The 57671-nt window shown below is 46.8% G+C and carries 48 protein-coding genes (2 of these 48 cut by a window edge); 21 read left to right on the forward strand and 27 right to left on the reverse strand.

The window, feature by feature from the left end:
- The 5 genes from CLV98_RS19760 to CLV98_RS19780 form a co-directional block, all read left to right on the forward strand.
- On the forward strand, positions 1–594 hold the 3' portion of the coding sequence (locus CLV98_RS19760; RefSeq protein ID WP_109677220.1) for a class I SAM-dependent methyltransferase. The gene continues 288 nt to the left of window position 1, outside the view; 594 of the gene's 882 nt are visible here — the last part of the coding sequence; its start codon lies beyond the left edge, outside the window; its stop codon occupies positions 592–594.
- Positions 595–675: 81 nt separating this feature from the next.
- Complete coding sequence (locus tag CLV98_RS19765) at positions 676–1611, forward strand: hypothetical protein (protein ID WP_109677221.1); 936 nt, start codon at positions 676–678, stop codon at positions 1609–1611.
- A 121-nt stretch (positions 1612–1732) separates the two neighbouring features.
- Positions 1733–2551 (forward strand): phytanoyl-CoA dioxygenase family protein, encoded by an 819-nt coding sequence (locus CLV98_RS19770; RefSeq protein WP_109677223.1) that lies wholly within the window; start codon positions 1733–1735, stop codon positions 2549–2551.
- An 87-nt stretch (positions 2552–2638) separates the two neighbouring features.
- Positions 2639–3448, forward strand: coding sequence for a glycosyltransferase family 2 protein (locus CLV98_RS19775; RefSeq protein WP_229203478.1), 810 nt, complete (start codon positions 2639–2641; stop codon positions 3446–3448).
- Positions 3449–3506: 58 nt separating this feature from the next.
- Complete coding sequence (locus tag CLV98_RS19780; RefSeq protein WP_109677225.1) at positions 3507–4271, forward strand: glycosyltransferase family 2 protein; 765 nt, start codon at positions 3507–3509, stop codon at positions 4269–4271.
- A 91-nt stretch (positions 4272–4362) separates the two neighbouring features.
- Here CLV98_RS19780 and trpA read toward each other — a convergent pair whose 3' ends face one another.
- From trpA to pdhA, 12 genes are all read right to left on the reverse strand, one after another.
- Positions 4363–5166 (reverse strand): tryptophan synthase subunit alpha, encoded by an 804-nt coding sequence (gene trpA / locus CLV98_RS19785; RefSeq protein WP_109677227.1) that lies wholly within the window; start codon positions 5164–5166, stop codon positions 4363–4365.
- A complete protein-coding gene (locus tag CLV98_RS19790) occupies positions 5163–5552 on the reverse strand; it encodes a Dabb family protein (RefSeq protein WP_109677229.1) in 390 nt (129 codons plus the stop codon). Before CLV98_RS19790 ends, trpA begins: the two co-directional genes overlap by 4 nt.
- 26 nt (positions 5553–5578) lie before the next feature.
- Positions 5579–5779 carry a hypothetical protein gene (locus CLV98_RS19795; protein ID WP_109677231.1) on the reverse strand — a complete coding sequence of 67 codons (201 nt, stop codon included), beginning with the start codon at positions 5777–5779 and terminating at the stop codon, positions 5579–5581.
- A 34-nt stretch (positions 5780–5813) separates the two neighbouring features.
- On the reverse strand, positions 5814–7013 hold the full coding sequence (trpB, locus tag CLV98_RS19800) for a tryptophan synthase subunit beta (protein WP_109677233.1): 1200 nt from the start codon (positions 7011–7013) through the stop codon (positions 5814–5816).
- A gap of 7 nt (positions 7014–7020) precedes the next feature.
- Complete coding sequence (locus CLV98_RS19805) at positions 7021–7671, reverse strand: phosphoribosylanthranilate isomerase (RefSeq protein ID WP_109677235.1); 651 nt, start codon at positions 7669–7671, stop codon at positions 7021–7023.
- On the reverse strand, positions 7668–8480 hold the full coding sequence (trpC, locus tag CLV98_RS19810) for an indole-3-glycerol phosphate synthase TrpC (RefSeq protein ID WP_109677237.1): 813 nt from the start codon (positions 8478–8480) through the stop codon (positions 7668–7670). Before trpC ends, CLV98_RS19805 begins: the two co-directional genes overlap by 4 nt.
- A gap of 75 nt (positions 8481–8555) precedes the next feature.
- Positions 8556–9545: an anthranilate phosphoribosyltransferase gene (gene trpD, locus CLV98_RS19815; RefSeq protein ID WP_109677239.1), complete on the reverse strand. Its 990-nt coding sequence runs from the start codon at positions 9543–9545 to the stop codon at positions 8556–8558.
- A gap of 44 nt (positions 9546–9589) precedes the next feature.
- Complete coding sequence (locus CLV98_RS19820; RefSeq protein WP_109677241.1) at positions 9590–10156, reverse strand: anthranilate synthase component II; 567 nt, start codon at positions 10154–10156, stop codon at positions 9590–9592.
- A 40-nt stretch (positions 10157–10196) separates the two neighbouring features.
- Positions 10197–10586 (reverse strand): tautomerase family protein, encoded by a 390-nt coding sequence (locus CLV98_RS19825; RefSeq protein WP_109677244.1) that lies wholly within the window; start codon positions 10584–10586, stop codon positions 10197–10199.
- Between the two features lie 8 nt (positions 10587–10594).
- Positions 10595–12016, reverse strand: coding sequence for an anthranilate synthase component I family protein (locus CLV98_RS19830; RefSeq protein WP_109677246.1), 1422 nt, complete (start codon positions 12014–12016; stop codon positions 10595–10597).
- 277 nt (positions 12017–12293) lie between these two features.
- Positions 12294–13166 carry a twin-arginine translocase subunit TatC gene (gene tatC, locus CLV98_RS19835; protein ID WP_109677248.1) on the reverse strand — a complete coding sequence of 291 codons (873 nt, stop codon included), beginning with the start codon at positions 13164–13166 and terminating at the stop codon, positions 12294–12296.
- Positions 13167–13373: 207 nt separating this feature from the next.
- Complete coding sequence (gene pdhA, locus CLV98_RS19840) at positions 13374–14405, reverse strand: pyruvate dehydrogenase (acetyl-transferring) E1 component subunit alpha (protein WP_109677250.1); 1032 nt, start codon at positions 14403–14405, stop codon at positions 13374–13376.
- Between the two features lie 127 nt (positions 14406–14532).
- Between pdhA and recF the strand changes: the two genes are divergently transcribed.
- Positions 14533–15627: a DNA replication/repair protein RecF gene (gene recF, locus CLV98_RS19845; protein ID WP_109677330.1), complete on the forward strand. Its 1095-nt coding sequence runs from the start codon at positions 14533–14535 to the stop codon at positions 15625–15627.
- Positions 15628–15661: 34 nt separating this feature from the next.
- On the opposite strand, the gene CLV98_RS19850 is transcribed toward recF, so the two are convergent.
- Positions 15662–16729 carry a mannose-1-phosphate guanylyltransferase gene (locus CLV98_RS19850; RefSeq protein WP_109677252.1) on the reverse strand — a complete coding sequence of 356 codons (1068 nt, stop codon included), beginning with the start codon at positions 16727–16729 and terminating at the stop codon, positions 15662–15664.
- A gap of 297 nt (positions 16730–17026) precedes the next feature.
- Here CLV98_RS19850 and CLV98_RS19855 point away from each other — a divergent pair, with 297 nt between their 5' ends.
- On the forward strand, positions 17027–20083 hold the full coding sequence (locus tag CLV98_RS19855) for a TonB-dependent receptor (protein WP_109677254.1): 3057 nt from the start codon (positions 17027–17029) through the stop codon (positions 20081–20083).
- A gap of 49 nt (positions 20084–20132) precedes the next feature.
- On the opposite strand, the gene upp is transcribed toward CLV98_RS19855, so the two are convergent.
- Positions 20133–20774 (reverse strand): uracil phosphoribosyltransferase, encoded by a 642-nt coding sequence (upp, locus tag CLV98_RS19860; protein ID WP_109677256.1) that lies wholly within the window; start codon positions 20772–20774, stop codon positions 20133–20135.
- A 124-nt stretch (positions 20775–20898) separates the two neighbouring features.
- Here upp and CLV98_RS19865 point away from each other — a divergent pair, with 124 nt between their 5' ends.
- From CLV98_RS19865 to CLV98_RS19890, 6 genes are all read left to right on the forward strand, one after another.
- Complete coding sequence (locus CLV98_RS19865; protein WP_109677258.1) at positions 20899–22638, forward strand: capsule assembly Wzi family protein; 1740 nt, start codon at positions 20899–20901, stop codon at positions 22636–22638.
- 23 nt (positions 22639–22661) lie between these two features.
- On the forward strand, positions 22662–23537 hold the full coding sequence (gene nadC, locus CLV98_RS19870; RefSeq protein WP_170120690.1) for a carboxylating nicotinate-nucleotide diphosphorylase: 876 nt from the start codon (positions 22662–22664) through the stop codon (positions 23535–23537).
- A 24-nt stretch (positions 23538–23561) separates the two neighbouring features.
- Positions 23562–25682, forward strand: a complete 2121-nt coding sequence (locus CLV98_RS19875; protein WP_109677260.1) for a ComEA family DNA-binding protein — start codon at positions 23562–23564, stop codon at positions 25680–25682.
- 141 nt (positions 25683–25823) lie between these two features.
- On the forward strand, positions 25824–27974 hold the full coding sequence (gene recQ, locus CLV98_RS19880; RefSeq protein WP_109677263.1) for a DNA helicase RecQ: 2151 nt from the start codon (positions 25824–25826) through the stop codon (positions 27972–27974).
- A 64-nt stretch (positions 27975–28038) separates the two neighbouring features.
- On the forward strand, positions 28039–28428 hold the full coding sequence (locus CLV98_RS19885; protein ID WP_109677265.1) for a RidA family protein: 390 nt from the start codon (positions 28039–28041) through the stop codon (positions 28426–28428).
- Between the two features lie 156 nt (positions 28429–28584).
- Positions 28585–29586, forward strand: coding sequence for an aspartate-semialdehyde dehydrogenase (locus CLV98_RS19890; RefSeq protein WP_109677267.1), 1002 nt, complete (start codon positions 28585–28587; stop codon positions 29584–29586).
- 219 nt (positions 29587–29805) lie between these two features.
- Here CLV98_RS19890 and CLV98_RS19895 read toward each other — a convergent pair whose 3' ends face one another.
- Positions 29806–34185, reverse strand: coding sequence for a PAS domain S-box protein (locus tag CLV98_RS19895; protein ID WP_109677269.1), 4380 nt, complete (start codon positions 34183–34185; stop codon positions 29806–29808).
- Between the two features lie 196 nt (positions 34186–34381).
- Positions 34382–34927: a CopD family protein gene (locus CLV98_RS19900; RefSeq protein WP_109677272.1), complete on the reverse strand. Its 546-nt coding sequence runs from the start codon at positions 34925–34927 to the stop codon at positions 34382–34384.
- A 138-nt stretch (positions 34928–35065) separates the two neighbouring features.
- Here CLV98_RS19900 and msrA point away from each other — a divergent pair, with 138 nt between their 5' ends.
- Both msrA and CLV98_RS19910 read left to right on the forward strand, forming a co-directional pair.
- Positions 35066–35743 (forward strand): peptide-methionine (S)-S-oxide reductase MsrA, encoded by a 678-nt coding sequence (gene msrA, locus CLV98_RS19905; protein ID WP_229203479.1) that lies wholly within the window; start codon positions 35066–35068, stop codon positions 35741–35743.
- A 139-nt stretch (positions 35744–35882) separates the two neighbouring features.
- Positions 35883–36395 carry a hypothetical protein gene (locus CLV98_RS19910; RefSeq protein WP_109677273.1) on the forward strand — a complete coding sequence of 171 codons (513 nt, stop codon included), beginning with the start codon at positions 35883–35885 and terminating at the stop codon, positions 36393–36395.
- A 99-nt stretch (positions 36396–36494) separates the two neighbouring features.
- Here the strand turns inward: CLV98_RS19910 and CLV98_RS19915 are convergent, their stop codons facing one another.
- From CLV98_RS19915 to CLV98_RS19935, 5 genes are all read right to left on the reverse strand, one after another.
- Positions 36495–37283, reverse strand: coding sequence for a hypothetical protein (locus CLV98_RS19915; protein WP_109677275.1), 789 nt, complete (start codon positions 37281–37283; stop codon positions 36495–36497).
- A 25-nt stretch (positions 37284–37308) separates the two neighbouring features.
- Positions 37309–38031: an RluA family pseudouridine synthase gene (locus CLV98_RS19920; protein ID WP_109677277.1), complete on the reverse strand. Its 723-nt coding sequence runs from the start codon at positions 38029–38031 to the stop codon at positions 37309–37311.
- Between the two features lie 187 nt (positions 38032–38218).
- The gene (locus CLV98_RS19925; protein ID WP_109677279.1) at positions 38219–38929 is read right to left on the reverse strand and encodes an ABC transporter ATP-binding protein; all 711 of its coding nucleotides are present in this window, start codon (positions 38927–38929) and stop codon (positions 38219–38221) included.
- Between the two features lie 55 nt (positions 38930–38984).
- Positions 38985–39431 (reverse strand): hypothetical protein, encoded by a 447-nt coding sequence (locus CLV98_RS19930; RefSeq protein WP_109677281.1) that lies wholly within the window; start codon positions 39429–39431, stop codon positions 38985–38987.
- A gap of 36 nt (positions 39432–39467) precedes the next feature.
- Positions 39468–42134, reverse strand: coding sequence for a tetratricopeptide repeat protein (locus CLV98_RS19935; RefSeq protein WP_229203481.1), 2667 nt, complete (start codon positions 42132–42134; stop codon positions 39468–39470).
- Positions 42135–42501: 367 nt separating this feature from the next.
- Between CLV98_RS19935 and atpD the strand changes: the two genes are divergently transcribed.
- The 4 genes from atpD (at position 42502) to CLV98_RS19955 (ending at position 46233) form a co-directional block, all read left to right on the forward strand.
- Positions 42502–44019 carry a F0F1 ATP synthase subunit beta gene (gene atpD, locus CLV98_RS19940; RefSeq protein WP_109677284.1) on the forward strand — a complete coding sequence of 506 codons (1518 nt, stop codon included), beginning with the start codon at positions 42502–42504 and terminating at the stop codon, positions 44017–44019.
- Between the two features lie 88 nt (positions 44020–44107).
- Positions 44108–44350, forward strand: a complete 243-nt coding sequence (atpC, locus tag CLV98_RS19945) for an ATP synthase F1 subunit epsilon (RefSeq protein WP_109677286.1) — start codon at positions 44108–44110, stop codon at positions 44348–44350.
- Positions 44351–44679: 329 nt separating this feature from the next.
- Complete coding sequence (locus tag CLV98_RS19950) at positions 44680–45261, forward strand: phage tail protein (RefSeq protein ID WP_109677333.1); 582 nt, start codon at positions 44680–44682, stop codon at positions 45259–45261.
- Between the two features lie 48 nt (positions 45262–45309).
- A complete protein-coding gene (locus tag CLV98_RS19955) occupies positions 45310–46233 on the forward strand; it encodes a T9SS type A sorting domain-containing protein (RefSeq protein ID WP_109677288.1) in 924 nt (307 codons plus the stop codon).
- A gap of 14 nt (positions 46234–46247) precedes the next feature.
- Here CLV98_RS19955 and CLV98_RS19960 read toward each other — a convergent pair whose 3' ends face one another.
- Complete coding sequence (locus CLV98_RS19960) at positions 46248–47144, reverse strand: oxidoreductase (protein ID WP_229203482.1); 897 nt, start codon at positions 47142–47144, stop codon at positions 46248–46250.
- Between the two features lie 11 nt (positions 47145–47155).
- The gene (locus CLV98_RS19965; RefSeq protein ID WP_109677290.1) at positions 47156–47554 is read right to left on the reverse strand and encodes a nuclear transport factor 2 family protein; all 399 of its coding nucleotides are present in this window, start codon (positions 47552–47554) and stop codon (positions 47156–47158) included.
- A 183-nt stretch (positions 47555–47737) separates the two neighbouring features.
- Between CLV98_RS19965 and CLV98_RS19970 the strand changes: the two genes are divergently transcribed.
- Positions 47738–48106, forward strand: a complete 369-nt coding sequence (locus CLV98_RS19970) for a winged helix-turn-helix transcriptional regulator (protein ID WP_109677292.1) — start codon at positions 47738–47740, stop codon at positions 48104–48106.
- Between the two features lie 44 nt (positions 48107–48150).
- On the opposite strand, the gene CLV98_RS19975 is transcribed toward CLV98_RS19970, so the two are convergent.
- The 4 genes from CLV98_RS19975 to CLV98_RS19990 all read right to left on the reverse strand — a co-directional run bounded on the left by CLV98_RS19975 (position 48151) and on the right by CLV98_RS19990 (position 56898).
- The gene (locus tag CLV98_RS19975; protein ID WP_229203483.1) at positions 48151–50487 is read right to left on the reverse strand and encodes an alkaline phosphatase family protein; all 2337 of its coding nucleotides are present in this window, start codon (positions 50485–50487) and stop codon (positions 48151–48153) included.
- 37 nt (positions 50488–50524) lie between these two features.
- Positions 50525–52003, reverse strand: coding sequence for a SusD/RagB family nutrient-binding outer membrane lipoprotein (locus tag CLV98_RS19980; protein WP_109677294.1), 1479 nt, complete (start codon positions 52001–52003; stop codon positions 50525–50527).
- Positions 52004–52015: 12 nt separating this feature from the next.
- The gene (locus CLV98_RS19985; protein WP_109677296.1) at positions 52016–55171 is read right to left on the reverse strand and encodes a SusC/RagA family TonB-linked outer membrane protein; all 3156 of its coding nucleotides are present in this window, start codon (positions 55169–55171) and stop codon (positions 52016–52018) included.
- 233 nt (positions 55172–55404) lie between these two features.
- On the reverse strand, positions 55405–56898 hold the full coding sequence (locus tag CLV98_RS19990; protein WP_146202313.1) for a hypothetical protein: 1494 nt from the start codon (positions 56896–56898) through the stop codon (positions 55405–55407).
- Between the two features lie 170 nt (positions 56899–57068).
- Between CLV98_RS19990 and CLV98_RS19995 the strand changes: the two genes are divergently transcribed.
- Positions 57069–57671: the 5' end (the start) of an APC family permease gene (locus CLV98_RS19995; RefSeq protein ID WP_109677300.1), read on the forward strand. 732 nt of this gene lie beyond the right edge of the window; the window shows 603 of its 1335 coding nt (coding positions 1–603); the start codon lies at positions 57069–57071; the stop codon falls past the right edge of the window.

Below are 57671 nucleotides of genomic sequence, written 5' to 3' on the forward strand. Positions count from 1 at the left end.
ATGGAGCTGGAGCCTGGAATGAAAGCCCTAGAAGTAGGTGCAGGTACTGGAAAAGATTCTGCCTTGATATTGGATAAAATAAGACCAGGTGGCACGGCCGTCTTGTCGGACTTATCCCCCAATATGCTCAAATTGGCTCAGGAAAAGTTGAGTACCGACGATTTGAACGTTCATTATTTCCTTGGTAATGGTTCTTATTTGCCTTTCGAAGACAATACTTTCGATGCCGTATTCCATTTTGGCGGTATCAATACCTTCTCCGAGCGTAAGCGGGCATTCGATGAGCTTACCCGCGTGGTGCGCCCTGGTGGCAAGGTAGTGGTAGGTGACGAAAGCGTTGCTCCATGGTTGCGTTCACAACCGTCGTATGCTACCCTGCTAAAGGCCAACCCCTTGTTCAGGGCAGAAGTGCCTATGGAAGACGTTCCGACCAATATTGAGAATTTTAAGCTTCATTATATATTTGGAAATGCCTTTTATGTGATGGAGTACCGGGTTACTGATAAAGCCCCTGAGATCGATATCGATCTGCCAATTCCGGGAAAAGATTTTGTCGATAATTGGAGGCTAAGAGCCGAGAAAGCCGAAGACTAACTCTCTGAACGATTTTCAAAATTATTAATTCTATAAGGGCGGAAATACCCTGAGGGGCTTCCATAGACCTGTATTTACCATATGTGGATTAAAAAAGGAGTAATATATAAGCCTGATGGTTCCTTGGCGCACAGCCGGTCGCATGCTCAGGTACCATTTGCATACAAGCACGACGATTTTCTAAGGATCTATTTCTCGTCGCGCGACGATCAAGGCCAGTCTAGGCCTACCTTTATTGATGTAGACTACGAGGATCCTTCCAAAATACTCAATATTCATGATAAGGCCATTCTAGAGCTTGGAGGCCCTGGCGAATATGACGAAACGGGCGCTATGCCTTCCTGGTTTGTAGATATGCCCAATGGAGATATTTGGCTTTACTATACAGGTTGGAATCGTACCTGGAATTCCTACCGCCTCTCTATGGGGCTGTCGGTAAGTCATGATGGAGGCCTAAGCTTTACCAAAATGTTCAGAGGGCCCATTATGGACCGCAGTATCCAAAACCCGCTTTGGGCAGCTCAGCCTTCGGTGATGCGTGAGGAGGACGGCACTTGGCGTATGTGGTATATTTCGGGACATAAGTGTGAGTACATTCATGACTACCCCGAGCCCTACTATAGGGCACAGTCGGCAACGTCCAAAGATGGAATTCATTGGGACATTAGCGATGTGCCGACCTTGGACTTCGACGATTTCTTACATGCCGTTGGCCGGCCGAGCGTCTTTAAGGAAGATGGTATCTATAAGATGTTCTATTCGTTCCGTCATACCCGCGACTACCGTACCGATCGTAACCAGAGCTACAGACTGGGCTATGCCGAGTCGGAAGATGGGGTACACTGGGTGCGCAAGGACGACCAGGTAGGCATTGCTAAGTCGGAAAACCCCGATGACTTCGATTATCAGATGATCGACTACGCCTATTGCTATACACACAAAGGAAAGCGTTATCTGCTTTATAATGGGAATGGTTTTGGTGCCGCTGGCTTTGGCTACGCGGTATGGGAAGACTGATACCCAGGGAGCAGCCCAGTAACCAGACTGACTGCGGTCATCATTTGGATGCTAGCCGGGTTATACCTTTGTGGTTATTAATTAGGTTGACCAATCAGGATAAATTCTTTAATTAAGCACTATGAATTCTATAAGAAAGCAGTTTAATGAAGAGGGCTACGTCCTTCTAAGAAATTTTTTGGATAAAGAGATTATATCTGAAATTTATACCGATGCCCGCAAAATATTTGCGCAGCAGATCAAAAAAGTTACTGGACGTACCGTCGATATCGACGACCGGGATGCATTTGAGGCGGCTATGTTTGAGTTTTTTGAGAAAGACTTCGTTTCCTTTGTAAATACGGGTAAAACGGTCCAACATACCTTTTCTTTGCACCGCTTGGGCGTCGATCCACTCATCGCCAACTTGCTGAAAGAAGTAGGCCTATCCAACCCGATCATCGGTGCTCGCCCTGCCATGCAGTTCAATAGCAGGTATCTTTCCAAAGATGGGAGCAAGCACTGGAAGCTCGATCCACATCAGGACTGGCGTACGGGGCAGGGGTCGTTGGACTCGGCGGTGATCTGGTTCCCGATGGTGGATGCCGGAGCCGATATCGGTGCCTTGCAGATTATCCCAGGAAGCCATAAAGCGGGCCTAAAAGAGTCGAGCACCTCTGGCTATCAAGGAGGAATTACCGCCGACCTAAAAGAGGATGCCTTCGTTCAGACGACTTTTGAAACGGGGGATCTTTTGATATTTTCGGCTTTTCTGATCCATCAGTCAGGCAATAATATTACTAAAAATATACGTTGGTCGGTTCAGTTGCGCTATAATAACCTCGATGAGCCCACCTTTATAGACCGTGGGTATCCCATGGCCTACATCTATAAGCCTGAAACCGAGTTGGTAACTCCCAATTTCCCTACGGCAGAGCAATTGGAAACCGTTTTCAAATAATATTTAGGGCACCGAATATGCATTCGGTGCTTTTTTGTTACCTATTATACGCCCTCTTGGATAAGGGTGCTGTTCATTCCTATTGATATGATAAAGGTCTCAGTATGTGTTCCTACCTATAACCATGAAGCCTATATAGCTCAGATGCTCGAAGGAGCCCTGATGCAGCAGACCAGTTTCCCTTTTGAGATTGTGATCGGCGACGATGCCTCTACCGATGGTACGGCGGATATTATTCGTACCTACTCCGAGCGCTTTCCAGGAAGGATCAGGGCCTTTTTGCATGACGAAAACCAAGGGCCTAGTGAACCCCGAGAGTTTGCCGGCCGCAACAACGTGTTGCAGCTGCTGAAGGCCTGCCGAGGGGAATATGTAGCCATGTGCGAAGGAGACGACTATTGGACCGACCCCCTGAAGCTTCAGAAGCAGGCCGACTTTATGGAGGCGCATCCCGATTTTTCTATTTGTCATCATAACGTGCTGGTGACCTACGAAGATGGTAGCCCCTCGCACACTTTCAACGGTCCCGAACAGGCTGCTGTTTCCACCATCTCCGACCTTCTGGAGGACCGGTGGTTTATGGCTACTGCCAGCTGGTTTTACCGTAATTATTTTAAAGAGCATGATTTTGCTGAATGGCATAGCCGTGCCGCTGCCGGTGACTGGGCCGTCATGATTCAGCTGGCCGCGCAGGGAAACATAGGTTATCTACCCGAAATAATGGGGGTATACCGTAAGCATCAGGGTGGGTTGAGCCTGGTTCATGCTCCCACCAATCGACATTTTCTGAAGAATAGAAAAGAAATGTTTGAATCGGTAAATGCCTGGCTTAATTTTGAATATGAAACCGTCATTGCTAAGACCTTACAACGGTACGACGCTTTGCTGTCGGTATAATTATTATTGGAGGTTTTGATTAATAGCCTTTAATTTGTGCAGTTTTAAAAATTAAAAAATGAAATTAAGCGTCGTATTACCCGCATATAATGAGGAAGAATCCATTTCTCATACTCTTTTATCGCTACACAGCACCTTAAAAAAATACAATATTCCTCATGAAATTGTAGTTACAAACGACAATTCTAAAGACAATACCTTAGGGGTCTTGGAGGAGCTTTCTAAACAAATCCCCACCTTGGTTTATTATACCAATCCCGGTCCCAATGGCTTTGGCTATGCCGTTCGCTATGGATTGGAACGCTTCACTGGCGACTGTGTGGCGGTATTTATGGCCGATATGTCCGACGACCCCGAAGACCTGGTAAAGTTTTATAATAAGATGCTAGAAGGCGACTATGACTGTGTGTTTGGGTCGCGATGGGAAAAGGGTGGAAAGGTGATCGACTACCCTACCGTTAAGAAGGTGATCAACCGGGTGGCCAATTTTATTGTCAGTGTGGTCATGGGGATGCGTTATAACGATACCACCAATGCTTTCAAACTATATAAAAGGGAAACTATGGAGGGGATTAAGCCCTTCTTGTCTCCCCATTTTAACCTTACCGTCGAGCTGCCCCTAAAGGCCATCGTAAGGGGGTATAACTATGCCGTGGTACCCAATAGCTGGACTAACCGGAAATTTGGGGAGTCGAAATTGAAAATTAAAGAAATGGGTAGCCGGTATTTCTTTATCCTGATGTATTGTCTGATCGAAAAATATTTCTCTCAAGGCGATTTTAAGAAGAAGTCTCAGGCTCCTAAGAAACTCGTGAGCCGGTAGCTGAAGCATAGGCGCTTTGAGCGAGGATTAAAATGCGATTATCTCTTAATAAATACGGAAAAGGCATTTACTAGAGATAATCGAAATTAAACTATGCGGTAGCTACCGATGGCGCTTTTACCGATTTTATAAAAGTAGCAATGTCCTTTTCCAGGTCATTGGCCTCGGCCAACACCCTAATAAACGCACTGCCTATAATAGCCCCTGCCGAATATTCACAGGCTTTGGAATAGGTGGCATGGTCCTTGATACCGAAGCCGATAAGCCGAGGATTTTTGAGTTCCATCGCATTTAGCTTTTCGAAGTAGGCTTCCATGTTTTCACTTACTCCCGTTTGGCTACCAGTAACACTGGCCGACGATACGGTATAGATAAACCCTTCGCTAATCGCATCGATCTGCCGTATCCTGGCTTCTGTAGTCTGTGGGGTAACCAAAAAGATGTTGAGGATGCCGTATTGGTCAAAAATAGGCTTGTACTCGTCCAGAAACACATCCATAGGCATATCTGGTAGGATAAGCCCATCGACTCCCGTCTCGGCGCATTTTTTACAAAAATCTTCGATCCCAAACTGTAGCACGGGATTGATATACCCCATTAGCAGCACCGGAACGGTAATGGCAGGCCTCATATTCTCCAGTTGCTCGAAGAGCAGCTTAACGGTCATCCCATTTTCCAAGGCCTTGTCGTTGCTCATCTGTATGGTCTCACCATCGGCTACAGGGTCGGAGTACGGCATACCAATCTCTACCAAGTCGGCCCCACTGTTTTGTAGAGCGGTAAGCACGCGCAGGGTATCGTTGGCCTCGGGGAAGCCAGCGGTAAAATACACATTTAGGAGCCCAGACTGTCCTTCTTGTTGTTGTTTCTTAAATAACGTTGTGATCCGATTCATTCTTTTGTCCAGTAGTCTAATACCATTACTTTGTCCAGATAGGGACTTAATACTTCGCCAAAGGCTTTATGAGCAGGATGCGGCAGGTAAGTGGCTCTCCCTTCCTCGCTATCGAAAGTTAGGAAGAAACAATGCGTAAAGCCTTGTTCGAGGCCCTCGGGGCTGTTGTTGGTTCCCCATTCGAAGCCTTTAATGGTTTTGATCTGGGAAGGGAGCTTGCGAAATGCATCTTCCACTTCTTTTACTTGGGCGGGGGTAGCGCTATCCTTAAACTTGAACATGACCACATGCCTAAGTACTTTCTTTTTTGCTGGGGTGTTAGCGGTAGCTGAGGCCATAGATCCAAAGATAAGTAGTCCGACGAAAAATAATAGTTTAAAATTCATAATGGGTGGTTTTAGAGATGAAATGATTATGCGGAGCAGTGGAGACATTCTCCGTCGTCGCTGAACTTCAACCGGTCAAATTCACCGAGTTTTTCTTTCAGCTCGAGGATCTCATCCTCCAGGTCGCATCTTTCAAAAAGGGAAAGTTCTTCGGAATTTACTTTAGCTTCGAGTGATTGTAATTTTTGCCGGAGGTCAAATACCTCCGGAAGTGTGATGGCTGCCATATAGTAACGATAATAGTTATAAATGAGTATCCGGTTAGTCGAGGTGTTTCATATAGGTGGCCATGTCCTTATCCCCTCTTCCCGAAAGGTTGACGACCACGGTGTCGTTGGGCCCTGCTCCCAAGCGCCCTAAAGCGGCCAAAGCATGTGCCGATTCGAGGGCAGGAATTATTCCTTCGAGTTTGGTGAGCTCAAAGGCGGCTTGTACGGCTTCCTCGTCGGTGGCCGAGAGGAAAGTTCCGCGCCCTGAAGCGAACAAATGGGCGTGCTGAGGCCCAATACCTGGGTAGTCGAGTCCTGCAGAAATAGAGAAAGGCTCCACTACCTGGCCATCGTCGGTTTGCATCAGGATGGTTCGGCTACCATGTAGCACTCCTGGTTTTCCGAGGGCGGTAGTAGCGGCCGAATGTCCCGAGTTTACACCCATTCCTGCGGCTTCTACGGCTACAAGCTTCACCGAGGGCCGGTCGAGATAGTGGTAAAAGGCGCCGGCGGCGTTACTTCCCCCACCCACACAGGCTACTACGTAGTCGGGATTTTCCTTGCCGGTATGTTCTTGTAGTTGCCATTTTATTTCTTCAGAAATTATAGCTTGGAATCTGGCCACCATGTCGGGATAAGGGTGTGGACCCACTACCGACCCTATGATATAATGGGTATCCTCGGGGTTGTTAATCCAGTGCCGCATGGCTTCGTTGGTCGCGTCCTTTAAGGTTTTGGACCCACAGGTTGCCGCTCGTACTTCTGCTCCCAGCATTTTCATACGGGCCACGTTAGGGGCTTGTCTTTCGATGTCGAGGGCACCCATGTATACGATGCATTCTAGGTCCATCAGGGCACATACTGTGGCAGTAGCCACCCCATGTTGTCCCGCTCCAGTTTCGGCCACGATGCGCTTCTTACCCAGGCGCTGGGCGAGCAGAATCTGCCCGATCGTATTGTTGATCTTATGGGCACCCGTATGGCACAGGTCTTCCCTTTTGAGGAAAATATTGGTACCGTATTTTTCCGAAAGGCGCTTGGCTCTATAAAGGGGGGTGGGCCGGCCTACATAGTCGCGGAGTAAGTCGTTATACTCCTTTTGAAATTCGGGCGATTGGATGATCGTCAGATAATTATCCCTGAGGTTCTCGACATTGGGATAGAGCATTTCGGGGATGAAAGCACCACCAAAGTGGCCATAATACCCCTTTTCGTTCACTTGGTAAGGCTGATTTGCAACGGTAGTTTCCATATATCTGTTAGGCTTGTGCCTCTTGTGTTTGTTTTATTCGAACAATATCAAAAAGTTGTTCCAGTTTCTTAAGGTCCTTGTTCCCAGGCTCTACCTCGAATTGACTGTTGACGTCGATCCCATAAATCGGCAAGGATACCGACAAGCTTACTACTTCATGTATATTGTCTAGGCTTATCCCTCCTCCTATCAGGAAGGGCTTTTGGTGATCGTATTTTTTGAGCAAACTCCAGTCGAAGGGTACCCCGTTGCCTCCTGGTTGATCCCCTTTGGTGTCGAACAAAAACAAATCGCAATGAGGCGCATAATTGTTGAGCATCGCAAAGTTGAAGCTATTGTCGATAGAGAAAGCTTTAATAATGTTAATGCCTTTTTGGCGAAGAATTCGGCACATATCGGGCATCTCTTGGCCATGCAACTGGGCATATTGGAGATCGTATTTTTTGACGGTTTCCAAGATAAATCCGGGGTTTGCATTGACAAACACCCCCACCTTACTAATGTCCTGAGGGATATTTCGTATAAATTCAGGGTCGAGCTCCTCTCCTACAAAACGAGGAGATTTTTCATAAAATATAAATCCAATATAGTTTGGAAGCAATTTGATAAGCTCTGCTATGTTTTCTTCAACACGCATGCCACATACTTTGATTTTCATATCGGGTTCAGTTTGGAGTTTATGGTGAGTTCGTTTTGTAAGTCATTGAAAGCAGCGCCAGGGTCGCTTCTCTTCATAAAGGTCTCACCTATCAAAAATCCTTTATATCCATGGGCATATAGGTTAAGGATCGTATCGGGATGTTCTAAGCCACTTTCTGAAATTTTTACAAAAGAATCTGGAATATGTTTACTTAATAGGACGGAAGTTTCTGTAGAAGTTTCAAAATTTTTCAAATTTCTATTGTTCACCCCCACCATATCCACTTCTTCGCAGAGGCTGCTTTGAAGTTCTTCGAGGTTATGAACCTCTAGCAGGACCTCCAATCCCAAGGCATGCGCCTGTGCAGCCATGGACTTGACGTGGGCGGGGCTCAGGCAGGCGGCGATCAGCAGGATCAGGTCGGCTCCTATGGCCTTGGCTTCATATATTTGGTAGGGGTCTACCATAAAGTCTTTCCGGAGCATGGGGATGCCGGGGTTGGTAGTTCTCGCCGATAGAAAATCTTGGAAGCTTCCTCCAAAAAAGTCGCTGTCGGTGAGTACCGAGAGGGCTGCTGCCCCCCCATGGATATAGGCAGCAGTAACGATTTCGGGCGTTACGGCCCCATTAATAAGTCCTTTGGAGGGCGACTTACGCTTAAATTCCGATATGATTTGGGGGGCTGTGGCTTCCCGGAGGCGGGAGGACAGGGAGATGGTCTGTCGACCAAATAATGGCTCCTGTTCCAAATCATCAATGGACTTTATCTTTTTCGCTGCTTGTATTTCTTCTTGTTTCCGAGCTACAATTTTCTCTAAAATGTTCATTCTATTTGAAATAAAAAGACCATGATTAGGAAGCCTAAGTTTGGTCCATAATGTGTTTATTACCTGGTATTAAGTTTAGATACTCGTCAATTTATTAAAACAGTCGAGCGCTCTCTTACTTTCTAATGATTCCCTCGCCTTGGCAACGGCTTCTACTAAGGATAACATCGGATTGGCACAATAAAGTGCCATTCCGGCATTGGCGAGTACCGCTTGTTTCTGCGCCGAGGTAGCCCTATCGTTAAGAACATTCATGAATATAGCAGCAGAGTCCGCTACCGTGGCTCCGCCGTGGAGCTGGCTGGCGGCAAGGGTTTCCAGGCCTAGGTTTGCGGGTGTTAATAGCTGCTCGGAATGGGGGCCTATGGCCTTAAAAGCCCCCGTCAAAGACACTTCATCATAACCATCCAAAGAGTGAACCACCAGAAATGATTTGTTGGTTTGTTGGTAAAGATAGGCAAAAAGACGTGCTAACTCAAGGCTAAATACGCCCACGAGCTGTTTTTGGGGGGATGCCGGATTGACCATGGGTCCCAGCATATTGAAGAAGGTTTTGACACCCAATTCGCGTCGTACCGGTCCTACGTTTTTCATGGCCGGGTGAAAGAGCGGAGCATGTAGGAAACAGACTCCCGCTTCGGCAATTTGCCTTTCTAGGCGGTCGGATTCGTTAGTGAACTTAACGCCCAAATACTCCAGAATGGTGGAGGAGCCACAAAGAGAAGAGACACCATGGTTGCCATGCTTAGCTACGCGCTGGCCGGCACCCGCTACTACGAAGCAGGATAACGTAGAGATATTAAAGGTGTCTTTTCCATCGCCTCCCGTGCCACATACGTCTATGGGGTCGTAAGCGGAGAGGTCCACACGTAGGCAAAGGTCCAGCAGGCCGTCGCGGAAACCTTCTAGCTCCTGAACGGTGATGCTACGCATGGCATATATAGTCAGGAAGGAGGCAATTTCTGAATTTGAATATTTTCCGGTTCCAATGCCAATCAGAATCTCTTTGGCCTGCTCCTTGGTAAGTACTTTGTATTCAAAAAGGTCACTAAGAATTTTTTTCATAGGATTAGGGTATTGTGGTGGCTGCTAATTTTATATAAATGTACTCAACTAGCCAGCCAATTTTGCAACATTTTTTTTCCGTGATCGGTCAACACCGATTCCGGGTGAAACTGCACGCCACGCACGTCGTATTGGGCGTGTGCTAGGGCCATTACTCTGCCTTGCTCGTCGACGGCCGTTATCTTCAGTTGGTCGGTAAAGGACTCCGGCAGCACGGTCCAGGAATGGTAACGCCCTACCTTAATCGTGTCGGGTAGTCCCTGAAATAGCCTTTCCGCAGGGTCGGTAATGATGGCTAAGTCGCTCACTCCGTGCAGTACTTCGGACATATTCTGTAAAGTGGCTCCATAAACTTCACCGATACCTTGGTGTCCCAGACATACTCCTAGTATACTCTTGGTGGGGCCGTAGTGCCGAATCACGTCTTGCATAATGCCCGCTTCGGAAGGGATACCTGGCCCGGGAGAAAGCAGTATTTTGTCATACTGCCCTACCTCCTCAAGGGTTATTTTGTCATTTCGGACGATATCCACTTGGTCGTGAAGCTCACGTAGGATGTAGACCAAGTTGTAGGTAAAAGAATCGTAATTATCGAGAACTAATATTTTCATCTGAAATGAATATATAAATAATGGTTAATTGCTTAAAAACTTACACATCTATCTTATAATTGAGGCGAAGTTCGTCGCCAGGAAGGCCTCTTATTCCCCAGTTGTGAGCTGGGGACTCTATCAGAACTATTTCAACGTCCTGGGGCCGAAGTCCCAATACTCGCTCAAAACGATCGAAAATCAGACTATAGAGCCTTTTTTTACTGGCGGTGGATCGGCCCTCAAATAGATTGAATTCTAAGATGATATAGCTTTCTGAACGTCCCTCTGGTGAATAGAAATCCTCATGGTCTAAATAGAAGAACCGATGGGCTCGCTTATCTTTAGGATAGGCCAAAGCCTCCACCACACAGCCATGGAGAACCTCCGATAGCTGGCTCCTCATAGGCTTGAGTACCGATGCAATTCCGTAAATTTTGATTTGAGACATAAGGCTAATTATATTTCGTTGGCAAACTCTATGGCCTTACGAAGGGCCGCTAGCTTACTGTTAATCTCCTGCAGCTCACTTTCTACCACCGACTTGGCTACTACGCCCATCCCAGCCCTATAGAAAAGGGTATTGTCCTTGCTTAGGAAAGTACGAATGGCAATGGCATGGTTGAAGTCTCCATTGAAATCCATAAAACCGATGGCACCTCCATAAATGCTCCTGTTGCTGGTTTCCATTTGGTCGATGAGCTTCATGGCGTTGTGCTTAGGGGCACCCGACAAGGTACCGGCGGGAAACGTATCGGCCACCAGTTGTAAGGGGTTGACGCCCTCTTTCATGCTCCCTACCACTTTCGATACCAGGTGTATTACGTGTGAGTAGTACTGCACCTCCTTGTAATTGGTCACTACCACGGCCTCGCAGCTGCGGCTTAGGTCGTTGCGGGCCAGGTCGACCAACATCACGTGTTCGGCAGATTCCTTGGGGTCGTTAAGTAGATCTTGGGCGGCTACGGCATCGGCTTGGTCGTCGCCTGTACGCTTAAAGGTCCCGGCTATGGGGTGTATTTCGGCCTGACCGTTCTTGATGAAAATCTGTTTTTCGGGAGAGGAACCAAAGATTTTATAATTGCCATAGTCGAAGTAAAACAGGTATGGAGAGGGGTTGATAGACCGTAAGGCGCGGTATACGTTGAAGTCGTCGCCTTGGAAACTACGGCTGAAGCGCCTAGAAGGGACAATCTGGAAAACATCCCCTCTTAAGCAGTGGTCTATGCCTTGTTGGATAACGGCCCGCATCTCGTCGTCGGTAACGTTGGATTGCTCTTCCGCTAGGACTTTGAACCCATACTGGGGGTAGTTACGGTTTTTGATCAGGGTTTCTATCTGCTCTAAGCCGCTTTCTCGTACCTGGTCCCCATAGGTATGTTCGAAAATGTAAAGCTCATTTTTGAAGTGGTTAATGGCTATTACATAACGGTAAACTTGATAGAATATCTGGTCTATTTCCGTTTCTGGTGTCGTTCCCTGGATCTCTATATCTTCGAAATACTGTACGGCGTCGTAGGTCATATGCCCGATGAGGCCGTTGGTATTGAAGGGGAAATTGTTCTTTTCCGACTTAAAGCTTTGAGCAAAACCATATAATGCCTGCACTGCATCCTTTCTTTTCTCCAGGGAGTAGGTGTCGATCTCGCCATTGGGGTAGGTGGCGGTCACTTGGCTGTCGTTGAGCTTAAAAGAGGCCACAGGGTCACAACAGATATAAGAAAATGAATTCTCATTGCCGTGGTAGTCTGAGCTTTCCAGAAGTATCGTATTGATAAACCGATCCCGGAGCTTCAAATAAATCGAAACTGGGGTCAATGTATCGGCCAAAAGTTTTTTGAATTTTGACTGAATAGGGAAGTTTTTTGATTCGGTTTGCATGTTTAGAAATAAAAGTAGGAAACAAAAAAAACGGCTCGCTGTTGAATGAACAGCGAGCCGTGATACGAGTATTTTTTAATTGTATACCATATAGCAACTTACGCGTCCAATTCCTTTAGACGAGATTGCCACCACCATACGATATTCAATTCGATATTCATGATAATTTCTTTTGATCTACTTCCTAGTATTGAGAAGGATCCGTGGCGCAAATATATAAAAAGACCAGGGAGATTATCAATGACCCTGGTCTTTTTATTTTTACAATCTATTTATTTTAGTCTTCCGAAGGCTGCGAACCTTGTAAGGATTGTTCTTCACGTAAGCGTTCTCTTTCTACCTTGGCCGACACCAGAATACTGATTTCGAATAGCAAGAATAAAGGAATGGCTACCAATATTTGGCTATAAATATCTGGAGAGGGGGTGATGATGGCCGCCACAATCAAGATTACGATCATCGAGTGCCTTCTGTATTCCCTCATAAAGGATGGAGTAAGGACCCCTACTTTGGAGAGTACGAATACCACTACGGGAAGCTGAAAGGCAATGCCACAAGCCAGCGTAAGCGTAGCCACCAAAGAAATATACGAGGAAAGGCTGAATTCGTTGATAATGGCCGGGTCGAGGGTGAAATTGGCTAAGAAATTAATAGCTAATGGAGTTACGATATAATACCCGAAAAACACCCCTGAAAAGAAAAGGAAGGTAACATAAAACACCGCACCTCTGGCCGATCTCCTTTCGGAAGGCTTGAGCCCCGGCTTTATAAAGCGCCAGATTTCCCAAAAAGCATAGGGGAAGGCGAAGACCAGACCCGCTATTACCGACGAGGTCATGCTCATGGTAAACTGATCGCCAACGCCAATCGCTTGAAGCTTAAAGTTGAGCGCCTTGATACATAGTTCCTCGTAGCCTACCTTGTCGGCCAATTGGCAGAGCATGCGGTAGGTCCAGAAGCCTGGTTGTGAGGGGGCTATGATGACGTAATGATATAATTCTTCTATAAAAATAAAGGCAATGATGGCGAATACAAGAATGGATCCTGCCGCTCTGATCACGTGCCATCTTAGTTCTTCTAGATGTCCCAGAAAGGACATCTCTTCACCTGAGTCTTCTTCCGTATTGTCAACTTCCTGATCTAAAGGCATACGCTAAAAATAATACTTGGGATTCAGTCATGAGGAGCTCGTATTGCCGGGTAGGCCCTGGCTAACGACCCCTTATTCCTGAGGGTTAATGATAAAAACTATGTACGAATATATGGGCTCACCAGATCGACGCATCCTGAAAATCGTATTTACTTAAAAAACCCGCCGCATGAGGGCGGCGGGTTGATATTGTACCTTGGTATGGCCTTAGTCCATAATGAAAGGATAGTCATTTTCGGCGTACACATCTGTGTAGGCTTCCGATGGGTCTGGGAAGTCGGATTCTTCGGCAAATTTGACCGATTCGGCGACAACCCCCTTTACCTTTTTATCGATGGCATCCAGTTCTTCGGCTGTGGCCATTTTGTTTTCGAGAATGATAGCCCTGATCTGCTCGATAGGGTCGCGGTGTTTGTATTCCTCTACCTCTTCTTTGGACCGGTATTTCTGAGGATCCGACATGGAGTGTCCTCTGTAGCGGTAGGTCCTAAATTCTAAGAAGGTAGGTCCATCACCTTTTCTAGCGCGCTCTGCAGCACGAGAAACGGCATCATGGATAGCCTCCACGCTCATACCATCTACAGGCTCCGAAGGAATATCATATCCTTCGCCTAGGGTATATAACTCGGTAACGTTAGAAGAGCGGGCTACGGAAGTACCCATCGCATATCCGTTGTTTTCAACCACAAAAATCACTGGGAGTTTCCAAGTGGTAGCCATATTGAGTGCTTCGTGAAAAGCTCCTTGACGGATGGCACCATCACCGAAATAACAAATACACAGGTTTCCCGTCTTTTTGTATTTCTCAGCGAAGGCGATACCTGCTCCCAAGGGAATTTGTGCCCCTACGATACCATGTCCTCCAAGGAAGCCATTTTCCTTGTCAAAGATGTGCATAGAGCCTCCTTTACCTTTGGTGGTACCGGTCTTTTTACCAAAGAGCTCGGCCATAATGGCGTTAGGATCGGTGCCTAAAGCCAAGGGTATTCCGTGATCCCGATAGGCGGTGATGTACTTATCCCCCTTCTGAAGGGCGGTTACCGCACCAGAGGAACAAGCCTCTTGACCGATATACAAATGACAAAAGCCACGAATTTTCTGCTGACCATAAAGCTGGCCCGATTTTTCTTCGAAGCGTCTTTGCAATAGCATATTCTCGAACCAGAACATATAACGTTCCTTCGAATGCTGTAATTTTGTTGGTGCTGCTGCTTTCTTTTTTTCAGTAACGGTAGCCATGTATTTGGTTCTCGTTTATAAAGACAGAACTTTGTCTTCAAGTTAATGGTTGAACAGAGTCTGTTTGTTGCCGTACTCACGCAAATGATTTGCGAAAATAAGCATAAACTAAATAACAATGAAGCTCATGTGGCTAGAAAAACTCCATCTTACATACTTTAAGAGTTATGAAGAGCGTGTTTTTGCCTTTGGAGCCCGGGTAAATTGCATCATTGGGGAAAATGGCAGCGGTAAAACTAACCTGCTCGATGCTATTTATTTTCTTAGCCTTACCAAAAGTGCTTTCCAAAGTCAAGATGCCTTGGCGGTTCAACATCAGGCCGATTTTTTTCTGATCGATGGGGTTTTTCGTCAGCAGGATCGAAGCGTACAGATCACCTGTAGCTACCAAAAGGGCCAAAGGAAGGTCATAATGGCCGATAAAAAGAATTATGACCGACTTAGTGATCATATCGGCCAGTTCCCCTTGGTGTTGATCGCCCCGAACGATACCGACCTTATTAGGGATGGTAGCGAGGACCGGCGCAAGTTTTTCGATGGGGTGCTTTCTCAGGCTACCGGCGACTATCTCCACGATTTTTTGCAGTACAATAAGATTCTTCAGCAAAGAAACGCCTTGCTAAAGTTATTTGGAGAAAGAAATTACCTGGATGAGGACCTGCTAGAAACCTATAATGAGCCTATTATTCATTATGCTCAACAGATTTATAAGCATAGAAGCCATTTTATGAGCCGCTTTATGCCGTTGTTCAGGAAATACTACCAGTATTTGAGCAGGGGAAAAGAAAGCGTAGATATCACCTACGAAAGCGAGGTGGCCAGTCCCAGTTTTGAATTAGAATTTCGAAAAAACCGCTCCCGTGACCTGCACGCCCACAGAACCTTAAAAGGGACACACAAGGACGAATATGTATTTGAAATTGATGGAGTTAGCCTCAAGAAATTTGGGTCGCAAGGGCAACAGAAATCCTTCCTGATCGCCCTGAAATTGGCACAGTTCGAGCTATTAAAAATAGAGAAAGAGCTCACTCCTATCCTACTTTTGGACGATATATTCGATAAGCTGGACGATCTGCGCATCCACCAACTTATAGAGCTGATAGATGATGGCTTTTTGGGCCAGGTGTTTATTACCGATGCCCGACCCGAACGATCCGAAAAAATCCTTGAAAAGGTAAAGGCGGAAGTGCGGTTTTTTGAAATCAACCGCCCCGCCGTTTAGATGGCCTTACTGCAGCCTTTGACCTTGCTTCTTTCTATACGAATTTGGGATTCAACCGCTTGGCTTCCGAAACAAACTCCTTTACTTTTTGTTCATCGTCCTTCTTGCACACTAGCAGTACTCCGTCGTACTCTGCCACTATAAACCCATCTAGTCCATTGACGACCACTAGCTTGTCCTTTGGGGTTTTAATGATAGAATTGGTAGTATTAAAGAGCAGGGCTTGCCCATCCACCACATTGTTCAGACTGTCTTTTTCGGATAATTCATATAGTGATTTCCATGTTCCCAGATCCGACCAGCCAAAGCTGCTCAAAACCACGTGAACGTTTTCGGCCTTTTCCATGATCCCATTATCAATAGAAATACTGCCGCAATGCTGATAAGCCCTTTGGATAAACTGTTGTTCAGCGGTTTTATAGTAATAAGGAATTCCCTCTTCAAAAATTTCGGCAATCTCAGGTTGAAATTCCTGAAGGGCTTTTTTGAAACTGTTGACATTCCAAATAAAGATGCCAGCATTCCAAACAAAATCCCCACTTTCAATGAACTGAACGGCCAGTTCATGTTGGGGTTTTTCGGTAAATGTCTTCACTTTCTTTACCGTAAGCTTGTCGGGGATGTATTGTATGTACCCATAGCCGGTGTCGGGGCGGGTAGGCTGTATGCCCAAGGTGATGAGAATGTCCTGCTGGTGTGTGGCTGCTAGGGCAACTTTGATGGTATTCCTAAAAACGCCCTCCTTGAGTATGATATGATCGGCTGGAGCTACCACAATATTAGCATCCGGGTTCATCGCGGCTATTTTATAGCAGGCATAGGCAATGCAAGGAGCCGTGTTTCTTCTGTGTGGCTCTAGCAATATCTGCTCCTCCTTTAAAAATGGAAGCTGCTCCGAAATTAAAGTTTTGTACTCTTCGCTACTGACAATATAGATATTTTCGGGTGGGCAAACTCCCTCAAACCGATCGGCGGTTTGTTGTAATAAGCTTCTGCCGGTACCCAGTACATCGTGAAATTGTTTTGGGTAGGAGGTCCTGCTGAATGGCCAAAATCTAGACCCAACTCCCCCTGCCATGATTATTACGAAGGTATTATTCATTTTTATAATGTTATAGCGCGATTGAAACCATAAAGCTATACATAAAGATTATTTCTGTCCCCTTCTTAAAGAGAAAATTACAAAGCTACTATTTTTCGATATAAGATAAACGACTGATGCATAGTGATCTTTCTATACTAGGCTCCTGTATATAGAATTAATGTAGGGTAATGTCAGGGAGGAATTGAATAATTTTCATTCTATGAATATGGAGAGAAAATTTTGAATTATTAGAACAATATTAATGGTAATAATCTGTATATTAGTAAAAATTCATCTCAAGCTATCCATTTAATCATGAAAAAATACATTATACCAAAGTCCCTATTTTTGGTGTCGATTTTGTGGCTTCAAAGTATGGTTGCCTCAGCACAGTTTACCCTTTCGGGGTCGGTCAGGGATGCCGCTACCCAGGAGCCACTCATAGGGGTGAGTCTCCAGATAAAAGGGAAGGTTATTGGAACAATAACCGATCAGGAGGGCCTTTTCAGTTTGACTACCACTACCGATCCGCCGTTTGTATTGGTGGTATCTTCAATAGGCTATGCCACTATAGAGGAAGCTATTTCTCCGGGGCAAACCCAGCTGCAGCTAGCGCTAACCGAACAAGTGGTGATGGGGCGGGAGCTGGTGGTATCGGCGTCGAGGGTAGAGGAAAGTGTGATGCAGTCGCCGGTTTCTATCGAAAAAATAGATATCCGGACCATCCGGGAGACCCCCCAGTCCTCTTTTTATGATGCCTTACAAAACCTAAAAGGCATAGAAATGAGTACCCAGTCTCTTACCTTTAGATCGGTGAGTACCCGGGGGTTTGGGGCCAATGGCAACACCCGCGTGGTACAGCTGATAGACGGCATGGACAATCAAGCCCCTGGCCTGAACTTTCCGGTAGGAAATGTGGCCGGTATTCCTGAGCTCGACGTAGAGAGTGTGGAAGTACTTCCCGGAGCGGCTAGTGCCCTATACGGACCCAATGCCATCAATGGAATCATCCTGATGAACAGCAAGTCGCCCTTTACCTATCAGGGGTTAAGTGCTTATGCAAAAACGGGGGTCATGCATGCCAGCAATAGAACGACTGTAAACACGCCTTTTTATGATGTGGGGGTTCGGTATGCCAAGGCTTTTAACAATAAATTGGCCTTTAAGGTCAATGCGTCGTATCTGACGGCCAAGGACTGGCAGGCCACCGACTACCGGGACATGAGCCTTACCAACGGCAGTACCCTCGACAATAATACCGATAATATCCGCAATAACCCCACCTACAACGGGGTGAACCGATTTGGAGATGGCACGGTAGGGTCTAATTTTGGAGCTGGAATATATGCCAATTTATATGGTAATGGGCTGCCAGGGGATGGGCAGAACGGGACTTCCTCGGTGCTAGGGGCCATTATGACCACTCCTGTAACGGCTACGGGGGCCACCTTGCCACAGCTTTTGGGGGGCGCCGACCCGGCGCAGCAATTGGCCGTGAGTCGCAATATATTCAATCAGATCGTGCCCAACAGCTATTATATTGGAGCACCCGGCTATGCTGAAAACCAGCTTACCAACTATCCTGCCAAAAGCTTGAAGCTGAATGCCTCCATACATTACCGACTCAACGATGACATAGAGGCCATCCTACAGGCCAATTGGGGTAAAGGGTCGGCGGTGTATACGGCTGCAGACCGCTACAACATTCAAAATTTCACCATAGGTCAATATAAAGCGGAAGTAAGAGGGAGCAATTTTTTTGTAAGGGCCTACACCACACGCGAAAATTCGGGTGATGCTCATGCCCTGGGGGTGATGGGGGATCTGCTTAGTCAGAAATATCTCCTTAGTATTGGGGGGGCATTGCCCTCGATATTGCCTGGCTTTGTAGGTACTTCCCTCAACAATTATGCTGGGGCCTTTCTACAGAGCTTTAGCACGGGATTGGCACAAGGACTTACTCAGCAACAGGCTCTCGCAGCGGCGTACCAAAGTGCCAATACCTTCGCTTCGGCAAACAGCACATCATGGCTTGAGGCCGCCTTGGCACCCAGCATCACTGCTGCCAACGAGGCCTATCTGCCCGGTGGTACGCTCTTCGACAGCTCCATAGAAGAGCTCAAAAAGAAGCCTATACCTTCGGGTGCCAAGTTTTTGGATAAGTCTAACCTCTATCATGGGGAGGCCATGTATAATTTTAATAAGCAAATAAACCCCAAAACCTTGGAGCTGGTCGTAGGAGCTAGCTACAGGCTCTACGACCTGAATTCGGAGGGAACGCTCTTCGAAACCCAAGACGGTACTCCGGAAGGTAAGGAGTTTAATATTAACGAATGGGGCGCATATGCCCAAGGATCGAAGACCTTCAAAGATGTTTTTAAGCTGACAGCGTCGGTACGGTACGATAAAAATGAAAATTTTAAAGGGCAGTTTAGTCCAAGGGTTTCTGGGGTATGGACCGTGGCCGGGGAGCATAACTTTAGGGCCTCCTTTCAACGGGGATTCCGGATTCCTACAACCCAAAATCAGTATATTAATTTGAAAACACCTAACGTCCGATTGATTGGTGGATTGCCCTTGTTTCGGGATAAATACGCCATGTACGACAATCCGGTATACGCACAGACGGACGTAACTCCCGCTGCCTTGGCTGATGGTAGCTTAAAACCATATGAATTTAAAGAATGGGAGCCCGAGCGGGTAGAGACCTACGAGGTAGGCTATAAAGGGGTCGTCGGAAGGAAGCTTTATATTGATGCATTTTATTATTACAACCGCTTCCTCACTTTCGATGGGGTGCAGCTAGTTCTGCAAAAAATAAATCCCAATGGCCCTATTACCGATCTGGGAGATGCTTCCAAACGGAATGCGTATAGCTTTCCAGTGAATGCCTCCCAAATCGTAAAAAATTCGGGCTGGGGAATTGGCTTTGACTATGTACTGGGCAAGGGATACACCTTTAATGCCAACGTAACTCAGAATCAACTCAATAATGGAGATGAACTGAAACGAAATGATCCGTCTTTTATTTCCTTTTTTAACTCACCAAAATACCGTTATAATTTAGGTTTCTCCAATCGGGACATTAACCGTTCGGGCTGGGGCTTCGGGGTGACCTTCCGCCAGCAAACAGAGATGGTTTGGCACTCGACATTGGCTACGATAGTGTCAACTGTAGGCGATCAGACCGTCATACCGGGGTATTCTACGCTCGATGCCCAAATAAGCAAGAAGATCACCCCCATAAGGTCCATCGTTAAGGTGGGAGCTACTAACCTTACAGGGAAGCTCTATACGACGGGCTGGGCCAATCCTTCGGTGGGGTCCATGTATTATATTTCTGTGACTTTCGACCAAATGTTTAACCGCTAAGGGTTCGAAACGGTAAGGTCGGGGGCTGGCTTCGGACCTTGCCGTTTATTTATTTTTCCCCAAAAGATAGGTCTCCAGCATCCCCCAGTCCGGGGACAATATAGTATTGCTCGTTGAGACCCTCGTCTATGGCACCAAGCCATAGGCGGCATTGGGGGATTCGTTCCTGTAAGTATTGTACTCCGTCGGTGCTGGCTAGTACGGCGGCGATATGAGTTTGGGCGGGCATGCCAAAGCGTAAGAGGGCGTGATAGGCCTTTTCCATGGACTTTCCTGTGGCCAACATGGGATCCATCAGAATCAGCGTTTTACCGGTGAGGTCTGGGCTGGTGATATAGTCCATTTCTACCTCAAACTCGTCGTCCATCAAGTTGTGCCCCCTATAGGCACCAATAAAGGCATTGTCGGCTTGGTCAAAAACACTGAGAAATCCTTGGTGCATAGGGAGTCCTGCTCTTAAGACAGTACTGAGAACTACCGGTTTGAGAAGTTTCCTAGAAGGGGCCGTCCCCAAGGGGGTCTCTACTTTTTCAGTCTTGTAACTTAAGCTTTTGCTAATTTCATAAGCCAGGATAGACCCAATTCTCTCAATGTTCCTTCTAAAACGCATTCGGTCCTGTTGCACCTGAATGTTCCGTAATTCGGAGAGATAGTGGTCGGCAATGGAGGGCGTCTGGGAAAGTAAATACATAACTTTGGAAGTTTTAGTCTCTAAAATGCAAGATAATACAAATTCATTCACGTAATTTGAATCTTTTGTGAATCACGCTTCTGTATGAAACCGGGTATGCGTATAGAATTATTTTATACATCCTATGTATCAAAGAATTATCGGGTATTTTATAATCCTTCTTAATTTTCTGTTTTCGTCATTTTCCATCGCCCAGAGTGCTTTTATTCCCATGAATGATGACTATGAGCATCTGATAGACCGGCTGGAGATAAAGCGGGGGCGGTTTAGCGAAGGGTTTAATTATAATGTAAAACCATTTGAAAGAAAGGCCGTCGTGGCCTTGACCGACTCTATTCTTAAAGAGGGGACGGTGTCGTTGACGGCTCGGGACTGGGACGCCATCGACTACCTGAGAGAGGATAGCTGGGAGTGGACTAAGGGATTTGCCGCCACCGATTCGGTCAAATATAACCAATGGGCCAGGCTCGGATGGTATAGGAAATGGAGGGGGCAGCGCCAACCCAAATATTGGAAACATGCCGCCGACTTATATGGTCAGCATAGCAAGGATTGGGATCTTCATTTTAACTTCGTTACCAACAACTTTATAGGGTTCGATGATGGAGCCCAGAGCAATAAAGCATTATTTTTTACCGGTCGCGGTATAGAGCTTAGAGGGATGATCAATGAAAAGCTCGGGTTCTATACCTTCGTGGCCGATAATCAAGGCCTTTTTCCTCAATACGTTCGTAGTTTTTCGCCAGAGTATAGCTTCCCTGGGGAAGGCTTGTCTAAAACGACTAAAAATGGTGGTTCCGATTTCCTTTCTGCCAGAGGCTATATCACTTTTAAGCCCCTAAAATACATCAACGTAAAGTTTGGTAATGACTATCAATCCTTTGGTAGTGGATATCGGTCCATGATCCTCTCCAATAACAGCAGCCCTTACCTGTTTTTGCGGATGGATACCCGATTTGGCAAGTTTCAGTATACCAACCTATGGACCAGCATGATTAACGACCAATCATTTACGGGACGGGACGGCCTACGGAGCAAGAAATTTGCGGCCATACATCATTTGAGTGTAAACATTACCGATAAAATCAATTTGGGGATTTTTGAAGCGGAAGTATTTAGCCGCGATTCCGTTGGTGGGGGCTACGACCTCAATTATCTCAATCCCATTATTTTTTATCGCTATGTAGAGTCGTATATCGGTAGCGAAGATAATGCCCTCATTGGACTGGACTTTCGCTGGTTATTGAATAAAAAGATGTCGATATATAGCCAGTTTATGCTCGACGAGTTCCTCACCAAGTACATGTTCAATGGGAGTAAGTCCTGGACCAATAAATATGCGCTGCAGATAGGTTCCAAATATGTAGATGCCTTCGAAGTGCCCGACTTAGACCTGCAATTAGAGTATAACCTGGCCCGCCCCTACGTTTACTCCCATAAGGATGGAGGGCGAAACTATGCCCATTACGGGCAGGCACTGGCACACCCATTGGGGGCCAATTTCAGGGAATTACTGGCCATTGCTAGGTATCGGGTCAATTCCCGATTGTCGGCCTATGGTACCCTGATGTTCGCGGACCAAGGCAAGGATATTCCCTATTCTGAAAGGAGTTATGGAGGTGATTTGATGAAAAGCTATGACAGCCGTTACTTCGATGAAGGTAATAAAATAGGGCAGGGAGTTTCGACAAAGACCAGCTTTGCCGACCTCCGGGTTTCCTATGCCTTGGCGCATAACCTGTTCCTTGATGGCCGAATGCTCTACCGAAAGGTGCACGCTGAAGAAGCACAATATGCCGCCAAATCGCATGTTTTTAGCTTGGCCCTCCGCTATAATATGGCCTACCGCCAACAAACTTATTGACAACACCGTTTCCTAATCGTATGATGAATACCCAACTGCCCACTAATCCACACGACATAAAAGACTTGGTACGCCTGGCCCTGTTAGAAGATATCGATACGGGCGACCACTCTACCCTTTCCTGTGTGCCCGCTCTAGGGGTTAATCAGGCCCATTTGCTGGTGAAACAGGATGGCGTTATTGCCGGGGTGGAAGTAGCCATGTTGATTTTTGAAGTGGCTGCTCGCGTATATGGTTTTGACATTCCTGAAATTGATGTGCGCATACAGGATGGTTTTCAGGTAAAAAAAGGCGATATTGTGTTGACTGTAAAAGGGAGTTCACAGTTGATATTGATGGCCGAAAGGTTGGTGCTGAATGTGATGCAACGCATGAGCGGAATTGCCACTTATACGAGCCAAATGGCAGCACTTATCGCCGACTTACCGGTGAAGCTGCTGGACACCCGTAAAACGACGCCCAATTTCCGGTTGTTTGAAAAAATGGCTGCGAAAATTGGAGGAGCCCATAATCACAGAATGGGGCTTTACGATATGATCATGCTCAAAGACAATCATATCGACTATGCCGGGGGGATTTCGGCGGCTATTGCCAAAACCAACGACTATCTGAAGCAAACTGGAAAAGATTTACGCATTGAGGTCGAAACCCGGAATTTGACAGAAGTAGATGAGGTCCTAAGGAATGGTCGAGTACAGGTCATTATGCTCGATAACTTTAGTCTTGAGGACTTAAAAGAGGCCGTAAGGCGGATCGACGGGCGGTTTGAAACCGAAGCGTCAGGAAATATTACCGAGAGGACCATCCGACAAGTGGCCCTTACTGGTGTCGATGGGATCTCTAGTGGGGCCATTATCCACCAAGCTAGAAGCCTCGATTTGAGCTTGAAAGCATACTAGTCGTTCCACGCTTATGAAGGGCGTATGGAAGTGATTTTTCATTGGTGTATACTAGGAAAATTCCACAGGAAGGCCGCCTGGGCGATGGTAGCCATATGTCTCAGTCTGATGGGTACCTTGGCTTGGAGCCAAGAGCCAGCACGTCCCACGATCGACCTCGCCGAATTTGTGCAGCGCTTGTTGCCCCTCGAGTCGGATGCTTCCGACCAAACAGACCTTTATGAGTCCCTCTTGCTGCTGTACACCAATCCCCTCGACCTAAACCAGGCTACAAGAGAAGAGCTGGCCGCTACGTATGTCTTGTCGGAGGCGCAATTGAATGCCTTAATGGCTTATAGGCAAGCCGTAGGGCCGTTCCTATCCGTTTATGAGCTACAGGCCATCGATGGCTTCGACTTGCCTTCTATATTCGACCTCCTACCCTTTGTGACGGTACAGCCCCCGCGCATGGGGCTGAGGACCGGGTGGGTGCAACCCACTCAGCACTTTCTGATGGTAAGGTCGGGCAAGTTGCTGGAGCAGCAGAAAGGGTTTTCGGCCATCGATACCAACGCCCGCTCCAACACCCGTTATTTAGGTCCGGCATGGAACGGCTACATCCGTTATAGAAAGAGTAGAACGGGGCTTTATAGCCTAGGCTTTACAATAGAAAAGGATGCTGGAGAAAGGCCATGGAACTGGTCGCCGAAACGGCAAATTTTTGGGCCAGATTTTACCTCTTTTCATGCTCAAGTACTCAATCGAGGCCGTGTCAAGAATCTGCTCTTGGGCGATTATCAGCTACAAGTGGGGCAAGGTCTGGTATTTGCGGCGGGGTTTTCGCTCGGTATGGGCTCAGAGGTAATCAGGTCTACCTATAGGAGTACTTTAGGGCTACGGCCATATACCTCCGCGCTGGAGGCCAATTATATGAGAGGGCTAGCTGCTACCATTCGGGTAGGTCCTCGGCTCGATGTTACCCTTCTAGGCTCCAGTACCCGTAGGGACGGGAGTCTGGACCAAGCCGTGGCCGATCCTAACGAAGCGGTTATCTCTTCGTTGGTAGGGTCTGGATATCATCGTACGGCGGCCGAGCGGGATAAGCATGGGAATATATCCGAACAGAACATCGGTTTCCATAGTCTATATCGGCTTAAGTCACAACAAGGCCAGCTGGGCCTCACTTCCCTGTATACCCACTATGGGATAAAGATCCAAAGGAAAGCCCAGCCCTACAACTATTATGAATTCAGTGGTGCTGACCACTGGGTATTAGGCTTGCATGGGGATTACCATTGGCAAAATTTTCATTTTTTTGGAGAAGGAGCGCGGTCGCAAAGTGGTGGAATCGGGGCCGTTGGAGGGCTTATCGCTGGATTGGGGAAAACCGTAGATTTTACCTTTCTACTGCGGCATTACGACAAAGACTTTCATACGTTTTATGGGCAGTCGCTGGCGGAGTCTTCGCGCCCTATCAATGAAGACGGTACCTATTGGGGCCTACGATATAGCCCTAGCCGAAAATGGCAGTTCAGCTCCTATTACGATTACTTTAGCTTTCCGTGGCTAAAGTATTTGGTCAATGCTCCGTCCCAAGGGTACTCTTATTTCCTTCATGCCCGCTACAAACCGCACAAAAGGTTTTCGGCCTACTTATTATTTCAACAGAAAAATAAAGAAAGGAATTTGCCCAATAGCGAGGCTAGCCTGGTACCATTAGTGGAAACGGAACGTCGCTCGGCGGTGCTCCATATGCAATGGGACAAGCCCATGAAATATGTTTTACGGACCAGAATACAATATGGAGCGTTCCGTTATATCGGTTATTCGGAGAGCAGAGGCTTCACTGTGGTGCAAGATGCTACCTGGAAGTTTGCTAAGGGGGAACTTAGCGGCAGGCTTGCCTTTTTTAAAACCGACAATTATGACAGTCGACAGTATGTCTATGAGAAGGATATGCTGTATGCCTTTTCTATTCCCGCCTATTATGATACTGGGACGAGGCACTATTTGCTGTTAAAATATAACCTGTCGAACGACCTTAGGCTATGGCTTAGATGGTCGCAGACCCGCTATCAACACCTTGACAGCATAAGCTCGGGACTGAATAGCATAGCTGGTAAAACGCGGAGCGAAATAAAGGCCCAGCTGTTGTATCAATTTTGAAGGCGTATCTTTGCGCTTGGATCCACTGGGTTCGGGTATTGATGTGTCCGATGTGGGCAGTTAGACCCATTACAAATTTTGAATATAATCGTAGATGTTCTCATTGGAACAATATCTACCAATCAACGAGATAAGGTATAAATGCAACAGACTAAAGAAGCTATATTAAAGCAATATTTTGGCTACGAAAGCTTTCGTCCTAACCAAGCCGCTATTATTGAGACGGTTATGGACGGACAAGACTGTTTAGTATTAATGCCCACAGGAGGAGGAAAGTCGATATGTTTTCAGATTCCGGCCCTGCTGAAGCCGGGGCTTACGGTGGTGGTGTCGCCGCTGATAGCCCTGATGAAAGATCAGGTGGAGGCTTTGAAGGGCAACGGCATAGAGGCGGCCTATCTGAACTCCAGCCAGTCGGGCCCGGAGCAGGATCAGATCCTCTGGCAAGCCAAATTGGGTAAATTAAAATTGCTATATATAGCCCCGGAGAAGCTATTTTCGGGCAATACCATTCAGTTCCTAAAGGAATGGCAGGTCTCGCTTTTTGCGATCGACGAGTCGCACTGTATATCATCCTGGGGGCACGATTTTCGTCCCGAATACCGCCAGCTGAATCTTTTGAAGGAGCTTTTTCCGAATGTTCCTATCATTGCCCTGACGGCCACAGCCGACCGCGTCACCAGGCGCGATATACTCAGACAGCTGGGTATTGAAAATGCACCGACCTATGTTAGCAGTTTTGACCGACCTAACCTGAACCTGACCGTATTGCCAGGACGTAAGCGGATAGAGCAAATCAAACGGTTTATCCATAAGCATGAACGGCAGTCGGGCATTATCTACTGCCTGAGCCGCAAGGGTACCGAAACCGTGGCCGCCAGCCTGCAAAGAGAAGGCATAAAGGCGGAGTATTATCATGCGGGGCTAAGGCCCGAGATTCGCTCCTCGGTACAGGAGCAATTCCTGAGGGACGATATACAGGTGATCGTGGCTACGATAGCCTTCGGAATGGGGATCGATAAGTCCAATGTCAGGTGGGTGATCCATTATAATTTACCTTCCAATGTAGAGAGCTTCTACCAGGAGATAGGTAGGGCAGGACGGGATGGATCTCCGGCCGATACCGCCCTTTTTTACAGCTACATGGATATTATTACCCGGCAGGAGATGATCAATAACTCCGAACAGCCTATGGAGCAAAAGGAAGTCTTGAAAGCCAAGCTCGAAAGGATGAAACAATATGCAGAGGCCGATATATGTCGTAGGCGTATCCTTTTGAGCTATTTTAACGAGGCCGTGGAGCAGGATTGTGGCAACTGCGACGTATGTCGTAATCCACGTACCCGGTTCGATGCCAGTATTATAGCGCAGAAGGCCCTGTCGGCCATTACCCGTACCGAGCAGAAAATAGCCATGGGGATGTTAATCGATATTTTGAGGGGAAGCCGCAACCGTAGTGTCATACAGTATGGCTACGATCGCCTTCGTACATTTGGAGTGGGTAACGATCTGAAGGGAGAAGAGTGGGCCGAGTATATCAGCCAAATGCTCAATTCTGGGGTGATGGACATTGCCTACGACGAAGCCCATGCTTTTAAGCTTAACGCTTTCAGTGAGCAGGTGCTCCGGGGGCAACGTAAGGTGGAACTGGTAAAATTCATACCTGTAGCCGAAAGAAAGGCCAAGGAGGAAGCCCAAGTCATAAGTGCCAAGCCTAAGCAGGAAATAATCAGAGATGCCCTATTCGAAAAACTGAGAGTGCTCAGGAAGCAGTTGGCCGATTCATTGTCTGTGCCCCCTTATGTTATTTTTTCGGATGCTACCTTGTCGGAAATGGCGCAAAAAAGACCCATCACGGAGGCACAGATGAAGGCTGTAGCGGGGATAGGAGCCGAAAAATACCGGCGCTATGGCTCCGTATTTATTGAGGAGATCGTCCGGTTTGCAAAGGAGAATACCCAGCCAGGTACCAGGATTGCCAAAGGGCTGACCTACCTGGAGACTTGGGAGCTGTACCAGCAGGGATACTCGGTGAAGGTGATGGCCCAAAAGAGGGATCTCAACCCTGTAACGATACTATCGCATCTGATCAAACTCAAGGAGGACGGCCATGCGGTGGATCTGGAAGCCCTCATGGACCCTCAGGCATATGAGCCTATTGTGCAGGCCGCTCAGGAGCTAAGTATTCGGAAAGATGAGCCCCTAAAGCCGATCTATGAGCTGCTCAACGAGCAGTACGACTATGGGCAAATTAGGCTGGCCCTCGTGATTGCAGAGGGCAAAAGCGGATAATATGCGTCTATGCCGAAGGTAGTGTTTAGTTAATTTATTTTCACCATAAATATTTATTGCACCAATGACAAGAAAAAATATCCTTTCAGGCTCGCCTTGGGAAGACAAAATGGGTTATTGCCGGGCGGTTCGCATAGGCGCCGTGGTAGAGGTGGCAGGCACGGTAGCTATCGTAGATGGAGAGCGCGTAACGGCTACCGACGCTTACGCCCAAACCGACAATATCATTAGCCGTATTGCTGTCGTATTGAAGGAGGCCGGAGTAGGTTTGGAAGATGTGATCCGTACCCGCATTTTTACTACCGACATCACCCAATTCGATGCCATTGCCCGGGCCCATGGGGCCTATTTCGGGGATATAAAACCCACTACGGGAATCTATGAAGTGAGCAAATTGGTGGCCCCAGAGTACCTCGTGGAGATCGAATTTACGGCCATAGCCTCAGAATCCTAAAGGTAGTTTTAGGAGTTTTAGGTTTAAATATCTAAAAAATAGACTCATTCTAATGAATTTCGTAGTAAATTTGCGGCACTTTTCCTTGATTCCCACCAATTTGGGGCGAAAAGAAGGAGTGTCCATTTCATAATCCATTTTAATCCTAGTGCAAGAATGAAAATAGCGGTAGTAGGCGCAACCGGTTTGGTTGGTAGCGAAATCCTCAAAGTGCTCGAAGAGCGTAATTTCCCAGTAACGGAACTCTTGGCCGTTGCTTCTGAAAGGTCTGTAGGTAAGGAAATTACATTCAAGGGCAAACAGATAAAGGTGATCGGATTTGAAGATGCTATTCTTGCCAAGCCCGAAATCGCCATTTTCTCGGCCGGAGGAGGCACCTCTCTGGAGCTTGCTCCACGTTTTGCAGAAGCGGGAATCACCGTCATCGATAATTCATCGGCCTGGCGTATGGACCCTTCCAAAAAACTCGTGGTCCCAGAGATCAATGCCAAAACCTTAACGGTAGACGATAAAATCATTGCGAATCCCAACTGTTCTACCATCCAAATGGTAGTGGTGTTGAATCCTTTGCATGAAAAATATAAAATCAAACGCGTAGTCGTTTCTACCTACCAGTCGGTAACGGGAACGGGTAAGGCTGCCGTAGACCAATTGTTTTCGGAACGGGCAGGTGACCATAGCAAGCCTAAGGTATACCCCCACCAGATCGACCTCAACGTACTCCCCCATATCGATGTGTTTATGGACAATGGGTATACGAAGGAAGAGATGAAAATGACCAATGAGACGAAGAAAATCATAGGAGACGATTCTATAGCTGTAACCGCCACCACGGTACGTATTCCTACCATTGGAGGGCATTCGGAAGCTGTCAATATCGAGTTCGAAAATGAATTCGATTTGGATGAAGTACGTCAAATACTTGGCGCAGCCGACGGGGTGATCCTACAGGACGACCCCAAGAACCTGCTTTACCCCATGCCTTTGACCGCACACGGTAAAGATGAAACTTTCGTGGGTCGTATCCGTAGGGATGAATCTCAGCCTAAAACGTTGAACTTATGGATCGTGGCCGACAACCTTCGTAAGGGGGCTGCTACCAATACCGTGCAGATTGCCGAATACCTAGTGAAGCATGAGCTCGTAGCCGTTTCATAGGCTTAAGGGAGTCCTGTAGTAACATTAAAAAAGGCCTTGGATAGATCGTCCAAGGCCTTTTTAGGTATAAGGAGGTTTGTAAACTATTGCTAATTAAATGTTTGTAGTATAGACATTAGGCTTGTGTACTTGCTTCCCATCTGTTTTTTTGTTGAAACTGGACTAGTGGGATCAGTATGTATCGTATCCTTTGGTTACTAATATAGGCCAATAACCCGTTTATGACTGCCAATTTTGTATGAGGGGCAGTATAATGGCAATTTCCTGATCCAACTCACTTAGCAAGGAACCTACTGTTTTTTCATCATAATTCATCAGGCTTTCGAGTTGTTTGGATATATCGGTCACACGATACAAGAAGGCGGCGGAGGCTGCTCCTTTCAATCGATGGCCCACCGCCTTGATTTGGTCGAGATCGGCCTTCTGGTGGTGCAGAAGTAATTCCTCTTGGGCTTTTAATAATGCATCCTGAGCAAGGACTAAAAATTCTTTGATAAACTCTTCGTCATTCATATAATATTCTCGAAGTTTATCAACGTCAATTATCGTGGTATTGGTCATTTCCTTTATAGGTTCTATTGATTCTACTTCGAGTAATTCTTTGGTTTGAGGGAGTCTGTTGAGCAAACTCCAGATATCCTGTTCGACAAAGGGTTTCGAGATAAAGTCGTTCATGCCGACCTCCAGGCTCTTATCCCTTTCGCCTTTAACGTTGGCGGCCGTCAGGGCTACAATAGAAATACCTTCGGCACCGGGTAGCTGCCGTATGGCACGAGTGGCTTCGTAGCCGTTCATCTTAGGCATTTGTACATCCATAAAGATGATATCAGGTAGTCCTTTTTCACAATGGGCAACGGCTTCTAGGCCGTTAATGGCCTCCAGGATATGGCAATTGGGCATGAGCTTCTTGATGACGGTCTTGGCCAAAAACATATTAACCTCATTATCTTCGGCCAGTAGTATTGTCAAGGATTCCACCCTACTCGGTCGCAGCTGAGGGTCGCCAAAGGTTAAAGACTGAGTTTCCTTTTTAGTCAGTCGGGAGAGGCATTGGGTGAGTAGGTCTATTTTAATGGGCTTCATCAGTCTATAATTGACGTCTAAAGCCTCACAGCTCTTGAGCACGGTGGCGTCTTCGGCCGAGCTACTGAGCAAGACTATGGGGAGCTGGTCGGCATTTAGGCCTAATTCTCGGCGTATTTTGGCGATGGTTTGGAGGCCATCAATTTCGGGCATATGGTAATCCATCAAAATGGCGCTGAAGTGCAGGTCTCCTGAGAGCAGGTGAATCGCATCATGCCCATTTACGGCTTCCACCGACTCTATATTGAGTAGTTCCAGCATTTGCTTGAGGATCATCCGATTGTTGTGGTTGTCGTCCACAATAAGGACCCGTTTAAGGATATCGTAATGCTCCCATTGAATGGGTTCTCCCGGCTCCGACTGCAGGGTTAAGTCAAAATAAAAGGTACTACCTACCCCTTGTTTGCTAATTAATTGCAATTTGCTTCCCATCATTTTAAGAAGCTGGTTAGAAATTGCCAGGCCGAGGCCTGTTCCGCCATATTTTTTGGTGGTGGAGCTGTCTTCCTGTAAAAAGGCCTCAAATATTTTGGCTTGTTTTTCCTCTTTGATGCCAATACCCGTATCCCGCACCGAGAAGCGGCAACTCAATGCGTCGCTAAGACTAGGGTCATAGTCTAGAATTTCTATTTTTAGCTCAATCTCACCCGAAGGGGTGAATTTGGCCGCATTACTGAGTAGGTTGATCAGCACCTGTTTGATGCGTATCTCGTCTACCCATACGAAACGGGGTAGGTTATTGGGAATATTCAATAATAATTCCAACCCTTTGCTTTGTATGGGGTAAGAAATGATATCTGCCGAATCGCCCGTGATATCATAAATATCGCTTTTGGCAATGTCCAGTTCTAGCTTTCCCGCCTCAATCTTTGAAAAATCGAGGATATCATTAATGATTCCTAACAGGGAGTTGGCCGACTGATTGACGATGGTCAGGTACTGCCGCTGCACTTCGCTCATTTTTGTTTTAAGCACCAAATCGGTAAAGCCTATCACCCCATTGAGCGGGGTACGGATTTCGTGACTCATATTGGCCAAGAACTCCGATTTGGCAATACTCGCCTGTTCCGATTGCTTTTTGGCGAGTTGTAGTTCTTCTTTTTGTAGGGCCGCCTCGGTGATGTCCTGAGTGAACATCATCAGCCCTCCGACGGTCTGGTTGGGCAGGTACCAAGGATGAATTTCCCAATTAAGATATTGGTCATGGTCCCATCCTTCGGGGCGCCAGCGGTCCTCGTCATTTTTGACCACTTCCCCTTTCAATGCCCTTTGGTGGATATCTTTCCATTTCTGGGACAGATTAGGGAAAATGTCATAATGGGATTTTCCGATCACCAGACGATCTTCAATTTTGTACTCTTCTAACCATCGACGGCTCACGGCGAGGTATTTCAGGTCGAGGTCAAACATCGCTACGGCTGCAGGTGCGTTCCGGACGAAAGCCGATAGACGGGCTTTTTCGCTGATGAGTGCCGCTTCGGCCTTTTTTCGTGCCGACAGGTCGGTTGCCAGGCCCAAGTACCCAATAATGTTTTGTTGATAATCTCGAATGGAGGTCACTACCAACATCACTGGAATTGTTTCCTTATTTTTGGTCAGATAAGTCCATTCCCTTTGGTCTGAGCCATTTATTTCCGCATTATAGGTAAAGGTTCTAAAGCCTTGGATCGCCTCGCCTGCCTTTTCACTTAGTGCTGCCGCATAGTCCTGTACTTCCTGCTCGAGGTGAATAAGCTCAGGGGTATGAATACCGACAACTTCTTCTGCCCTATAACCCAATAATTTTTCAGCACCGCGGTTAAACACTGTAATCAAGCCCTGGGTGTCTGTGGCAATGATACTGACTTCAGAAGAGGCATTTAGCAGATCATTCAAGAATTTCCGGGAATTAATAATCTCCAGTTCGGTTCTCTTCTTAGCATCGATGTCTTGAAAGGTGCCATACAAGCGTTTGCAAATTCCATTTTCCATTTCAGCAAACCCTAGGGACCTTACCCAGATCTCTTTCTTTTGAGCCGTAACCAATTGGAGTTCCACGTCGAAGCTGCTACCCTCTTCCATGGCTTTCTGTACCAGAGAGAGGATGGTCTCACGGTCGGGACCTTCCTTATAAAAGGATATTCCATCCTCCATGCTGGGAATGAAGTCGGGTCCCACCTCGTGAATCTCCCGCGTCATGTCCGACCACAGGATTTTATTTCTGATCAAATCGACCTCCCATCCCCCAACTCGGGCCATTTTGCCCGTTTGAATGAGCTGCTGTTGCATGACCTGCAGTTTCTTGGCCATCACTTGACTTTCGGTAACATCTACCGAATTACCAACGACATAGTCTATGTCGTCGGCATTTTTTAGGAGAATATTATGGTAATTCCATACCCGATGACTGCCATCCTTATGCTTGGTGGTCATAAATCCGTTAGCCTTTCCAGTTTGGCGTATCTGCTCCATATACGAATGAATAGCCGAATGATGCCTCGATGGAATCAAATCATATAATGTCATTTTTAGGACCTCCTCGGGGCGGTAACCGAGTAGTTCCGCTCCAGCCCGGTTAACGGAGAGTATTTTTCCATACAAGTCGTGGGTGCACATAAACCCCTGAGAATTTTCGAAAAAAGAACGGAAACGTTCTTCGCTCATTCGTAGCTTGTTTTCTTTGAGACGCTCCTCGGTTATGTCGCGTCCTATTGCAAACAGATTGCCACTGACGGGCTCATAGGAGGCCGTCCATTGAATGTAGCGATACTTTCCCGAGCTGTTCCGGAAGCGGTGCACGAAGTTGGCCGGACTAGAATTTGGATCCTCTTTTCGATGTAAAAGTTGCGTTAATGATTGATAGGTATGTCCTACATCTTCGGGGTGAATGAGCTCATATAAGGAGGTCTTTAGCAGATAGGCTTGCTTCCATCCTAGTATTCGTTCAAATGCAGGATTGATTTGACGAAAATATCCGTTGGCTCCAGTAAGACAAATCATGTCGTTAGACAAGCGGAAAAGGTGCTCAAAATGCCGAAGTTCTTCCCGCTTTTTATGGTCGATAATCAGGTCCATGGCCTGTATCGATAGTAACTTAAGGGCCTTATGCTGAACGTCACTAAGCCTATGCGGCTTGGTGTCGATGACACAAAAACTCCCAATGGCATAGCCTTCCGGACTGACAAGGGGGTATCCGGCATAATACCGTACTCCATCGTTGGCCGTTACGAAAGGGTTATCCTTAAACCGATCGTCAAGGGTGGTATCCTCCACCTCCATTAGTCCGTCGTCTAGGATGGTATATTGGCAAAAGCTTGTCTCCCTGCTGGTTTCTTCTATTTCCATGTTATAGGACGACTTAATCCACTGTCGGTCTTTGTCGATCAGAGTGACCAAGGAAACAGGTACTTCGCAGATAATGGAGGCGAGCTCCGTAAGTCGGTCAAATTCCTTTTCAGCGTGGGTATCGACGATTCGATAATTCCTCAGAGCCTTAAGGCGTTCATATTCATTTTCCGGAATCGGTAAAGATTTCATTAGCGTTGAGTATTTCGGAATTGGACTATAAATTCATTTATAGTCCCTGAGCATTCGGTAGATAGATAAAGGGGGAGGGCCCATAAAAGGTATATCAAATTAGCAATAATTGGCCAATTTTGATAGGTTATGGCTATATATTCATATTTTATTGCTCATGGATCATAATAAATAATAGAATAAACGTCCTTTAGCGTTAAGATCTACTTTTTTTTTCACGAATTCGCTTCACCATCCTTACGGCCGACATGATGGTGATCGCAAAAATTACCAAGCCTATTACCCCCCATATCCAGTCCATGGTATTTTTTAGAACCACCAGAAAAACAATCGCAAACAAGAATATGGTGGCTACTTCGTTATACAGCCTAAGCTGTAAAGACGTGAAACGGAACTTATTTTGCCGTATTTCTTTTAAAATTTTTAAAGTGAAGAAATGATAAGCCAAGAGCCCAGCCACGAAGGCCAGCTTAAGCTGCATCCATCCTTGGTAGAGCCAATGGGGGCTCATATATAGCATAATGCCTCCAAATAATAGGGACAACCAACACGCTGGGGTCATAATGGCATTCCAGAGTAATTTCTCTGTTCTAAGATATTCTTTGGTAAGAATATCTCGTTCCACGTCACCTTTTTGTTGTGCGTCCGTATGATATACAAACAGCCGGGGCATGTAAAACAGTCCGGCAAACCAACTGACCACGAAAATGATATGTAAAGCCTTAAAATGGAGATAACTCATAAGAGACTGTTAAAAGGACTAGGGCCTTTTCTGGGATATTAAATCGAATATCCTTCAAATTTCGTAAATTATCTACAAATCTTGGAATAAACTTTAAAGTGTATGGAATCGTTAACCGAATAACATACTTAACTAAAAATGATGATGAAACTAAATTCAACCATAGGGCTGGTCACATTAGGTCTGCTATGTAGCTTAGCGGCCATTTCGTGTGCCCAATCCGATCAGAAGAAAAATACTAAAAGTACCAACAAAGTGAAAAAGGCCGATAGGTCGGGAATGGAAGTGGCGATATTCGGAACCGGCTGTTTTTGGTGTACAGAAGCGGTTTTCGAGACGCTTGATGGTGTCCAAGAGGCGGAGTCGGGCTATGCCGGTGGAGCCATGGCTAACCCTACTTACGAAGAGGTATCAACGGGCCTTAGTGGCCATGCCGAGTGTACCCGCATCTACTATGACCCCAAGGTGATCTCCTATGCGGATATGTTGGAGGCCTTTTTCCGTAGCCATGATCCTACCTCCCTCAACCGCCAGGGCAATGATGTAGGCCCCCAGTATCGCTCGGTTATTTTTTACACGACCAGTGAGCAAAAGCGGTTAGCAGCTCAGGCTATTGAGGAGCTCAATGCCTCGGGAGCCTATCCCAAGCCTATTGTTACCCAGCTCCAGAAAGCTCCTACCTTTTATATTGCTGAGGATTATCATCAGGATTATTTCGAAAAAAATCCGGATCAAGGTTACTGTGCCTTCGTAATCGCGCCAAAATTGGATAAATTCAGGAAGGTCTTCAAGGATAAATTAAAAGCTGATCAATAAATTTTAGGTCAGTTATTCGTCTAAACTACCCATTGGTGGCCCATTTTTCCCCGTTCAATAATTGGCCCCATTATCGTTTTGAATGGTTGAATTAATTGAGTTATTTTGTACCAGTTATTTAACAAAACGGTCTATTACTATGAAAAATTTTTTATTGATGTTAATGGTCGCCACCATTCTAGGCTTAACGTCTAATAAGGCATTGGCACAATTTGAAAAAGGAGATAAAATAGTGAATGTAGGAATTGGTGGAGGAGGATATGGGTTTTACGGTAGCGGATTTGCTGTTGGAGGATCTGTTGAATTTGGAATCCATGATTTCATTAGTGTAGGTGCACAAGCTGATATAAAGTTTTATAACTATGGTTATTTAAATTTTGGTTCTAAAAATTATGTAGCCCTGCCCATTGCCGCAAGGGGGTCCTATCATTATGGTAAGCATTTTTTACCTATGGATAATCTGGACCTATATGCCGGACCTGCCTTGGGTCTTAACATCGATGGGAATGAATATTACAACGGTACCAATGTTGTAATAGGAGCGTTTGCAGGAGCAAGATATTACTTCAAACCTACTATGGGAGCATTCTTAGAGTTGGCAGGTGGTTCAAATATGATTCCTGCCAAAGTTGGTCTATCCTTTAAGTTCTAAGCCGCACTTAGAATAGCATAAAAATCGCGAGCCGGTCCTAGGACCGGCTCGCGATTTTTATAAGGAGTCGTTGTTAATGCGCTTTTCTGTGGAGCAGGCCTAAAACCGGGCTATCAACGCCAGGTTACCGGTATGTAGGTGCGGATTAAAGCTGGGGATCAGCCGTACTTGCAGGGGTACGTTGCGACGGGTCAGTTCTTTCTTAACACGGCCAGCCTTATTGTTGTTTTTGGCGGCTTTTACGAAGCCTGTGATGCCAAAGATGGCACCAGTAGCCAACCCACCGATCATCATAAGGGCTCCTACTTGGGCCTGTTCGACGTTGGAATTACTGTAATATCCGGATGTGTTGTCTTCGGCGTCGATCAGCAGGGCCGTTCCAACAGCGCTGGCCACAGTCCCTACCGAAATACCAATAATTGCCTTCCTTAGGCCCTTCTTCGATTCCTTTTTATAGTACTTATAAAAGGTCTGCAGCCGATCGGTTGAGGACTCTATAACCTTCGCCTCAAACTCATTTTTGGGAGCCGGGGCTGGTTTTATGGGTTGCTCCACCGAGCTTGCTGTCCTTTGCTGCGAGCCCGGTTGCGTGCCCGGCTGCGTGCCCGGCTTATAATATTCCTGAATGAGTGCTGGCTGGTTGAGGACTTCGGTTTCCCCATTGCCATAGACGATAGAGCCTATTTCAGACTTCTGAATGGTAAACAAGGGGCCGTTTAAGTCACTACTTTTCTTGTACTTCACCGTACTGGCATCGATTTCAATGATCTTCACTTCTAGGGTGGATTGGTCCAGCAAGTGCAGGACGTCGAATTTACGGGTGGCTTGTCCGAAGGCTGTTCCTACAACAGTAAGTAGGAAAAAGAAGAGGCCTAAAAGTGTTTTCATTTGAATTTAAATAAATGGATGGTAACTAAATTCCAAATTTATTCAATTGTTTGACAAGTACTTCAAAATCTTTAGGGTACGGCGCTTCTACCCGGATAGGCTCTCCATTCATCAGGGCAAAACTCAAGGCATGGGCGTGTAGGGCCACCCGCTGAATAAGGGGTTGCTCCTCGGTATCTTTTTTGAGGTTAAACTTTTTTTTGAGGGAAGATAAATAGATGGGTTCTCCCCCATACTGCGGGTCGCACACGATGGGAGCCTTGAGGCAGGACAGGTGGATGCGTATTTGGTGCATTCTACCGGTTATCGGAATACACTCTATCAGCGAATACCCTCGGTATACCTTAAGGGTATTAAAGATCGTCTCAGCCACCTTTCCTTCCAGCTTATCTATTTTTACTACCGTGCCATTTTTGAGGGGTAGTATGGGTAAATACACCGATATACTGTCCAAATCGTGGATACCACCTACTACGGCATGGTAGCGTTTGGTTACCTGGCGGTGTTCGAACTGCATGGCAAGGTGCCTATAAGCGGCCGGATTTTTGGCAAAAGCCAGTACTCCAGAGGTCTCTTTGTCGAGGCGGTGGGCCGCTTGTAGTTCGGAATTGTATTCCTTGGCCAGGCGAAGCAGGCTACCTCCCCTGTCGGCGGTTCGCTCGTCGAGGGTGGCCAAGTGGGGGGGCTTATTGACGAGCAAAAAATCCTCGTTCTCAAATAATATAAGGTCTTCGAATTTTATTTTCATTATTCTGAATTGATACAAAAAGTCCGAAAAAATTACCGGATAAGGGGCAATTGATTCGGAGGCTTCCTTGTGTTTTTTCGTTATGGTAAAAACGTTTCCGTGTACAAAGATAATCCCAGCTAAGGTTTCTTTTAGCTTTTTACAAGGGTTTAAATTTTGGAAGCGTGCCAGTCACCACCCCTAAGGGTTATATGAGGTGTCCTACCTTGGTAGGATTGGGGTTAACGGTATCGCTCTCGACCAGGCCGTCGCGGAGGCGTACGATACGGTGGGCGTAATGGGCGATATCCTCTTCGTGGGTCACCATTACAATGGTATTTCCCTTGCTGTAAAGCTGGTCAAAAAGGTCCATAATTTCGTAGGAGGTCTTGGTGTCCAGGTTACCGGTGGGCTCATCGGCGAGCAAGATACTCGGGTCGTTCACGAGAGCCCGGGCTATGGCTACCCTTTGGCGTTGCCCCCCTGAAAGTTCGTTGGGGCGGTGGCCAGCTCTGTTCTCTAGGCCTACGTTTTTTAGGGAGATCATCGCCTTCTCGGTACGATCGGCCTTGCTGAGGCCGGCATAGATTAGCGGTAGGGCTACATTGTCCAACGACGACATTCGGGGTAAGAGGTTGAATGTCTGGAATACGAAGCCGATTTCTTTGTTGCGAATTTCGGCGAGCTCTCCTTCTGTCATGTCGCTTACATCCTTGTTATTCAATATATAACGCCCACTCGAAGGCGTATCCAGGCAACCAATGATGTTCATCAGGGTCGATTTTCCCGAACCAGAAGGACCCATAAAGGCCATGTACTCCCCTTTGTTAACGTTGATCGTTACCGACTTGAGGGCTTGAATGACTTCGCTGCCCATTACATAACGCTTGGCTATTTCAGTAGTTTCTATAATTTTCATAGGGATATCTCTTGGTATGTTCTATAGGGGATTGCTGGTGGTGAACCCGATTTTTTTATGTGGCCAAAATGGTACTATAATAGCTTTGGGTATAGAGCCCCGCCAGTACTACGGCAGCAGGCAGATAGTCTATCTCTATATGCCCTTCCGACTTCCAAACGTTTAAGTTAAAGCGAGCCGACTCCGTATCGTTGCCTACCGACCAGCTATTTTTCTTCCAATTATCAAATTTCCATAGGTATTCTTGTTGTTCGTATTCGATAACTGCGGAGCCCTTAAGGGCTTGATAGTGGATCTGGCCTAGGGTTCTTTGATTTTCTATATCCCGTATCAGGGTGTCGGTTTTCCAAAGTCCCTTGGGCTTAAAACGTAGGAGCGCACCGTTAAACTCTCCATAGGCTTCATTGGACCAAACCTTCTTTTTAAGTAAACCCACGATCAGTTTTCCCCTAAAAAGGCGATATTCTTGTTTCCATAAATTGGTCTTCCAGGTTACCTCCATAGGGTTCTTATATCTTTCAAAGGCTAAAATACGGATTTAATAAAATTCGGCTCTTTGTTTTTCGATAAGAGCACGCTGGGCCTGATAGCGTACGGCAAACGGCTGATATACGGTGGGTTCTGCAAACTGCCTTACTTTGGCTTCTGCCTCTTCTGCCTGGGCTAACAAGCCATGGTCGAGGCTTAAAAATGCATATTGCGCCCAAATTTTTGGGGCATACGTATTGAACTTCAAAGCGTCTATCACGATTTGGTAGGCCTTTTTCGTTTGCTTCTGCTGTCGGAACCAGCTGGCTGCCTGAGCTACTACCTCCTCTTCGAAAGGGTTGGATTGTAGCGCCCGATCGAAATGATGCGCCGATGGTTGCTTAATGGCTACCTTCAGCAGGGAGTCGGTACGGCTCTGGATCCTGATATTCCCCTCCACCAAAGCCTCTTTGAGCGGTGTAAGCGCGGCCTGAGGCTGCTTTTGTTGGAGTTCGTCTAGGAGTATGCCTGCCACCACCGGGTTTCCTAGCAATCCCTGACCAATGGCAACCCCTAGGGCGCCCTCTGGGCCTTCTATCACCGATAGTTCCTCTATAGCTTGTTCATAGAGGCCCAGTTGAAGCAACCAGTGGCCATATACCTTTTTATAAAGTGGCGTGGCTTCGCCGTCCTCCTCCGACCACGAGCGGAGGGTCTCTAAGGCCCGAAGCTTTTGGCCCGAATAAAAGTCAGGATACAGGGCCGCAAAATGCAGATCTTGGGCTAGGAGCGGGTTTAAAAGGCCTAGCTTGGGGTAGGTATGTAGGGGCATGGTGTCGTACTTGGCTTGGTTTTGGGCGTAGTTGACCAAATAGGCGAAGCCTTCGGCACTGAGCAGAGAGTCGGCGGGGATGGCCGAGGGCAGGAAGCTTTGCCGCTCGAAGCGCTGGCGGAGATTCTGTAAGGCGAGCCAGTTGGCCTGATACGCCAGGGAGGCATAGGACGGTCCGCTCGACTTCAACGAATCCAGCAGGTTGGCTTCTCCATTTTTACCCAATATATATAGTAAGTTGGAGGCTGGAATTTCAGGTTTTGAGGTTTTTGATTGAGCTTTTTCTAAAAAATAATAAGCTGAGTCGGCCACGTTGGTTTTGGCATAGAGCATGCCGAGGTTATTGAGTATCTCCCCATTTTCTGGAAATACGGCTACCCCTTCTTGGAGGCTATAAAGGGCGTCGAAAAATAAATTTTCGGAGATCAATACCGTCGAAAGACCTACATAAGCTTGTGGGGAGGGTTTTTTCAGTAACGCTTGCCGGAAGTAATAGGCGGCGGCATTCTTGTCGCCCTGCTTAAGGGCCAAAGATGCTAAGCCATAGTTGGATTTGTGGTTTTGAAATTCCTCCTGTAAGGCCAGTTGGTAGTATTGTTCGGCGAGGGTATACTCTTGGTTATAGCTATATAGGTCGCCGAGGCCATTGAAATAGCCGGCAATAGACTGGTGAAAGGGAAGGAGGCGCTGCATTGAAAATAAGATGACCACCCCTACGAAGCCGAAGAGGCGCGTTTGGGTTAATCCAAAGCGCATGGGTTTATACAGTACTTTGTATACTGCCAATCCCTGACGAAACAGGGCATGGAAATTCAATAAAATATACAACAGAAAGACCAGGCTCATAGCCAAAGGACCCTGCACCGACAGGTCCTCGAGGGCCTCCAAGACCGGGTCGTTGGCCATCCCAAACAGGAGCCCTACAAATGAGAAGGCTATGAGCAAAAGGCCCATATAAAGCCAAAATCCTAAGGGCCTAAACGCCAACACCCCTTGGGTAGCTTGGGCACGGCGGTTGAAGCCCCATATCCCCGTAATAGCGGCCAATATGAGGAGGTACCCGGGGTGTATCAGGGTAAGATTCCAGTCTATTTGTTTGGTGTTTTTCAGGTAAAAGAGCAGTAGATAAGCCAAATAAAGTAGGGAGATAACCAGGAAGTTGGGGAGGCCTTTTCTGCCATTGCTGCCTCCAGCCGTGCTCACCCACACCATGGCGGCCATAAGTTCCGTAGAGATCATGACCATAAATACCATGCTGAGCAGAAGCCATAAGGGCATGGAATAGCTGACGAAGGTAAAGGCTACTGAGGGCAGTGGGCTGGTGAAGGCTACCAGGAGAGCTAAGGTGAAGGATATCAGGAGCATGGCTCCTATGCGCAGGGCAATACCGACGTCGGGACGGAAGGCGTGGAAATAATAGCTGATGCCGGTATAAAGCATTAGGGTAAGCAGGAATAGGGCTCTGCTCCCAGTGCCAAAAGCATAGAGCATCTCGAGTCGGACGCCCGCCAACAAGGCTATAAAGGCGAGCATGGCGGCCAAATACCAAAACCTTGGTAAGGTAGTAATGGCCCCCAAGAGGAAGGATAGTCCTGAGAGGGCCAAAACGATAAAAATATAGATGGCTGATTGGTCAGGCTCCATGACGGATGCAACAAACTGCTCGGCAATCAGCTGGGTGGGGACCGACACCCCATATTGCCAACTTTCCAGACGTAGCAGATCCAGTACGGCCGATGTTTCGCTCAGCTCACTCAATACATTCCATTGGATGCTGTTGCTCAAGGGGTCTAGGCTTTTCCATGCCAGAAATACCAGGGCCAGGCCAGCCAAAATAAAGATGGTAACGGTGAGTCGGCGTTCGGATGCCGACCAAAATTTCCAAAAGAAAAGGTCTTTCATCATTGTCTGTTAGATATTGCCTATGCTAAACGGACCAGCAGGCCGACAAATATACAATTCTGAAAAGTTTCTGTAGAATTATCTACATTTTACCCTCCCGATTCGAATTTCGGGTCTGCAGCCCGCCTAGTTTAGGGGGCAGAGGGGTAGCAGAAGCCCCGTTTATAACCGATAAGGCATGAAGAGTAAAATACAGAGGAATGAAGAATTTGGTAAAAAAAATTGGGTTAGGTAAAAGAAATAGAGCGAAAACGGCGGTTTTTCTCGAAAATATCCAATATTTCGTGGTCGACACTATTGGTACTGAACAAATTATCTCCTACTTTTGCGGTCTGAAAATAACCTCATTGAAAATATTCATAAATATATAATGGCAAACGCGACAAACAAAGGAAAGATTACGCAGGTAATTGGCCCAGTTGTAGACGTATCATTCGAAGAGGCAGGTAGTATACCCGCAATCTTAGATGCGTTGGAGGTCATCAAGACTAATGGACAACGTGTAGTCCTTGAGTGTCAACAGCACTTGGGTGAAGACAGGGTTCGTACCATTGCGATGGATAGTACCGAAGGGATGCAACGTGGTATGACAGTTACCCCATTGGGTTCTCCTATCAAAATGCCTACTGGCGAAGCCATCAAAGGCCGTTTGTTCAATGTGATCGGTGAGGCTATTGACGGTCTTACTCCCATTGACTCGACCAATAATGGGTTGTCTATTCACCGTGCCGCTCCCAAGTTCGAGGATTTGGCAACGGGTACTGAGGTACTCTTTACGGGTATCAAGGTAATCGACCTTTTGGCACCTTACGTGAAGGGTGGTAAAATTGGTTTGTTCGGTGGTGCCGGTGTAGGTAAAACCGTATTGATCCAGGAGTTGATCAACAACATTGCCAAGGCTTATGCGGGTCTTTCTGTATTTGCCGGTGTGGGTGAGCGTACTCGTGAAGGGAATGACCTGATGCGTGAGATGATTGAAGCGGGTATCATCAAGTATGGTGACGCATTCAAGCATAGCATGGAAGAAGGTGGTTGGGACATCTCTAAGGTAGACTACGAAAGCCTTAAAGACTCACAAGCGACCTTTGTGTTCGGACAGATGAACGAGCCTCCTGGGGCCCGTGCTCGTGTAGCCCTTTCAGGACTTACCGTAGCCGAATATTTCCGTGATGGAGATGGCGAAGGACAAGGACGTGATATTCTTTTCTTTATTGATAATATTTTCCGTTTTACTCAGGCAGGTTCTGAGGTATCCGCCCTTTTGGGTCGTATGCCTTCGGCCGTAGGTTACCAGCCCACTTTGGCCACTGAAATGGGCCAGATGCAGGAGCGTATTACTTCTACTAAGCGTGGATCTATTACCTCTGTTCAGGCTGTATATGTACCCGCGGATGACTTGACGGATCCAGCACCAGCAACGACCTTTACTCACTTAGATGCTACCACGGTATTGAGCCGGAAGGTATCTGAAAAAGGAATCTATCCTGCTGTGGATCCATTGGATTCGGCTTCTCGTATCTTGAATGCCGAGACGCTAGGTGCCGAACACTACGACTGTGCTCAGCGCGTAAAAGGGATTTTGCAACGTTACAAGGAATTGCAGGATATCATCGCTATCTTGGGTATGGAAGAACTTTCCGACGAAGATAAATTGGTGGTATCCAGAGCACGTCGTGTTGAGCGTTTCTTGTCGCAACCCTTCTTTGTTGCCGAGCAGTTTACAGGTCTTAAAGGTACTTTGGTAGATATCAACGATACCATCAAAGGATTTAACCTGATCATGGATGGTAAATATGACCACCTCCCTGAAATGGCTTTCAACTTGGTAGGTACCATCGACGATGCCCAAGCCAAAGGAGAGAAAATGCTTGCAGAAGCGACAAAATAATCATGTATAAACAACGGTGCTCAGGGAGCGTCTGGCCTCGTGCTGGCACACCCTTCCTGGTTAGGCCGTTAAACATACCGCAGAAGATATGCATTTAGATATCATTACACCCGACAAAAAGGTGTATAACGGAGAGGCAACTTCCGTGATACTACCGGGTACCGAAGGACAGTTTCAGGTATTGAACCGCCATGCCCCACTCGTAAGTACTTTGGGTAGAGGGACGGTCGTAGTAGATACCGGTGCCGACAAACAGACTTACACCATCGATGGTGGTGTAGTAGAGGTGCTCAACAACACGGTGCTCGTACTTGCTGAGGCTGTTTTGTAGGTATTCATATAGATTTTAAAAAAGCAGAGGCTGTAAGGTCTCTGCTTTTTTTATGGCCCATCTTTTGGTTGATTCTTAACGGGTAAAATTCAGCGCGTAAGGATTCGAAGGGTCCATATGAAAGGGTAGAAAACCTCCTTATTCCAAATCATTTAGCTTAAATATTCTAGAATTAATTGCATTTTTAAACAATAATATTTTAATATTGTTTGAATTTTAATAGTCCTATTTTTAGAATTACTTGTATATCCATAGACAATTGTTCAGCGTCTATTTTCAAACCTTCACCATTTCAATATATGTTGAAAAAACGGCTACCATCTACCCTCATGTTTTCTCTCATTTTTCTATTTGCCTATGGCAAGGTTCAGGCTCAGTCTGATGCCTTTATCGGAGAGATAAAAATGTTTGCAGGAAACTTTGCTCCGGCAGGCTGGGCATTTTGTGATGGGCAACTTCTTCAGATCGATCAATATACGGCATTATATGCCATCCTAGGCACACAGTATGGCGGCGATGGCGAAACTACTTTCGCCCTTCCTGACCTACGAGGAAGAGTACCTATGCATGAGGGAACTGGCCCGGGCCTAACTATGCACCGTTTAGGTGAAAAAGGAGGTAGTGAGACGGTTACGCTTACCACCCATCAACTGCCCAATCATACCCATACGGGCACGGTCCAAATCGGAGTAAGTGACCAACCAGGCAACTCCTCTAACCCAACCAATGCCAAGCTAGCCAATACAGGGGCTTTGGACAAAGAATACACCGACCAGGCAGCCACGGGTAGTCTGGGAGCCGTTACGGCCACCATCGGAGCAACGGGTCAGGGTGAGGCTGTCAATATGATGCAACCTTACACTACCATCAACTTTATTATCGCCGTCGTAGGTTATTTTCCAAGCAACTGATTTCTAATCGATTAATTTTATTTGTCGTTTTTTTTCGATCATACTCATATGAAGAATCAATACGCTAGGCTCGCATACCTCTTATTAGTATGGACGGTCTTTCATGCCGATCTGATGGCCCAAGGTTCCAAAACCATAGAAGTAGGCGGGGCCTGTATTTCATCCGTCATATCACTGACCGAATCTGCGTTTTCACCGATTGATGGGAAGCCCGCTTATGAAGGTATAGGGACGGTCGCAGGGCTTTCGAATATTGACGTAGCCATATATTGGGATAACGGAGAGGGCAAATGGCTCCTGACCTTTAGTGGGCAGCCCTTTTTTTATTATGATGGCAACACCATGGACCCACCCAATAATCTACTTGGAAGCTGGGTGTCGGTGTCCGATGGTGACTGTTCCACCGTCACTCCACTAACCATCGGTGGTACTGGCACCCAATCCGATCCCTTGCCCGTACGGTTGATCTCCTTTAAAGCGACAGTACGTGGTAGTAACGTCATTCTAAGCTGGAGCACGGCAGAAGAATGGGGTAACGCAGGATTTAATATCCTTCGATCCCATGACTTGGTCCATTGGTCCTCTGTTGGCTACGTCGATGGAAAAGGAACGTCCTCTACCGTCCACAGCTATCAGTTTGTGGATAGGGAAGCATTGCCTCAGACCAGCTATTATAAGTTAGAGCAAATAGATATTGATGGATCCAGGGACGTTTCCCGAATTGTAACCGTATCCAGTAAGGTCTTGGATTTGCTTTTATATCCCAACCCTTCCCACGACTTTCTGGAAATAATGCTGCCAGAAGGTGTGGAATGGATTTCAGCCAGAATTGTGAATCAGTTAGGGCAGGTGGTACAAAGGCCCATAGTAGCGCGCCATATTCCTGTGCATTCATTACCTACAGGAAGCTATTTACTGACTTTAGAAACCATCAGTGGGCAGTCCATCAGCAAGCGGTTTACGAAGCATTAGGACGGGTGTATATCCTAGCTGCCCGCTAAAAAGCCTAAATTTAATTCGCTTTCTGCGTACTCCCATAGCTTTTTGCCTATCCATTGGTCTTTAGCGTATTCTGAAATATAAGCGGATGCAGGAAACCCTGTCATTTCACCTTCTCCATCGGGACCCACGTAACTGCCTCCTTCAAGGGGTTCTGTAGCGGCAAACAAACTGGAGAAAGCACCTTGATTTGCACTCATATGGGGAAACTCCTGGATCATGGCTGGATTATCAGTTCTAAGTAGTTCCGTTTTGCTTATTCCAGGATGTGCTCCAACGGATATGGTAGAAGAGCCGACCCCCTTCAAACGCCTTTGTAGCTCGATTGAAAAGATCAGGTCAGCCACTTTGCTTTGTCCATATTCTCTGAATTTGTCATAGGGCTTTTCTAACTTGAGATTTTCAAAATCGATTTTGCCGTTTTTATGAGCAATGCTACTTAGCGTCACAACTCGGCTATCTTTCGTCTTGCTAATAACCTCGAATAACAGGGCGGTTAGCGCAAAATGGGCTATAAAGTTGACGCCAAATTGTAGTTCGAAACCATCCTTGGTTTTACTCGCTGGAGGAAACATGACCCCGGCGTTATTAATCAGCACGTCGAGTCGGTGGTGTTTTTCTAAAATGCTTTCTGCAAAGGTCTTCACCGATTGTAAATCGGTAAGATCCACTATTCCTGCCTCTAATTTGGCCGATGGGCACTCGCTTTTAATGTTAAGTATCGCTTGATTAATTTTGTCGATATTTCGACCTGCTAATAGGACCAATGCGTTTTTCTTGGCCAATTCCAAAGCGGTTTCATACCCGAGCCCTGTATTCGCTCCTGTAATGAGGATGGTCTTTCCAGTTTGATCTTTCAGATTTTTTGTTGTCCAATTCATCATGTTCTATGATTTTAAATTCCAAATATTACTTTGGCGTGATGTGTATCCATATACTCTTTCATTCTTTTTATTTTTCCATTTTCAATTACAAATAGGAAATGGTAGTAATTCTCATAGCTCGTTCCCATAGCGGTTTTGGCTTTGATTTCTGCCTCGGCCGCCACGCTATTTCCCTCTGCTATCATAGAAGTGGCTTTAAAATCGGTCCCCTCGGGAAAAAAATTCGAGTTCTTGAAAAAGGCAAGAAAATATTCGGCATCGTGTTCTCCTGCTGTAGCCAGGTATTCGGGCTTGCCAATGATCCACCAACTAAAATCGGCCGTAATCTTTCTTTTTAGCTGGTCAATATTTGAGGTCCTCATGGCCTCAATAAATTCGGTCACTAACGCTTTGTTTGCTTTAAATTCCATTTTCGTTGTTTTTAGATTGATAATTAAATGCAGCACGGATTATGCCGGAAACTGGCCTCTTTAATCGCCTCAGATTGTCCTTTTTATTCTTGTAAATCTAGGCGTCTTACTTTACTTTTGAAAGTAGTTACACAAATGGGAAGTAATAACAATCAGGTAAGTATTATTGTAAATCAGTAGGTTATGAGACAAAAAACTTTAGAAGAATATACGCAGTGCCCCTTTCACTTGGCCATGAATACCTTGGAGGGCAAATGGAAGTTTGCGATTTTATATGTGCTGCTAGACAGGGGAACCCTGCGATTCAAAGAATTGGAGCGCTTTATTCCAGATATCTCTACCCGTATGTTGGTGAAAGAATTGAAGCATCTGGAAGAAAAGAAAATAGTCATCAGAAAAGCATATGCTACTGTACCTCCCAAAGTCGAATATTCGCTGAGTGAAATAGGAAAAAGCCTCCAGCCCGTCATAAAAAGTATATCCAAGTGGGGGGAGTTTTATTCGGAGTCCATCTCGAAGCTAGATGAAAATGAGGTGGAACCTAGCTACTAGGGGTTATTTTATTTAATTATTTTAACAACTTGATTTACATAGACTTATTTATCGGACTTTACTCTTTCGGTTTTCGTAAAGTTGACATAGCGATAAGGTTTTAGCACCGATTGTTGCAGGGAGAGCTTATAAGTGCCCCAAGGGTAACGGGCTTCGGTGCGTATCGTTTCTGTTTCGAATGGAGGCGTGTTTGCCCTGCCTTTAACCAATAACTCGCTCATTACGCGCCCGTCCATGCCTTCGGGGATAGGGAGTCCATAAAGGCTGAGAATGGTAGGCGTCAGATCTATGTTGGAAGTGGGTAGGGTGCTGCTAAAGGTTTTTTTGAAATCGGGACCATCTGCCAGTAGGGCGATGTCGATCTCATAGGGGCTAGAGCCTCCATGCCCCGCAATACCGCCCGAAAAGTCGGTTCCTGCATAGCCATTCTCATTGCGGTCGTCGGTCCAATTGGGTGCCACCAGTATGTCTCCTGAGCGGGTGGGATGGTGGTAATGAATCGCATCGAATGATAAAGTCCCCTCCACCCAACCTAGGTTACTGCCTTTCTTTATGGGTTTGGTAAAAACCGCCCCTAGCCAGTCTTGCTGATGTAAGGTGGCGACAATTTTTTTGATGATGGCCTTATCATTTCCTTTTACATAGATAGCCCCTTCCGATACTACTACATCATCCGACTCTCTGTTTTTTTTATATCCTTCTTGGATGAGTAAGTCGGTTAAGTTATTCTTGCCTTGATGGGTTACGAAGCCATGGTCGGCCGATATCAGGATATTGTAGTGCTCTCTAAGCCCACGAGCCGTTAGGGTGTCGAGCAGCCGGCCGAACTGGGCGTCGACGGCACGAATAGACGCTATAGCCTCCTCCGACCCTATGCCGTGGCTATGGGCCGCTCCGTCGGGGTCAGAGTACCAGATGGCGCTTACCAGGGGACCCTCTTGTTTTAAACTATACTGCACGAGGGCGTCGGTTATCCACCGGTGTTTGGCAAAAGGGTTGGCACCGTCTTGGGGTGCCGGGCCAATAGCGGCTTCCACTTGGCTTTTAAAAGTTTCTGGTAATATCATCCCTACATTGATGATGGCGCCTCGGCCTACCTTGTGGTTTTGTAAAAAAGCCTGGCCTGTAGAGCCTGAACTAAAGACCATCATGCGCTCTCCTGCCGCCTCCAGCACTTCCCCTATGGATACGGCAGTTAGCAGCTGCCCCGATTCTGAAGCGTCAATTTTGCTAAGGTCGCCGTAAGAAGTCCCTAGGGCTTTATGGGCATTTACTTTAGGGAAATATACGGAGTTTCCGAGTAGTCCATGGGTGCCCGGATAAGAGCCAGTGGCATAGGACGAAGCGTTCACTCTGGTAACGGTAGGGAACACGCTGTGGTGATGTTGGCCATAGGATGCTCCTTGCTTAAAAGCGAACAGATGGGGCATCTGTTCCTGGGTAATATAGTCGGGGCGAAGTCCATCGAAGAATATGATAAGGGTCTTGTTTTTCTGTCCTACACGTTTTCCTGGCGACTGGGCCTTGGTAAAATGGGGTACAACGGGTTTTATTCCGATATGCTCCGCCTCTGCCAGGAAGTCCGACACATTATTGACCAATACAAAATCCACTCCGTCGGCTATCAATTGTTTAAATTCCTCAGGTGTTTTGGCATAGAAATGGTTGATTTTTACTCCCTGTTCTCTGAGCGCTTTAAGGGGCTGGGTACGGTCTTCACCGGGTTGAGGGCGTAGCAGTTGTAAAAATTCGGCCTTCCGCTTGATGGTTTCTTCTGCGTATTTTGGGGTGTTGGCCCGGTAGCTACCTTCTACATTGCAGATCTGTATGGAGGGGACGGCACTTTTGGCGGCGTCGGCTTGTTTTTCCGAGCAGGTCAAAAAGGCTTGGTGGAGCCTCCCTGTCTTGGCGATGAGGCGAGCCGCCTTAGCAGCAAGCTCCTCTCCTCCCTTTAGGTGGCAGTTGAGCCATACATTGTCGGGCATCATGGCTAAGGTCTCCTCAAAAGTCGGCACGGGTGTTCCTTTGAAGGCTTCGGACTTTTTAAGGCCCGCATCTAAGGTACGGATCTGTGCGAAAGTCAGTTCCGATACCGCTCCATGGCCATCGGTGGTGCGGTCGACGGTGCCGTCGTGCATGATCACCATCACGCCATCTTTGGTGAGTTGGATGTCGAATTCGATCATCTGCGCACCGAGCCTTATCGCTTCTTCAAAAGCGGGAAGGGTGTTTTCGGGATGGCTATCCATGCATCCGCGGTGGGCGCAGAGCCCTCTTTCAGGCATTTTTATTTTGGCTTGTTGTGCCAAGATGGGAGACCATAGGCCTCCCATCAGCATCAACAAAACCAGGTTCAACCAAGTTGCTGTTTTGGTAAACATAAGTTCTAGTTTTAGCGATATATTGCTGGTGGAATCACTATTGGTTCCACCAAACTTTGATATTACTGTCGTCACCACCCATTGAGGCTACTGCCCCTGCCAAGGCTTCCGGATTCATAGACTGCAAATAGGTAGGGTATGGTACCCTTTCTGGGAATAAGTTTTCGGCCGGAATTCCTGTTCCTCGGGGTAATATTGGATATCCGGTCCTCCGTTTTTCGAACCAGGACTGATAGTCTACAAACAAATAGGCATAGTACTTTTGCAGCATCACTTGCTCGAGCTGTTTCTCCTGACTAGCGCTAGCGTCGAAGGCTATGCCTTGGCGCCCAATAAAATTGGCGGGCATGGTAGCTCCCCATTGGTTCATAGAAGCGGCAATTCCACGCTCGTAATGCTGCTGGGTGGTGGCACCAGTGGAATATCCCTTCAAAGCTAGCTCCGCTTTAATAAACTCTACCTCGGCCAGCGTCATCATCACGCCAAGCTGGGGCAAAGTCTTAAGACCATCCGAATAGCTCGAATGCGAGCCTACCGTATATTCCGTGCTAGTAGGATAGCCACTTTCAATCCCCGTATAAGCGAGTTCGGAACCCGACATCACCTGTGTAGCCCATACGGCTCTACGGGGATCCTCCACCTGATTCATGAAATCCATAAAGAATTTGGTGTAATAGGTTCCATCCCGCCAGTCTACTTGCCTAGCGTTATAGTAGGGGTTATAGAATGGATAGGTACCTGGGTAGCGGAATATCGCTTCTTGTGAATTTACAGTAAATACGGGAAACTGCACGGGGTTGGCCAGTATGGCGGTAATTTGCTCCTTGGCATTCACCGTGCCTTCTTTGGCCGACACTCTTAAAAGGAGCCTTAGACGTAGAGAATTGCAGAACCGTTTCCAGTTGGCTATTCCGGGATTTTTACCCCCCGACAAGGTGTTGCTTTTGTATACCATATCGCCTCCGTAGGTCAGGGCCTTGGTGTCGTCCAATAGTGTATTGGCTGTTTCTAAGTCCTGGAGTATTTGAGGATAGATGGCCTCCTGTTTGTCAAAGGTAGGTTTAAAATTACCATTGATGGCCTGGTTTGCCTGGGAGTAGGGCACGTCGCCATAGAGATCGGTGAGGATGGAGTAGCTCCAACTCTTGTAGATCAGCGCTATGGCCTTATAATTATTCTCTTGAAGCTCATCGGCAATTTGGTACATGTCCTCAATGTCGGTAAGGTACAAATAGAAATTGCTCCAGACGGCGTTACCAGGGGTGATCACATAGCGGTGCATCCCTCCCCCATCGGTGCTCGTCCGAGGAGCATCTACCTGCATGAGTTCGTGGGTAAAGTCCAGGGCCTCGTCGATGGTCGTGTTCACGATCCGATATTGCAACTGGCTTAGCATTACCCCCGGGTTGATCTCCTTGGGGCGGTTGGGGTCGGTATTTAGGTCCTCGAAGCCGTCGGTGCAGGATAGCAACAGACTTAGGAATAGAATAAATGGAATATATGCTTTCTTAAACATGAGGTCGGTCTATTAGAATTTTAAGGTAAGGTTCATACCCATGGTGCGGGTAGAGGGGAACTGAGCGAGTTCTACACCCGGGGTGAGTGTCCCGTTATTGAGGTTTCCCCCTTCAGGATCGAACCCAGGAAACTTGGTAAAATTGAACAAGTCCCTGCCGAATAGGGCTAGGCTGGTTTTTTGTACCCCTAGCTTTTCCAGAAATGCTGGAGGTAGGTTAAACTCCATACGTACCTCTCTGATTTTCAAAAATGAGGCGTCAAATGTATTCGTTTCGGCATTCGAAGACTTATAATAATTGTCGTAATAAGAGCTAGCGGGGACATTTTTGGTGTTGGCTACGAAGCTTCCATCGGCTTGTTTTACCACTCCCACTCCTACAATACCTTCGTCACGTCCCGGAAGCGTTACTTTCGTTTTTCCTAGGGTATTGCTTTTGTGGTTGGTATGGGAGTACATGTCCCCACCCATTTGGCCGTCCAATAGGATACTCAGGCGTACATTTTTAATTGTAAATTCGTTGGACCAGCTCGCTTTCCAGTCGGCAAAAGCATTCCCGACTTTTTTGGTGGTTGGGTCAAGATCGGCAGGAAGTCCGGCCGACGAATAGATGATCTGACCGTCTGGGGAACGTTGGAACCCACGACCATACATATCACCCATACGGCCCCCTACGCGGGCTTCAATTAACAGGGTGGAACCGTGGGCATAGATCACCTGGTTGGTAATACCCGAGGCTAGTTCTTTTACATAGCTTCTGTTTCGGGACCATAGTAAGGTGGTGTTCCAGCTAAAGTTTTTAGTGGTCACTGGCTTTCCGCTGAGCTTTACTTCTACCCCACGGCTGTTGATTCGGCCTGCGTTAATCAGTGCATTCGAGTAGCCCGACACCGGATCCAAGGGGATGGCTAGTATCTGATTCCGACTGTTGTTATTATAATAGGCCACGTCCAAACCCACGAGGTTTTTTATCAATCTGATATCCATTCCAAACTCGTAACTAGAGGTGATTTCGGGTTTTAGCTGAGCGTTGAACAAGGTACCGGGATTGGTAAAGCTATTCCCATATATCTTGTCGTAGTAGCGGTCGGTCTGGTAGGGACGGGTATCGTTACCCACTTGCGCCCATGATGCCCGTAGCTTAGCAAAGGAAAGGGCAGTAGGAAGCGTAAAAATTTCATTTAACAAAAAGCTAGAACTTACCGATGGGTAGAAGAAAGAGTTATTGCCATAGGGCAGCGTGCTGGACCAGTCGTTACGTCCCGTAATGTCGATAAACACTTTTTCGTCATAGGAAAATTGAGAAGCGGCATATACACTATTGATGGCCTTCTGTGACTTTACCGGGTCGGCCACGGCCTGGTCGAGGCTATTGGAGATTTGATAAATGCCAGGCTGGGCCAGGTTGTCGGCATACATCCCCGCAAAGTCATAGGACTGGCGCATGGCATTGGCCCCCGCTGATACCGATACATCGATAAGCCCGGCGATCTTATCGCGATAGCTTAGTAGAAAGTCGGTATTGGATTCGTAGTTGAATACATTTTGCTCCCTATACATACCCTGAGGAAAGCGGGTCATGCTAAAAGGACGCTGCTGAGAGCGAAATTCATAGGCCATATCCAGTCCGGTACGCACCTGAAGATCTAGCTTGTCGGAAAGTTCATAGCTGGCCGATACATTCCCGATGACTCCATGTTTGTTCATTTTATTGAGCATTTCGTACATGCCCAAATAAGGATTGTCGGGGGTGGGGTTGAACGGGCTTTTTTGTTGGACCCCTTCAAGGCCCGGTTCCCAGTAGGGCTTAAACCACTCGGGCCTAATGCTCGGCGTAGTTCCTAGAATCAGGAAATACATCAGTGACTGATTATTGTACCCGGCTATGGGTAGGTTATCGCTTTTCTTGTTGGTATAGTTGACCTTCCCATTGATTTTTAGTCTTTTTGATACCTGCTGGCTTACCGATAGGGCCGCATTCAATCGTTCAAAACCAGTGTTGGGGATGATCCATTTGTTTTTCATATGCGTTAGCGACATCCGAGCCGACCCTTTTTCGCTCCCACCTTCTATGGACACACTATTCGAAAAAGTGGTTCCAGTCTGGAAAAAGCCAGATATATAATCCTTATGCGCCACCCAAGGTGTACGTTCTGTAGGGCGACCGTCTGCTGCGTCGGGGTTGTACTGGAAGTACATTTGCCCGTCAAACTTAGGTCCCCAGGCCCTACCCGCCGCAACGGTTGTAGAAGTATTAGGACCATCTTCACTGTCTAGATAGGAATAGTATTGGTTGGTTCGCCCTTCTCCATATTCAAATTGGTAGTCAGGGTAGCGGTTAATTTGCTCTATACTGAAATTGGAGTTTACCGTAACTCCTAGGCCGTTGTCCTTACGAGCCCCTGACTTGGTAGTAATAATAATGGCACCGCCCGAAGCACGGCTACCATAGAGTGCTGTGGCGCCAGGACCCTTCAGAACCGTTATTTTATCGATATCGTCGGGGTTGAGATCGGAAAGGCTGGAGCCATAATCTACCGGACTGTCGGCAGAAAGGTAGGAGTTGTAGCCCGTCCCCGTTATTTTGCTGCTTACGGGAACCCCATCGACGACGATCAGGGCTTGGTTGTTATCTAAGTTGAGCGACGATTCTCCACGAAGTGTAATCCTCGAGGATCCCATGGGCCCAGCCCCTGCACCTTGAATGTTAAGACCTGCCACCTTGCCCGAAAGGGTGTTCACCCAGTTGTTGGACTTGGCGTCTTTTACGGCATTTTCGTTGACGGTCTGAGCGGCAAATCCTAGGGACTTCTCCTCCCGCTTAATTCCTAAGGCCGTTACCACCACTTCGTTGAGTAGCTTGGTGTCGGGTGCCAGGGTTACGTCAATCACCGAGCGATTGCCTATGGGCTGTTCCTGCGATAAAAAGCCTATGGCCGAAAAGATAAGGGTGGCCTCTTTTGTTGTAACCTCTAACTTATACGTTCCGTCTACAGCGCTGGTAGTTCCCTGAGTAGCACCTTTTACCAAGATGTTAACACCGGGCAAAGGGCCTTCTGTGGCCGCGGTAACCTTACCGCTGATGATGATGGATTGTGCAGACAGTTGCATAGACCAGCAAAGTCCGAGCAGTATTTGGATAAATACTGGTAGTAACCGTAATTTCATATGGTATGAGTTATTTAGTGAGTAGTCCAGGTTGGCACGAGGCGTACTGGCCCTTTTTTAGGATTGCAAAAATAACTGAGAACTGTGGGGTGAATTTTAACAGTATATGATGCTACTATGAATTAATGTGTGGCTTGGACACATTAATTTAATTATGAAGTAATAATGGGGAATAGCCTATTTCTGGCTTTTTGAAGTGCTGGGAGCATCCCAATTAATCTGGCGTTCTATTATTATTCTGATTGACAGGTTTTTGTATTTATGGGTGTTTTGGCGAGGTGTTGTTCATAGAAGGAGCCCTTGTTACCTAAATATTGTTCCGCATCGCCTCGGTCCTTGTATACGTCCTTCATGAGCTGGTATACATTGGGGTAGCGGTCGTAGGGCATGGGTTTGAAGGTAGTAAGGGAAGGAGCCAGGGTTTTTATCAGCACATTGTCTTTGAGCTGATGAACATAGCTGCTCATCTGGAGGATCATCATGAATACGGCTAGTGCATACACCCCTAAGGTGAGCCGACTTTGGGGCCAGCTCTTGTGGGTCAACATGGTATCGAAGGCCCTTAATAGTACAATGATCAGGATGAGGAAGATGGGGATTTGGGTACGGTAAAACCAGTCATTATGATACCCCATTCGGTAGGTCGAGAGCAGCACCAGCAGGACGAATAAGGCCTTTATAAAACCTACGGGCAGGAGCCGCTGCCGTTCCCACAGCGACTGTAGGATATAATAGTAGAGCAGCAGGTCCAGGCCTAGGCCCAGCACATAGTACAAAAGTGCATCAGCGGGGGGATCGAAGCTCCAGATCCACCCTTTGATGGTAGAGCCGTTGGCCGATAGGAAATATCCAAGGGTAGGGAGTATCAACAAGGCGGGCAACAGGAAATTTGGGATGCTGGTCCAGCTCCAAAGTTCCTTATAGTTCCGCTTCCCTATATAATGATACCCGCATAGGCCTGCGTAAAGGAGCGTAAGGGTGATAGAAGGGAATATGGCCCATATAAAATTGAGTGTGATAGGAAAGGCCATGGTGGCGATACGCTTCCTAACGAATACAGCGTCGAGTAGCATGCCCGTGAGGATCATAGTCCCTATGAGCTGGTTGGGCACATAGCTGGAATGTTGGATTAGGCCATTGATCACCGGTCGGTAAATAGGAATGGAAAGCCACTCCGTATTCCTAAAAAACAGGTAGAGGATAAACCCTAGCCCCCTGATCCAGAAGAGGGCAAAAAGTGCCCATTTTCTTCGGTTGATGAGCAGATATACCCACGATAGTCCCAGGAAAAAACCTAGGGCGGTCCACAGATAAATGACCATGGGGCTCAGCTGCCCCGACAGCTTGGCCACAAAGGCCGGAAACAGATAGTAGCCGAAGTAATAGCAGGCAAATCGGCCAATTTCGGGGAAATACGTCGGCCAGGGATTTTTATAAAGGTCGTAAAATTTGGCATTATGGGCGAAAAAATCACTTTTCTGGTCACTGAATCCACCTGCTCCCGAGAAAAATGTCCATACCAAGGCGAAAAGCGCCAAAAATAGCACTTCTCTTTTCTTGAAATAACTTTTGGGGCTGTCGTGAGGGATGAACTCCCGGCCTAGTAAAAAGCAGTAACCTACTACCAACAGGATCGCATAGGGTTGTCGAAACCATCCGTAGGAGAATAACACATTGGGAATGAGTAGATAAGCAATACTGAGTAAGCGTAGTAGTGTAGTGTGCATAATAGACGGTGAACCGGTAAAAGCTTCGACCGAAATTAGTAAATTCATTTGGATGGCAGAAGCTAATTTAGAAAGGAAAATCACTGAAGTTTGGTTGCGCTATACCTTCTACCCAATGTTCAAAATAATTTCCCTATTTTAGGAAGCTCATATTCACTCCTCAATTTGACATGCATACTACTCAACCCAAGAATGAACTACTGAAGATTTTAGGTGTAGGATTCGGCGTGGCCGTTACGGTGGGTGGGACCATCGGAACGGGGATACTCCGTAAGCCAGGTCCCATTGCCGAACAACTGGGCGATCCATGGCTGATCATGGGCCTATGGCTCGGAGTGAGTATCTATGCCTTACTAGGAACACTCTGTGTGATAGAGCTAGGTACTTCGATTCCTAAGGCCGGAGCTTGGTACATTTATGCCCAACGCGCCTTCGGTCCTTATATAGGTTTTGTAGTGGGGATTAACAGTTGGCTGGGGACCTGTTCGGCCCTGGGCTTTGGCGTGTATACCATGAGTGAGTATCTCACGCTGCTCGCCCCGGTACTCACGGGTTATGAACCTTATGTAGCGGTGGTCATTCTGCTGCTTTTAACTGCCCTGCATCAAATAGGCCTTTCTTTGGCCAGTGACGTGCAGAATATCATCAGTCTACTGAAAGGGTTGGGGTTGATTATATTTGTAACTGTATGTTTCGTATATGGGCAAGAGGTGAGTGTGACCGAGATTGGCGAAGCTACCAGCCGCATCGTGACCACAGGTAGCTGGTTGGCA

Source organism: Dyadobacter jejuensis (assembly GCF_003149085.1).
GTDB classification, from domain to species: Bacteria; Bacteroidota; Bacteroidia; order Cytophagales; family Spirosomataceae; genus Dyadobacter; species Dyadobacter jejuensis.

Excerpts from the sequence above, each read along its gene's own strand:
- trpB (WP_109677233.1), bottom strand. The coding sequence starts at position 7,013 with ATGGAAACTACCGTTGCAAATCAGCCTTACCAAGTGAACGAAAAGGGG.
- atpC (WP_109677286.1), top strand. The coding sequence starts at position 44,108 with ATGCATTTAGATATCATTACACCCGACAAAAAGGTGTATAACGGAGAG.
- recF (WP_109677330.1), top strand. The coding sequence starts at position 14,533 with ATGTGGCTAGAAAAACTCCATCTTACATACTTTAAGAGTTATGAAGAG.
- CLV98_RS19875 (WP_109677260.1), top strand. The coding sequence starts at position 23,562 with ATGGAAGTGATTTTTCATTGGTGTATACTAGGAAAATTCCACAGGAAG.
- upp (WP_109677256.1), bottom strand. The coding sequence starts at position 20,774 with ATGTATTTACTTTCCCAGACGCCCTCCATTGCCGACCACTATCTCTCC.
- CLV98_RS19970 (WP_109677292.1), top strand. The coding sequence starts at position 47,738 with ATGAGACAAAAAACTTTAGAAGAATATACGCAGTGCCCCTTTCACTTG.
- nadC (WP_170120690.1), top strand. The coding sequence starts at position 22,662 with ATGAATACCCAACTGCCCACTAATCCACACGACATAAAAGACTTGGTA.
- CLV98_RS19825 (WP_109677244.1), bottom strand. The coding sequence starts at position 10,586 with ATGTCTCAAATCAAAATTTACGGAATTGCATCGGTACTCAAGCCTATG.
- CLV98_RS19890 (WP_109677267.1), top strand. The coding sequence starts at position 28,585 with ATGAAAATAGCGGTAGTAGGCGCAACCGGTTTGGTTGGTAGCGAAATC.
- trpC (WP_109677237.1), bottom strand. The coding sequence starts at position 8,480 with ATGAACATTTTAGAGAAAATTGTAGCTCGGAAACAAGAAGAAATACAA.
- CLV98_RS19900 (WP_109677272.1), bottom strand. The coding sequence starts at position 34,927 with ATGAGTTATCTCCATTTTAAGGCTTTACATATCATTTTCGTGGTCAGT.
- CLV98_RS19985 (WP_109677296.1), bottom strand. The coding sequence starts at position 55,171 with ATGAAATTACGGTTACTACCAGTATTTATCCAAATACTGCTCGGACTT.
- atpD (WP_109677284.1), top strand. The coding sequence starts at position 42,502 with ATGGCAAACGCGACAAACAAAGGAAAGATTACGCAGGTAATTGGCCCA.
- trpA (WP_109677227.1), bottom strand. The coding sequence starts at position 5,166 with ATGAATCGGATCACAACGTTATTTAAGAAACAACAACAAGAAGGACAG.
- trpD (WP_109677239.1), bottom strand. The coding sequence starts at position 9,545 with ATGAAAAAAATTCTTAGTGACCTTTTTGAATACAAAGTACTTACCAAG.
- CLV98_RS19990 (WP_146202313.1), bottom strand. The coding sequence starts at position 56,898 with ATGCACACTACACTACTACGCTTACTCAGTATTGCTTATCTACTCATT.
- pdhA (WP_109677250.1), bottom strand. The coding sequence starts at position 14,405 with ATGGCTACCGTTACTGAAAAAAAGAAAGCAGCAGCACCAACAAAATTA.
- CLV98_RS19765 (WP_109677221.1), top strand. The coding sequence starts at position 676 with ATGTGGATTAAAAAAGGAGTAATATATAAGCCTGATGGTTCCTTGGCG.
- CLV98_RS19910 (WP_109677273.1), top strand. The coding sequence starts at position 35,883 with ATGAAAAATTTTTTATTGATGTTAATGGTCGCCACCATTCTAGGCTTA.
- CLV98_RS19850 (WP_109677252.1), bottom strand. The coding sequence starts at position 16,729 with ATGAATAATACCTTCGTAATAATCATGGCAGGGGGAGTTGGGTCTAGA.
- CLV98_RS19980 (WP_109677294.1), bottom strand. The coding sequence starts at position 52,003 with ATGTTTAAGAAAGCATATATTCCATTTATTCTATTCCTAAGTCTGTTG.
- CLV98_RS19820 (WP_109677241.1), bottom strand. The coding sequence starts at position 10,156 with ATGAAAATATTAGTTCTCGATAATTACGATTCTTTTACCTACAACTTG.
- CLV98_RS19930 (WP_109677281.1), bottom strand. The coding sequence starts at position 39,431 with ATGGAGGTAACCTGGAAGACCAATTTATGGAAACAAGAATATCGCCTT.
- CLV98_RS19775 (WP_229203478.1), top strand. The coding sequence starts at position 2,639 with ATGATAAAGGTCTCAGTATGTGTTCCTACCTATAACCATGAAGCCTAT.
- CLV98_RS19955 (WP_109677288.1), top strand. The coding sequence starts at position 45,310 with ATGAAGAATCAATACGCTAGGCTCGCATACCTCTTATTAGTATGGACG.
- CLV98_RS19780 (WP_109677225.1), top strand. The coding sequence starts at position 3,507 with ATGAAATTAAGCGTCGTATTACCCGCATATAATGAGGAAGAATCCATT.
- CLV98_RS19960 (WP_229203482.1), bottom strand. The coding sequence starts at position 47,144 with ATGATGAATTGGACAACAAAAAATCTGAAAGATCAAACTGGAAAGACC.
- CLV98_RS19770 (WP_109677223.1), top strand. The coding sequence starts at position 1,733 with ATGAATTCTATAAGAAAGCAGTTTAATGAAGAGGGCTACGTCCTTCTA.
- CLV98_RS19895 (WP_109677269.1), bottom strand. The coding sequence starts at position 34,185 with ATGAAATCTTTACCGATTCCGGAAAATGAATATGAACGCCTTAAGGCT.
- CLV98_RS19935 (WP_229203481.1), bottom strand. The coding sequence starts at position 42,134 with ATGATGAAAGACCTTTTCTTTTGGAAATTTTGGTCGGCATCCGAACGC.
- CLV98_RS19805 (WP_109677235.1), bottom strand. The coding sequence starts at position 7,671 with ATGAAAATCAAAGTATGTGGCATGCGTGTTGAAGAAAACATAGCAGAG.
- CLV98_RS19915 (WP_109677275.1), bottom strand. The coding sequence starts at position 37,283 with ATGAAAACACTTTTAGGCCTCTTCTTTTTCCTACTTACTGTTGTAGGA.
- CLV98_RS19795 (WP_109677231.1), bottom strand. The coding sequence starts at position 5,779 with ATGGCAGCCATCACACTTCCGGAGGTATTTGACCTCCGGCAAAAATTA.
- msrA (WP_229203479.1), top strand. The coding sequence starts at position 35,066 with ATGATGATGAAACTAAATTCAACCATAGGGCTGGTCACATTAGGTCTG.
- CLV98_RS19920 (WP_109677277.1), bottom strand. The coding sequence starts at position 38,031 with ATGAAAATAAAATTCGAAGACCTTATATTATTTGAGAACGAGGATTTT.
- CLV98_RS19885 (WP_109677265.1), top strand. The coding sequence starts at position 28,039 with ATGACAAGAAAAAATATCCTTTCAGGCTCGCCTTGGGAAGACAAAATG.
- CLV98_RS19925 (WP_109677279.1), bottom strand. The coding sequence starts at position 38,929 with ATGAAAATTATAGAAACTACTGAAATAGCCAAGCGTTATGTAATGGGC.
- recQ (WP_109677263.1), top strand. The coding sequence starts at position 25,824 with ATGCAACAGACTAAAGAAGCTATATTAAAGCAATATTTTGGCTACGAA.
- CLV98_RS19790 (WP_109677229.1), bottom strand. The coding sequence starts at position 5,552 with ATGAATTTTAAACTATTATTTTTCGTCGGACTACTTATCTTTGGATCT.
- CLV98_RS19855 (WP_109677254.1), top strand. The coding sequence starts at position 17,027 with ATGAAAAAATACATTATACCAAAGTCCCTATTTTTGGTGTCGATTTTG.
- tatC (WP_109677248.1), bottom strand. The coding sequence starts at position 13,166 with ATGCCTTTAGATCAGGAAGTTGACAATACGGAAGAAGACTCAGGTGAA.
- CLV98_RS19950 (WP_109677333.1), top strand. The coding sequence starts at position 44,680 with ATGTTTTCTCTCATTTTTCTATTTGCCTATGGCAAGGTTCAGGCTCAG.
- CLV98_RS19965 (WP_109677290.1), bottom strand. The coding sequence starts at position 47,554 with ATGGAATTTAAAGCAAACAAAGCGTTAGTGACCGAATTTATTGAGGCC.
- CLV98_RS19865 (WP_109677258.1), top strand. The coding sequence starts at position 20,899 with ATGTATCAAAGAATTATCGGGTATTTTATAATCCTTCTTAATTTTCTG.
- CLV98_RS19975 (WP_229203483.1), bottom strand. The coding sequence starts at position 50,487 with ATGTTTACCAAAACAGCAACTTGGTTGAACCTGGTTTTGTTGATGCTG.
- CLV98_RS19830 (WP_109677246.1), bottom strand. The coding sequence starts at position 12,016 with ATGCAAACCGAATCAAAAAACTTCCCTATTCAGTCAAAATTCAAAAAA.